The organism is Streptomyces sp. ISL-36 (assembly GCF_018614205.1).
In the GTDB taxonomy this organism is placed as follows: Bacteria; Actinomycetota; Actinomycetes; order Streptomycetales; family Streptomycetaceae; genus Streptomyces.
In genome coordinates this window covers 1-53433 of the sequence record NZ_JAGGOS010000097.1, presented here as the reverse complement: position 1 = coordinate 53433, position 53433 = coordinate 1, and the positions used below count along the sequence as shown (strand labels likewise).

The 53433-nt window shown below is 70.1% G+C and carries 61 protein-coding genes, 1 tRNA gene, 1 pseudogene and 1 riboswitch (1 of these 64 only partly in view); of the genes and pseudogenes, 26 read left to right on the top strand and 37 right to left on the bottom strand.

Annotated elements, in window-relative coordinates:
- The 4 genes from J7E93_RS24525 to J7E93_RS24510 form a co-directional block, all read right to left on the bottom strand.
- Positions 1-520, bottom strand: partial view of a PT domain-containing protein gene (locus tag J7E93_RS24525; protein WP_215072098.1) — the 5' portion only. It extends 161 nt beyond the left edge of the window; only the first 520 of its 681 coding nucleotides appear in the window; its start codon is at positions 518-520; its stop codon lies beyond the left edge, outside the window.
- Between the two features lie 82 nt (positions 521-602).
- The gene (locus J7E93_RS24520) at positions 603-1382 is read right to left on the bottom strand and encodes an HAD-IIA family hydrolase (protein ID WP_215072097.1); all 780 of its coding nucleotides are present in this window, start codon (positions 1380-1382) and stop codon (positions 603-605) included.
- Between the two features lie 178 nt (positions 1383-1560).
- The gene (locus J7E93_RS37875; RefSeq protein WP_215072096.1) at positions 1561-2619 is read right to left on the bottom strand and encodes a hypothetical protein; all 1059 of its coding nucleotides are present in this window, start codon (positions 2617-2619) and stop codon (positions 1561-1563) included.
- A 124-nt stretch (positions 2620-2743) separates the two neighbouring features.
- On the bottom strand, positions 2744-4003 hold the full coding sequence (locus J7E93_RS24510) for an ROK family transcriptional regulator (RefSeq protein WP_308368770.1): 1260 nt from the start codon (positions 4001-4003) through the stop codon (positions 2744-2746).
- A 55-nt stretch (positions 4004-4058) separates the two neighbouring features.
- On the opposite strand from J7E93_RS24510, the gene J7E93_RS24505 reads away from it, so the two are divergent.
- The gene (locus J7E93_RS24505) at positions 4059-5141 is read left to right on the top strand and encodes a Gfo/Idh/MocA family oxidoreductase (protein ID WP_215072095.1); all 1083 of its coding nucleotides are present in this window, start codon (positions 4059-4061) and stop codon (positions 5139-5141) included.
- 116 nt (positions 5142-5257) lie between these two features.
- Complete coding sequence (locus J7E93_RS24500; RefSeq protein ID WP_215072104.1) at positions 5258-5731, top strand: heme-degrading domain-containing protein; 474 nt, start codon at positions 5258-5260, stop codon at positions 5729-5731.
- Here J7E93_RS24500 and J7E93_RS24495 read toward each other — a convergent pair.
- From J7E93_RS24495 to J7E93_RS24480, 4 genes and pseudogenes are all read right to left on the bottom strand, one after another.
- The gene (locus J7E93_RS24495; RefSeq protein ID WP_215072103.1) at positions 5718-6575 is read right to left on the bottom strand and encodes a fumarylacetoacetate hydrolase family protein; all 858 of its coding nucleotides are present in this window, start codon (positions 6573-6575) and stop codon (positions 5718-5720) included. The two genes, J7E93_RS24500 and J7E93_RS24495, sit on opposite strands and share 14 nt — an antisense overlap.
- A 162-nt stretch (positions 6576-6737) precedes the next feature.
- Positions 6738-7414, bottom strand: a pseudogene (locus J7E93_RS24490) (YidC/Oxa1 family membrane protein insertase).
- 86 nt (positions 7415-7500) lie between these two features.
- Entirely contained in the window at positions 7501-7794 is a 294-nt protein-coding gene (locus tag J7E93_RS24485) for a DUF6412 domain-containing protein (protein ID WP_215072094.1), read from the bottom strand.
- A 38-nt stretch (positions 7795-7832) separates the two neighbouring features.
- Positions 7833-8402: a helix-turn-helix domain-containing protein gene (locus J7E93_RS24480; protein ID WP_215072093.1), complete on the bottom strand. Its 570-nt coding sequence runs from the start codon at positions 8400-8402 to the stop codon at positions 7833-7835.
- A gap of 135 nt (positions 8403-8537) precedes the next feature.
- On the opposite strand from J7E93_RS24480, the gene J7E93_RS24475 reads away from it, so the two are divergent.
- A complete protein-coding gene (locus J7E93_RS24475; protein ID WP_215072092.1) occupies positions 8538-9956 on the top strand; it encodes an MFS transporter in 1419 nt (472 codons plus the stop codon).
- On the opposite strand, the gene J7E93_RS24470 is transcribed toward J7E93_RS24475, so the two are convergent.
- The gene (locus J7E93_RS24470) at positions 9914-10702 is read right to left on the bottom strand and encodes a class E sortase (protein WP_215072091.1); all 789 of its coding nucleotides are present in this window, start codon (positions 10700-10702) and stop codon (positions 9914-9916) included. The two genes, J7E93_RS24475 and J7E93_RS24470, sit on opposite strands and share 43 nt — an antisense overlap.
- Before the next feature lie 63 nt (positions 10703-10765).
- On the opposite strand from J7E93_RS24470, the gene J7E93_RS24465 reads away from it, so the two are divergent.
- Positions 10766-11776: an SEC-C domain-containing protein gene (locus J7E93_RS24465; protein WP_215072090.1), complete on the top strand. Its 1011-nt coding sequence runs from the start codon at positions 10766-10768 to the stop codon at positions 11774-11776.
- Between the two features lie 6 nt (positions 11777-11782).
- On the opposite strand, the gene J7E93_RS24460 is transcribed toward J7E93_RS24465, so the two are convergent.
- Together J7E93_RS24460 and J7E93_RS24455 are read right to left on the bottom strand one after the other, a co-directional pair.
- A complete protein-coding gene (locus J7E93_RS24460; RefSeq protein ID WP_215072089.1) occupies positions 11783-12880 on the bottom strand; it encodes an MrcB family domain-containing protein in 1098 nt (365 codons plus the stop codon).
- 83 nt (positions 12881-12963) lie between these two features.
- Entirely contained in the window at positions 12964-13587 is a 624-nt protein-coding gene (locus J7E93_RS24455) for an ATP-binding protein (RefSeq protein WP_308368771.1), read from the bottom strand.
- A 184-nt stretch (positions 13588-13771) separates the two neighbouring features.
- On the opposite strand from J7E93_RS24455, the gene J7E93_RS24450 reads away from it, so the two are divergent.
- The 3 genes from J7E93_RS24450 to J7E93_RS24440 are packed head-to-tail and all read left to right on the top strand — an operon-like array spanning position 13772 to position 15455.
- Positions 13772-14620 carry a helix-turn-helix transcriptional regulator gene (locus J7E93_RS24450; protein ID WP_215072087.1) on the top strand — a complete coding sequence of 283 codons (849 nt, stop codon included), beginning with the start codon at positions 13772-13774 and terminating at the stop codon, positions 14618-14620.
- On the top strand, positions 14617-14838 hold the full coding sequence (locus J7E93_RS24445) for a DUF397 domain-containing protein (RefSeq protein ID WP_215072086.1): 222 nt from the start codon (positions 14617-14619) through the stop codon (positions 14836-14838). The genes J7E93_RS24450 and J7E93_RS24445 overlap by 4 nt, the downstream gene beginning before the upstream one ends.
- A gap of 53 nt (positions 14839-14891) precedes the next feature.
- Positions 14892-15455 carry an HD domain-containing protein gene (locus tag J7E93_RS24440; protein WP_215072085.1) on the top strand — a complete coding sequence of 188 codons (564 nt, stop codon included), beginning with the start codon at positions 14892-14894 and terminating at the stop codon, positions 15453-15455.
- Here the strand turns inward: J7E93_RS24440 and J7E93_RS24435 are convergent.
- Both J7E93_RS24435 and J7E93_RS24430 read right to left on the bottom strand, forming a co-directional pair.
- Positions 15443-15910, bottom strand: coding sequence for an NUDIX hydrolase (locus J7E93_RS24435; RefSeq protein ID WP_215072084.1), 468 nt, complete (start codon positions 15908-15910; stop codon positions 15443-15445). The two genes, J7E93_RS24440 and J7E93_RS24435, sit on opposite strands and share 13 nt — an antisense overlap.
- A complete protein-coding gene (locus J7E93_RS24430) occupies positions 15897-16670 on the bottom strand; it encodes an XRE family transcriptional regulator (RefSeq protein ID WP_215072083.1) in 774 nt (257 codons plus the stop codon). Before J7E93_RS24430 ends, J7E93_RS24435 begins: the two co-directional genes overlap by 14 nt.
- A 95-nt stretch (positions 16671-16765) precedes the next feature.
- Here J7E93_RS24430 and J7E93_RS24425 point away from each other — a divergent pair, with 95 nt between their 5' ends.
- The 7 genes from J7E93_RS24425 to J7E93_RS24395 all read left to right on the top strand — a co-directional run bounded on the left by J7E93_RS24425 (position 16766) and on the right by J7E93_RS24395 (position 21607).
- Positions 16766-17491 carry a haloacid dehalogenase-like hydrolase gene (locus J7E93_RS24425; protein WP_215072082.1) on the top strand — a complete coding sequence of 242 codons (726 nt, stop codon included), beginning with the start codon at positions 16766-16768 and terminating at the stop codon, positions 17489-17491.
- Between the two features lie 73 nt (positions 17492-17564).
- Positions 17565-18467, top strand: a complete 903-nt coding sequence (locus tag J7E93_RS24420; protein ID WP_215072081.1) for a radical SAM protein — start codon at positions 17565-17567, stop codon at positions 18465-18467.
- Positions 18468-18528: 61 nt separating this feature from the next.
- A complete protein-coding gene (locus J7E93_RS24415) occupies positions 18529-19101 on the top strand; it encodes a hypothetical protein (protein WP_215072080.1) in 573 nt (190 codons plus the stop codon).
- Positions 19019-19696 carry a class I SAM-dependent methyltransferase gene (locus tag J7E93_RS24410; protein WP_215072079.1) on the top strand — a complete coding sequence of 226 codons (678 nt, stop codon included), beginning with the start codon at positions 19019-19021 and terminating at the stop codon, positions 19694-19696. Before J7E93_RS24415 ends, J7E93_RS24410 begins: the two co-directional genes overlap by 83 nt.
- Positions 19693-20277: a class IV adenylate cyclase gene (locus J7E93_RS24405; RefSeq protein ID WP_215072078.1), complete on the top strand. Its 585-nt coding sequence runs from the start codon at positions 19693-19695 to the stop codon at positions 20275-20277. The genes J7E93_RS24410 and J7E93_RS24405 overlap by 4 nt, the downstream gene beginning before the upstream one ends.
- Positions 20278-20526: 249 nt before the next feature.
- Entirely contained in the window at positions 20527-21255 is a 729-nt protein-coding gene (locus tag J7E93_RS24400) for an excalibur calcium-binding domain-containing protein (RefSeq protein ID WP_308368769.1), read from the top strand.
- Between the two features lie 49 nt (positions 21256-21304).
- Complete coding sequence (locus J7E93_RS24395) at positions 21305-21607, top strand: hypothetical protein (protein WP_215072077.1); 303 nt, start codon at positions 21305-21307, stop codon at positions 21605-21607.
- 289 nt (positions 21608-21896) lie between these two features.
- On the opposite strand, the gene J7E93_RS24390 is transcribed toward J7E93_RS24395, so the two are convergent.
- From J7E93_RS24390 to J7E93_RS24375, 4 genes are all read right to left on the bottom strand, one after another.
- Complete coding sequence (locus tag J7E93_RS24390; protein ID WP_215072076.1) at positions 21897-23201, bottom strand: DUF445 domain-containing protein; 1305 nt, start codon at positions 23199-23201, stop codon at positions 21897-21899.
- 17 nt (positions 23202-23218) lie between these two features.
- Positions 23219-24196, bottom strand: coding sequence for an ATP-binding cassette domain-containing protein (locus J7E93_RS24385; RefSeq protein WP_215072075.1), 978 nt, complete (start codon positions 24194-24196; stop codon positions 23219-23221).
- Between the two features lie 2 nt (positions 24197-24198).
- Complete coding sequence (locus tag J7E93_RS24380) at positions 24199-24975, bottom strand: ABC transporter permease (RefSeq protein WP_215072101.1); 777 nt, start codon at positions 24973-24975, stop codon at positions 24199-24201.
- Positions 24976-25171: 196 nt separating this feature from the next.
- Positions 25172-25972, bottom strand: coding sequence for an ABC-2 family transporter protein (locus J7E93_RS24375; protein WP_215072100.1), 801 nt, complete (start codon positions 25970-25972; stop codon positions 25172-25174).
- 157 nt (positions 25973-26129) lie between these two features.
- Here J7E93_RS24375 and J7E93_RS24370 point away from each other — a divergent pair, with 157 nt between their 5' ends.
- Together J7E93_RS24370 and J7E93_RS24365 are read left to right on the top strand one after the other, a co-directional pair.
- Positions 26130-28388: a transglycosylase domain-containing protein gene (locus tag J7E93_RS24370; RefSeq protein ID WP_215072074.1), complete on the top strand. Its 2259-nt coding sequence runs from the start codon at positions 26130-26132 to the stop codon at positions 28386-28388.
- A 188-nt stretch (positions 28389-28576) separates the two neighbouring features.
- Positions 28577-28804, top strand: a complete 228-nt coding sequence (locus tag J7E93_RS24365; RefSeq protein ID WP_251067020.1) for a hypothetical protein — start codon at positions 28577-28579, stop codon at positions 28802-28804.
- A gap of 41 nt (positions 28805-28845) precedes the next feature.
- Here J7E93_RS24365 and J7E93_RS24360 read toward each other — a convergent pair whose 3' ends face one another.
- The 3 genes from J7E93_RS24360 to J7E93_RS24350 all read right to left on the bottom strand — a co-directional run bounded on the left by J7E93_RS24360 (position 28846) and on the right by J7E93_RS24350 (position 30056).
- Positions 28846-29166 (bottom strand): multidrug efflux SMR transporter, encoded by a 321-nt coding sequence (locus tag J7E93_RS24360; protein ID WP_215072073.1) that lies wholly within the window; start codon positions 29164-29166, stop codon positions 28846-28848.
- A 34-nt stretch (positions 29167-29200) separates the two neighbouring features.
- Positions 29201-29282, bottom strand: a riboswitch (guanidine-III (ykkC-III) riboswitch).
- 47 nt (positions 29283-29329) lie between these two features.
- Positions 29330-29668, bottom strand: a complete 339-nt coding sequence (locus tag J7E93_RS24355) for a co-chaperone GroES (protein ID WP_189600978.1) — start codon at positions 29666-29668, stop codon at positions 29330-29332.
- Positions 29669-29738: 70 nt separating this feature from the next.
- On the bottom strand, positions 29739-30056 hold the full coding sequence (locus J7E93_RS24350; RefSeq protein WP_215072072.1) for a DUF3618 domain-containing protein: 318 nt from the start codon (positions 30054-30056) through the stop codon (positions 29739-29741).
- Between the two features lie 122 nt (positions 30057-30178).
- Between J7E93_RS24350 and bcp the strand changes: the two genes are divergently transcribed.
- The 3 genes from bcp (at position 30179) to J7E93_RS24335 (ending at position 32397) form a co-directional block, all read left to right on the top strand.
- Positions 30179-30652 (top strand): thioredoxin-dependent thiol peroxidase, encoded by a 474-nt coding sequence (bcp, locus tag J7E93_RS24345; RefSeq protein ID WP_215072071.1) that lies wholly within the window; start codon positions 30179-30181, stop codon positions 30650-30652.
- A 112-nt stretch (positions 30653-30764) separates the two neighbouring features.
- Positions 30765-32267 carry a glycine betaine/L-proline transporter ProP gene (gene proP, locus J7E93_RS24340; RefSeq protein ID WP_215072070.1) on the top strand — a complete coding sequence of 501 codons (1503 nt, stop codon included), beginning with the start codon at positions 30765-30767 and terminating at the stop codon, positions 32265-32267.
- Positions 32268-32313: 46 nt separating this feature from the next.
- Positions 32314-32397: transfer RNA gene (locus tag J7E93_RS24335), tRNA-Leu, on the top strand.
- A 121-nt stretch (positions 32398-32518) separates the two neighbouring features.
- On the opposite strand, the gene rdgB is transcribed toward J7E93_RS24335, so the two are convergent.
- The 4 genes from rdgB to J7E93_RS24315 form a co-directional block, all read right to left on the bottom strand.
- A complete protein-coding gene (gene rdgB / locus J7E93_RS24330) occupies positions 32519-33121 on the bottom strand; it encodes an RdgB/HAM1 family non-canonical purine NTP pyrophosphatase (RefSeq protein WP_215072069.1) in 603 nt (200 codons plus the stop codon).
- A gap of 28 nt (positions 33122-33149) precedes the next feature.
- Positions 33150-33527, bottom strand: a complete 378-nt coding sequence (locus tag J7E93_RS24325) for a hypothetical protein (RefSeq protein WP_215072068.1) — start codon at positions 33525-33527, stop codon at positions 33150-33152.
- A gap of 85 nt (positions 33528-33612) precedes the next feature.
- The gene (gene rph / locus J7E93_RS24320) at positions 33613-34344 is read right to left on the bottom strand and encodes a ribonuclease PH (protein WP_215072067.1); all 732 of its coding nucleotides are present in this window, start codon (positions 34342-34344) and stop codon (positions 33613-33615) included.
- A 90-nt stretch (positions 34345-34434) separates the two neighbouring features.
- Positions 34435-34668 (bottom strand): glucose PTS transporter subunit EIIB, encoded by a 234-nt coding sequence (locus J7E93_RS24315; RefSeq protein WP_093660495.1) that lies wholly within the window; start codon positions 34666-34668, stop codon positions 34435-34437.
- Between the two features lie 236 nt (positions 34669-34904).
- On the opposite strand from J7E93_RS24315, the gene J7E93_RS24310 reads away from it, so the two are divergent.
- Together J7E93_RS24310 and J7E93_RS24305 are read left to right on the top strand one after the other, a co-directional pair.
- Complete coding sequence (locus tag J7E93_RS24310; RefSeq protein WP_215072066.1) at positions 34905-36209, top strand: PTS transporter subunit EIIC; 1305 nt, start codon at positions 34905-34907, stop codon at positions 36207-36209.
- Positions 36210-36499: 290 nt separating this feature from the next.
- On the top strand, positions 36500-37765 hold the full coding sequence (locus J7E93_RS24305; RefSeq protein WP_215072065.1) for a PTS transporter subunit EIIC: 1266 nt from the start codon (positions 36500-36502) through the stop codon (positions 37763-37765).
- Positions 37766-37835: 70 nt separating this feature from the next.
- On the opposite strand, the gene J7E93_RS24300 is transcribed toward J7E93_RS24305, so the two are convergent.
- Positions 37836-38588: an MBL fold metallo-hydrolase gene (locus J7E93_RS24300; RefSeq protein ID WP_215072064.1), complete on the bottom strand. Its 753-nt coding sequence runs from the start codon at positions 38586-38588 to the stop codon at positions 37836-37838.
- 232 nt (positions 38589-38820) lie between these two features.
- On the opposite strand from J7E93_RS24300, the gene J7E93_RS24295 reads away from it, so the two are divergent.
- The gene (locus J7E93_RS24295; protein WP_215072063.1) at positions 38821-39327 is read left to right on the top strand and encodes a type II toxin-antitoxin system PemK/MazF family toxin; all 507 of its coding nucleotides are present in this window, start codon (positions 38821-38823) and stop codon (positions 39325-39327) included.
- Between the two features lie 70 nt (positions 39328-39397).
- Here J7E93_RS24295 and J7E93_RS24290 read toward each other — a convergent pair whose 3' ends face one another.
- From J7E93_RS24290 to J7E93_RS24280, 4 genes are all read right to left on the bottom strand, one after another.
- Positions 39398-40348, bottom strand: a complete 951-nt coding sequence (locus J7E93_RS24290; RefSeq protein ID WP_215072062.1) for a PLP-dependent cysteine synthase family protein — start codon at positions 40346-40348, stop codon at positions 39398-39400.
- A gap of 5 nt (positions 40349-40353) precedes the next feature.
- A complete protein-coding gene (locus J7E93_RS24285; protein ID WP_215072061.1) occupies positions 40354-40632 on the bottom strand; it encodes a MoaD/ThiS family protein in 279 nt (92 codons plus the stop codon).
- A 109-nt stretch (positions 40633-40741) separates the two neighbouring features.
- Positions 40742-40858, bottom strand: coding sequence for a putative leader peptide (locus J7E93_RS38420; protein WP_332836496.1), 117 nt, complete (start codon positions 40856-40858; stop codon positions 40742-40744).
- Between the two features lie 266 nt (positions 40859-41124).
- The gene (locus tag J7E93_RS24280; RefSeq protein WP_215072060.1) at positions 41125-41763 is read right to left on the bottom strand and encodes an HD domain-containing protein; all 639 of its coding nucleotides are present in this window, start codon (positions 41761-41763) and stop codon (positions 41125-41127) included.
- A gap of 72 nt (positions 41764-41835) precedes the next feature.
- Between J7E93_RS24280 and J7E93_RS24275 the strand changes: the two genes are divergently transcribed.
- Complete coding sequence (locus tag J7E93_RS24275; RefSeq protein WP_215072059.1) at positions 41836-42834, top strand: GlxA family transcriptional regulator; 999 nt, start codon at positions 41836-41838, stop codon at positions 42832-42834.
- Positions 42835-42881: 47 nt separating this feature from the next.
- Here J7E93_RS24275 and J7E93_RS24270 read toward each other — a convergent pair whose 3' ends face one another.
- From J7E93_RS24270 to clpS, 4 genes are all read right to left on the bottom strand, one after another.
- On the bottom strand, positions 42882-43313 hold the full coding sequence (locus J7E93_RS24270) for a Mov34/MPN/PAD-1 family protein (RefSeq protein ID WP_215072058.1): 432 nt from the start codon (positions 43311-43313) through the stop codon (positions 42882-42884).
- A gap of 76 nt (positions 43314-43389) precedes the next feature.
- Entirely contained in the window at positions 43390-44817 is a 1428-nt protein-coding gene (locus J7E93_RS24265; RefSeq protein WP_215072057.1) for an amino acid permease, read from the bottom strand.
- 318 nt (positions 44818-45135) lie between these two features.
- Complete coding sequence (locus J7E93_RS24260; protein WP_215072056.1) at positions 45136-45714, bottom strand: DUF2017 domain-containing protein; 579 nt, start codon at positions 45712-45714, stop codon at positions 45136-45138.
- Positions 45714-46019, bottom strand: a complete 306-nt coding sequence (gene clpS, locus J7E93_RS38145) for an ATP-dependent Clp protease adapter ClpS (RefSeq protein ID WP_215072055.1) — start codon at positions 46017-46019, stop codon at positions 45714-45716. The genes J7E93_RS24260 and clpS overlap by 1 nt, the downstream gene beginning before the upstream one ends.
- A gap of 102 nt (positions 46020-46121) precedes the next feature.
- Between clpS and J7E93_RS24250 the strand changes: the two genes are divergently transcribed.
- On the top strand, positions 46122-47450 hold the full coding sequence (locus tag J7E93_RS24250) for a nicotinate phosphoribosyltransferase (protein WP_215072054.1): 1329 nt from the start codon (positions 46122-46124) through the stop codon (positions 47448-47450).
- 135 nt (positions 47451-47585) lie between these two features.
- On the top strand, positions 47586-48182 hold the full coding sequence (locus J7E93_RS24245; protein WP_215072053.1) for a nicotinamidase: 597 nt from the start codon (positions 47586-47588) through the stop codon (positions 48180-48182).
- Between the two features lie 109 nt (positions 48183-48291).
- Here J7E93_RS24245 and J7E93_RS24240 read toward each other — a convergent pair whose 3' ends face one another.
- Positions 48292-48600 carry a hypothetical protein gene (locus J7E93_RS24240; protein WP_215072052.1) on the bottom strand — a complete coding sequence of 103 codons (309 nt, stop codon included), beginning with the start codon at positions 48598-48600 and terminating at the stop codon, positions 48292-48294.
- Positions 48601-48723: 123 nt separating this feature from the next.
- Positions 48724-51162, bottom strand: a complete 2439-nt coding sequence (locus tag J7E93_RS24235) for an immune inhibitor A domain-containing protein (RefSeq protein ID WP_215072051.1) — start codon at positions 51160-51162, stop codon at positions 48724-48726.
- A gap of 343 nt (positions 51163-51505) precedes the next feature.
- On the opposite strand from J7E93_RS24235, the gene J7E93_RS24230 reads away from it, so the two are divergent.
- On the top strand, positions 51506-51778 hold the full coding sequence (locus tag J7E93_RS24230) for a hypothetical protein (protein WP_215072050.1): 273 nt from the start codon (positions 51506-51508) through the stop codon (positions 51776-51778).
- Positions 51779-51796: 18 nt separating this feature from the next.
- Here J7E93_RS24230 and J7E93_RS24225 read toward each other — a convergent pair whose 3' ends face one another.
- Entirely contained in the window at positions 51797-52546 is a 750-nt protein-coding gene (locus J7E93_RS24225; protein WP_215072049.1) for an RDD family protein, read from the bottom strand.
- Between the two features lie 78 nt (positions 52547-52624).
- Positions 52625-53433: RDD family protein (locus J7E93_RS24220; protein ID WP_215072048.1), on the bottom strand; the 809-nt coding region annotated here is incomplete at its 5' end.

Sequence of the window (53433 nt, the reverse complement as noted above, 5' to 3'; positions counted from 1 at the left end):
CCACCAGTCCGGCCGGTACGGCCATGGCCGCGCCGCCGCCCCCGGCCCGGACCGGGGCGATCGGGCTCGGGTGGTGCGTGGGCTTGTGGGTCGGCTCATGCGTCGGCTTGTGCGTCGGCTTGTGGGTCGGCTCGTGCGTCGGCTTGTGGGTGGGGTCCGGATGACGGTGCTGGACGCGGACCGTACCGACGTCCTTGTGGTCGTGACCGTCGCAGGTCACGACCACCTTGTACGTACCCTCACCGAGGTCCGACTTGATCGTCGTGTCGCCGAAGAGGGGAGAGCCGCCGCCGTCCCGGCCGGCGAGCTCGGCCTCGGCGACGAAGGCCCGGGACTTGGCGACGCCGGTCGTGCCCTTGCAGCCCTGGACGCGGATGTCGACATCCGCGCCCGGCTTGGCCGTGGACGGGGTGACGGTGGCCTTCACCCCGTCATGAGCGGACGCGGTACCGGCCGTGGGCGCCAGTACCAGGACGACGGCCGCCCCTGCGGCACGGAGAGCAATGGAACCTGAACGCATCGTGACCTCCTGGTACTGGCAGGGTCACCCGGCTCCGGGGTTTCCGCATCCGCAGCGGCGCGGCCAGGGGACTCCCCTGGGGTCAGACCCGGTCCACGATGTCGGCGATCGAGTTCACGATCTTCGACGGGCGGAAGGGGTAGCGGTCCACCTCGGCCTGGGTCGTCAGGCCGGTGAGCACCAGGAACGTCTGCATGCCCGCCTCCAGGCCGGCCAGGATGTCCGTGTCCATCCGGTCGCCGATCATGGCGCTGGACTCCGAGTGCGCGCCGATCGCGTTGAGGCCGGTGCGCATCATCAGCGGGTTCGGCTTGCCCGCGAAGTACGGGTCCTTGCCGGTGGCCTTGGTGATCAGCGCGGCGACCGAGCCGGTGGCCGGGAGCGGACCCTCGAGGGAGGGGCCGGTCTCGTCCGGGTTGGTGCAGATGAACCGGGCCCCGGCGTTGATCAGCCGGACCGCCTTGGTCATCGCCTCGAAGGAGTACGTCCGGGTCTCGCCGAGGACCACGTAGTCGGGGTCGTGGTCGGTCAGGACGTACCCGATGTCGTGCAGGGCGGTGGTCAGACCGGCCTCTCCGATGACGTACGCCGTGCCGCCGGGGCGCTGGTCGTCGAGGAACTGGGCGGTGGCGAGCGCCGAGGTCCAGATGTTCTCCACGGGCACGTCCAGGCCCATCCGGGCGAGGCGGGCGTGCAGGTCGCGGGCGGTGTAGATCGAGTTGTTCGTGAGGACCAGGAACGGTTTCCCGGTCTCCCGCAGCTTCTTGATGAACGCATCCGCGCCGGGGATCGGGACACCCTCGTGAATGAGGACGCCGTCCATGTCGGTGAGCCAGGATTCGATCGGCTTGCGCTCTGCCATGTGCGGGGACTCCTGCCGTACAGAAATCGTGCGGTGTGCTGGGGGCGCCGCGACAGCGCTGTGGCGACGCCCCCAGCCTAATCACGATGTCTGGATCTTCACCCCGTCGATCACCCAGTACCGGTTGCCGGAACCGGTGGAGCGGAAGGGGAAGGGGTCCGGGCGCGGGGGCGCCGGGTCAGGGGTGACGTCGGCGGCGGGTCGCGATCAGCAGGGCCGTGCCGGTCAGGGCAAGACCCGCGGAGACGGGAGCGAGGGCCGTGACCGACTCCCGGCCCCCGGCCGACTCGCCGCCCGTGACGGCGAGTTCGGGGAGCGGGCGGACCGGCGGCAGGCCGGTGTCATCGCTCGCGCCATCGCTCGCGTCCTGGCGCGGTGGAGCCGTCGCCTCGGGCACCGGGGTCGCCCCCTCGCCCTCCTCCCGGCCCCTCCCCTTGACCTCCTCCTTGACCTTCCCCTTGACCTCTTCCTTGCCCTTCCCCTTGACCTCTTCCTTGCCCTTCCCCTTGACCTCTTCCTTGCGCTCCTTCTCCTTGCCCACCTTCTCGGTCTCCTCGCCGTCCCCGCTCTCCTCCGTGCCTTCGGGGCCGATCCTGAGGCGGTAGTCGCGGGACTCGCCGACCCAGTCGCCGTCGTCGCCCTGGCGCTGCACGATCGCCGCGCCGGCGACCACCTCGTTGGGGGCGGCGTCGGCCCGGAAGGCGAGCCGGACGGGGATGGTGAGGGTGCCGCCCGCGGGGACCTCGAAGCCGGGGAAGCCGGTGAACACACCGATGTTCTCGTCCTCCTCGGTCTCCTCGAAGGGGACGGGCCGCCAGCGGCGGGCCCCGGTGTCGTAGAAGTCGAGCTGGATCTGCGCGGGTCGGAGCACCCGGTCGCGGTCGGCGAGGACCAGGACCGGATGGATGCTGCTGCAGGGCCTGTCGGTGGTGTTGGTGAGGTCGACGGCGAAGGAGCGGGGGTCACCGCCGGGGACGTACAGGGTAGGGCCGCCGTGGATCCGGGTGGCGAGGGGAAAGTCGGGGTCGGTCGCCTTGCCGCAGAGAGGGGGCTTGTCGCGGCGCTCGGAGCCGGCGGCCGAGGCGGAGGCTTCGGAGGCGGGGGTTTCGGAGGCGGCCGAGGCGGAGGCGGCGAACGCGGAGGCCGACGCGGAGGCGGAGGGGCAGGCGAACGCGAGCGCGGCGGTTCCGGTCGTCGCCGCGGTCGCACCGAGGGCGAGGGCGTTGCGCAGTCGCATGGGCGGGTGCCTTTGCTGCTCGCGGGCGTACGGGACGGCCGCGACGCTGCCATGCGGCCACGCCCGGGCAGAGGAGCGACGCGACAGGGCACCCTCGAACGGCCCGAACGACCGCCCGATCAGCCTATTTTCCGAAGATCGGAGCGAGGACCAGCTGGGCGGCGCCCTCGGCGACGGCGTACGGGGTGACGGCGACCCCCGCCGCGAGGCCCAGCCCGGCGAGCACTTCACGGGTGCCGTGGGCGAACTCCTCGGGGGCCGCGAGGACGACCCGGCCGCCGAGGACGACACGGTCGATGTCGAGGAGCCGTACGAGATTCGCGGCCCCGGCACCGAGAACGCGCGCCGCCTCGGAGAGATCGCCACGGGCGACGGCCGCCAGACACAGGACCTCCAGGCAGCCGCGCCCTCCGCAGCCGCAGGGAGGGCCGTCGAGCTGAACGGTCTGGTGCCCGAACTCCCCCGCCCCGGTCCTGGCCCCACGGTGCAGGGCGCCGTCGAGGACGAGGCCGGAACCGAGCCCCGTACCGAGGTGGACGTAGGCGAACGAGTCGGGGGCGGGAGCCTGGAGGGCGAGTCCGAGGGCGGCGGCGTTGGTGTCCTTGTCGAGTTCGACGGGCAGGGCGAGCCGCCGCACGAGCTCGTCCCGCACCGGCACCCCCTCCCACTGGGGATGCCCGGTGACTCGCCCGGGAGTGCCGGTGAGGTGATCGAGGGGCCCGGGCATCGCGACACCGACACCGAGCAGGGCGGGGGCCCCCTCGGTCCCGACCTCCGCCGTCTCCGTCTCCGTCACCGTTGCCGTTGCCGTTGCTGTCGCCGTCGCCGTCGCCGTCGCCGTCGCCGACCCCAGTGCCTCGACCTCCGCCCCGATCGCGTCGAGCACCAGGTCCACGTCCTCGCCCAGGTCGAGCGGCGCCCGCCGCGTCGCGACCCGTACACCCGCGAGGTCCACCAGGACCGCGGTCAGTTCGTCACGGTCGAGGTGCACCCCGACCGCGTACGCCGCCGACGGGACCAGCCGCAGCACCGTACGGGGCTTGCCGCCGGTCGAGGCGCGGTGACCCGCCTCGCGGGCCAGTCCCTCCGCCCGCAGCCGGGCCGTGATCTTGCTGACCGCCTGCGGGGTGAGCCCGGTCCGGTCCGCCAGCTCCAGGCGGCTGATGCCGGCCTCCCCCGCCGTACGCAGCAGGTCGAGCACGAGCGCGGCATTGTGGCTGCGCAGCGCCGGCAGGTTCACCCCCGCCACGCCGCCGACGCCACCCGCACCTCCCACGCCACCTGCACCGCCCACCCCACCGGCACCGGCACCGCCGACGCCGCCCGCGACGCCGGCCCCGACACCGGCGCCCACGCCCCATGCAGCCCTCACGCTCCTGTTCACGAGGCCATTGTCCCCTCCGCTTGCACTTTGGCAACAGCGTTGCTTAAGTGGATCCATGACTGGCACCGACACCGCCCCCCTCCGCGTCGGACTCGTCGGCTACGGCCTCGCGGGCTCCGTCTTCCACGCCCCGCTGATCGCCGCCACCGAGGGCCTGGTCCTCGACACGGTCACGACCGGCAACCCGGAGCGCCAGGCCCAGGCCCGCGACGGGTACCCCGGCGTCCGCGTCGCCGGCTCGCCCGACGAGCTGTGGGCGCGGGCGGACGAGCTCGATCTGATCGTCGTCGCCTCCCCCAACAAGACGCATGTCCCCGTCGCCACCGCCGCGCTCGAAGCCGGCCTCCCCGTGGTCGTGGACAAGCCGGTCGCGGGCACCGCCGCGGAGGCGCGCGCGCTCGCCACCCTCGCCGAGGAGCGGGGCCTGCTCCTCTCCGTCTTCCAGAACCGCCGCTGGGACAACGACTTCCGTACGCTCCGCGCGCTCCTCGCGGACGGCGCGCTCGGGGACGTCCAGCGCTTCGAGTCCCGATTCGAGCGCTGGCGACCGCAGTTGAAGGGCGGCTGGCGCGAGTCCGGCGCCCCGGAGGAGATCGGTGGCCTCCTCTACGACCTCGGCAGCCATGTCGTCGACCAGGCCCTGGTCCTGTTCGGCCCCGCCGTGCGCGTCTACGCCGAGTCGGACGTCCGTCGCCCGGGCGCCGAGGCGGACGACGACACGTTCCTCGCGATCACGCACGCGGGCGGCGTCCGCTCCCATCTCTATGTGAGCGCCACCACCGCCCAGCTCGGCCCCCGTTTCCGGGTCCTCGGCTCCGGGGCCGGCTTCGTCAAGTACGGGCTCGATCCCCAGGAGGCCGCCCTGCGCGCGGGTCTGCGTCCGACGCCGGGAACGCCGTGGGGCGTGGAGCCCGAGTCGATGTGGGGCACGCTGGGCGCCGGGGAGTCCCCGCTGACGGGCGGCGGCACCCCGGTCGAGACCCTGCCGGGCGACTACCCGGCGTACTACGCCGGTGTCGCCGCGGCCCTGCGCGGCACCGGCGACAACCCAGTCACCGCCCACGAGGCCGCCGCCGCGCTCGACGTCCTGGAGGCGGCGAAGCGGTCCGCCCGCGAGGGAATCACGGTGACCCTGTGAGCGCCGAGACCCCCGAGAGCGCCGCGACCGCGCAGACCACGCAGACCCCGCAGACCCCGCAGACCCCGCAGCCCACCGAGGTCTCCCAGGTCGCCGAGACCTCCCGGGCCGCCGAGATGATCTCCGAACTCGAGGCCCAGGAAGCCCGCCTGGTCCTCCCCCACTTCACGTACGACGACGCCTGGACGCTCGGTACCCTCCTCGTCTGCCTGGCGCGCGAGCGGAGCGCGCCCGTGGCCATCGACATCCGGCGCGGCGCGCAGCAGCTCTTCCACTGCGCGCTGCCGGGGTCGAGCGCGGACAACGACGCCTGGATCGACCGCAAGCGGCGAGTCGTCGAGCGGTACGGCGAGAGCTCGTTCCTCGTCGGCACGCGCTTCCGCGCCAAGGGGACGACGTTCGAGCGGTCCTCGCGCCTGGACCCCGACCGGTACGCCGCTCACGGCGGTTCGTTCCCGGTCGCGGTCGAGGGCGCGGGGGTGATCGGCTCGGTCACCGTCTCGGGGCTGCCGCAGGCCGAGGACCACGCGCTGGTGGTCGAGGCGCTGGAGCGACTGAAGGACGCCCCGGGCGCCGTCAGGCGTCCTTGAGCTCCTGACGCTGGCGGCCGAGGCCCTCGATCTCCAGCTCCACCACGTCGCCGGCGCGCAGGTACGGCTTCGGCTCCGGCTGCCCCATCGCCACGCCCGCCGGCGTACCGGTGTTGATGATGTCGCCGGGGTGCAGGGTCATGAACTGGCTGACGTACCGCACGACCTCCGCGACCGGGAAGATCTGGTCCGAGGTGTTCCCGTCCTGCTTCAGCTCGCCGTTGACCCAGAGCTTGAGCGACAGCGCCTGCGGGTCGGGCACCTCGTCGGCCGTGACGAGCCACGGGCCGAGCGGGTTGAAGGTCTCGCAGTTCTTGCCCTTGTCCCAGGTGCCACCGCGCTCGATCTGGAACTCGCGCTCGGAGACGTCGTGGGCCACCGCGTAGCCGGCGACGTGGGCGAGGGCCTGTTCGTCGGTCTCCAGGTAGCGGGCGGTACGGCCGATGACGATCGCCAGCTCGACCTCCCAGTCCGTCTTGGTGCTGCGGCGCGGTACGAGCACGGTGTCGTCGGGGCCCACGACGGTGTCGGCGGCTTTGAGGAAGACGACCGGCTCGGCCGGGGTCGCCGCTCCGGTCTCCGCCGCGTGACCGTGGTAGTTCAGCCCGATGCACACGACCTTGCCGATCCGGCCGACCGGCGGGCCGACCCGCAGCCCCGTCGCGTCGAGCGCTGGCAGCACGCCGGCGGCGAGGGCGGCCCGAATCCGGTCGAGTGCGGCCGCGTCGGCGAGCAGCCCTCCGTCGATGTCGTCGACCAGCGCGGACAGGTCCCGCAGTGTTCCGTCCTGGTCGAGCAGGGCCGGACGCTCGGCGCCCGTCGGCCCGACACGCAGCAGCTTCATGGTCTTCTCCCTGTGGTCGAGGTGGGCCCGGGGGCGGGCCCCGGTGAGCCCCGGCCGATGGAGTGCGGCCATCGGAGATATCGGAGGGTTGGTCGATCCTCCAAGAGAACCGACCACTCTGCAATACCCCGTTCACAACCTGGACCCTTACTCGGCGGTAGCTCAGAGCAGCAGGGCGCGCTCCGCGACGGTCCAGGTGGTGCTGGTGAGATGTAGAGAGCGGCGGCGAGCGGGACCACCGCGACGGTGACGAGCGTGCCGAACGCGAACAGCGGCATGACCTTCGCGAGGGCACCCGCGCCCGGCCCCTGAGGGAGGGCCGCCGCGCTCTCGGCCATCTGGCGCTTCGTACGCCGGTAGCTGTACGTGGCGACGACGGCGACGAACGCGAACAGCGCCAGGTACACGAGTCCGGCGGGGCCGAAGGGGCCGCCGTCGGTGAGCGCGTCGGCCCACCGGTCGCCGAGCGGGGCGGCGAAGAGGCTGTGTCCGGCCATCCGGTCGCCGGCGAAGAGGTGGTACATCAGCAGGAACGCGGGGAGCTGGAGCAGGCTGGGCAGGATCCCGGAGAACGGCGAGACCTTCTCGCGGGCGTGCAGCTCCATGACCTCCTCGCGCAGCCGCTCGGGGTTCTCGGCGTGCTTCGCGCGCACCTCCGCGAGCTGGGGAGCGATGCGCGTACGGGCCTGCTGGCCGCGGAAGGCGGCCCGCGAGAGGGGGTGGATCGCGAGCCGGACGAGCGCCGTGAAGAGGACGATCGCGGCGGCGGTCGCGGCGGTGGCGAACAGCGGCTGGAGCAGGTCGGCGAGTTGCTCGACCAGGGTGGCGAAAACGGACATGGGGAGCCCTCCGAGGGGTCTCGTCGTGCCGGAACGAAGAAGGTCGGCATGACGGAACCGCGGGGCACGCGGGTGTCGGGTATGCCCTACGCGGCCGTCGGGAGGGGACGGCCGGGTGCTCGGGGCCTGCTGCGGCCTGCGGCGTCGGGGTCGCGCTGCGGCAGAAAGGCGGTGCGTTGCTCGCGGTCGCGCAGGGCGGTGCGTACCCGGGTCGGGGGTACGGAGGCGGGCGCCGGGGCGCCGATCAGGGCGCAGACGGCGGTGGCCGCGGCGAGGGCGACGGCGGCGGAGACGCTCGCGCCGTCGGAGAGAAGCAGCTCGGCGACGGCGAGGAGGAAGAGGAGCGGGGAGATCACACGCAGGAACAGGTGCCTGCCCATCTCGCCCCCTTCACACGTCACTTGAACCCTCTCCGCCGTTATACACGATCACTTTCGGAAGGGACGAGGGGAGCGGAGGGAGCCGGGGGCGGGGCGAGGGGGGCTAGGAGCCGGCGGGGCTGGAGCAGGGCGCGGCTGACCGGATCGGCCGGGTCCGGATCGAGTCCGGCTCCGGGACGCATCTCGACCTCGGCGGGCGGTACGGGGACGCGGCAGGCGGGGCACTCGCCGTACGGGCCGAGTTCGGTGCCGCAGTCGGCGTGGTGGAAGTGGCGTACGGGCAGGGCGCCCGGGACCTGGTCGCGCCCCCAGAGCCCGAGGGAGCGCAGGACGGGCCAGAGGGCGAGGCCCCGCTCGGTCAGGACGTACTCCTCGCGCGGCGGCGACTCCCGGTAGCGGCGCCTGTCCAGGACGCCGGCCTCCACGAGCGCCTGGAGCCGGGAGGCGAGGACCGCGCGCGGGGCGCCGAGGTGGACGAGGAAGTCGCTGTAGCGCCGCACACCGTAGAAGGCGTCACGGACCACGAGCAGCGTCCAGCGTTCGCCGACGACTTCGAGGGCGCGGGCGATGGAGCACTGCTGCGCCGCGTAGTCCTTACCGAGGGCCATGGAGCCACTTTACGCGTACATGGTTCATTCACCGAACCAACGGTGCTAGCGTCCAGCAGCAAGGTTCAATGAACGAACCAACCGTAGGGTGGGCGGCCTGCCTCCCCGACGGCCCGACGGAAGGGGTCTCCCGCCATGCCCCCGCGCTCCCCCGCCCCCACCGCCGTCGGCGCCCGGCCGCCCGCGACGGTCCGGCGCCCCACCGCCACGCTCGCGGTGACCAGCGCCGCCACCGCGGTCACGCTGATGAACTACACCGCCCCGATGCTCACCCTCCCGGACATGGCGGCGTCCTTCGCCACCCCGGCCTCGGCGCAGGCGTGGCTGCTCAACGGCACCCCGCTCGGCCTCGCCGTCCTCCTCCTGATCGCCGGCAGCCTCGCCGACGACCACGGCAGGCGCCGGGTCTTCCTCCTCGGCACCCTGGCGCTCGGCCTCACCACCGGCCTCGGCGCGTTCGCGACCTCCACACTCACCTTCACCCTCGCCCGCGTCGCCCAGGGGGCGGCGAGCGCGGCCGTCCTGGCGGGCAGCCTGGGCCTACTGGCCCACGCCTTCCCCTCCGGCCCGGACCGGATCAGGGCGACGGGCGTCTGGGGGGCGTTCGTGAGCGCGGGCATCGCACTGGGCCCGCTGCTCGCGGGCGCGCTGAGCCTGATCGACTGGCGCCTCGCGTACGACGTGCTGGCGGTGGCCGCCCTGATGGTCGCCGCGCTGGGCACCCGTACCCTCACCGAATCCCGCGCACCGCGCGGCGGCCGGCCCGACGTCGCCGGGGCACTCGCCCTCGGCCTGGCGCTCGCCGCCCTGCTCACCGCGCTCACCCTGGGCCGGGACGGCTGGCTGCGCGTCCCCGTCGGCCTCCTGCTGCTCGGCGCGGCCGCCTTCACCGCGGTCTTCGTGGCCGTCGAGCGCCGGAGCCGTACCCCGATGATCGACCTCGCGCTCCTGCGCCGCCCGGCGTTCCTGGCGGCCACCTCCGGGGCGCTGTTCACCGGCCTCGCGGTGATCGGCCTGTTCAGCTGCCTGCCAGCGCTCCTCCAGCGCGGAATGGGGATGTCACCGCTGGGAGCGGCGTGGATGTTCGTCCTCTGGTCGGGCACGGCGTTCCTCGTGGCGCTCCAGGCCCGCCGACTCGCGGGCCGGCTGGCGGCGCACCACCAGCTGGCCGTCGGCTTCGCGCTCTCCACGGCGGGCGTCCTCGGACTCCTCGGCGCCCTGGACGGGGACGGCTCCTGGCCTCGCCTCCTGCCGGGCCTGTTCGTGTCGGGCGCCGGCAGCGGCCTCCTGAACGCCGCTCTGCCGCGCCTCGCCGTCGACTCCGTACCGCCGGAACGGGCCGCGATGGGGTCCGGAGCCAACAACACCGCCCGCTACATCGGTTCGGCGGCCGGCGTCGCTCTGACGCTCGCGCTGTCGCCGGCGGGCCCGGACACGGCGCTGGTGGTGTCGGCGGCACTGGGGCTGGCGGGGGCGGCGGTCACCTTGGGCGCGGCCCGCGTACGGTCCGATCACTCCGACGGAACGAGCTTCGCCCACACGATCAGCCGGTAGGCGGAACTGAACTCGGGCGTACACGTCGTCAGGGTGAGGTAGGAGCCGGGCGAGGAGTACCCGTAGGAGGGCTTGACGAGGGAACGCGGGACGGACGCGATGACGCCGGTGTCACGGGGGGCCGTCCGCGGCAGGACCTGGTCGACGCGGTAGACGTACTCCCGGTCCCTGGTCCGTACGGTGATCTCGTCCCCGACCCGGAGCCGGTTGATGTACCGGAAGGGCTCGCCGTGGGTGTTGCGATGCCCGGCGAGCGCGAAGTTCCCGGGACGCCCCGGCGCGGCGGTACGGGGGTAGTGCCCGACGTACCCCTTGTCGAGGACGGACCGCTTGCCCACGCCGCGGGCGATGGGGGCGGTGAGGCCGATGCGCGGGATGCGCAGGACGGCGTAGGTCGCTCGGGACACGGGAGGGGCGGGGGCCTCGGGGACGGCATCCGGCTCGACCGTGGGATCGGCGGCCGAGGGGTCCATGGTGGTCCCGGACCCTGCCTCCCCCTGGGGTGGGGGCTCGGCCTGGGGATCGGGCTCGGGCTCGGGTGATCCCTCCCACTCCCGCTCCAGGACACGCACCTGCTCCGTGGCCTCGGCGCGGGCCTGCTGGTTCGTCCACCAGAGCTGGTGCACGACGAGGAGAAGAAGGACGACACCGCAGGTGACGACGGTCTCGGCGCAGGCCCAGAGGACGCGGGCGGGTACGCTCCGCACCCCGCGCGCCTGAACGACGACCGGCACCCTGTCCCGCACGCGGGGCACGATAAGCGCTGACGAGCCAACTCTCCAGGGCCGTACAGCAGTACGGTGGTCGGCATGCGCCCCGACACGCCTGCCGACCACACCACCGAAGCCGAGCGCCTGCTGCGCACCGCCGCGCAGTACCCCGAGGACCAGGAGCCGCTGCTCCTCCAGGCCGCGGCTCACCTGGAACTGTCGGGCGACCGCGCCCGCGCGACGCAGCTGTACGACACGCTGCTCTCGTCGTCCCCCGTCGACTCTCCCCTGATCCGTGCGCTGAAGGCGGCGAACCTCTGGGAGTACGGCCACGAGGCCGAGGCGAGGGCGATCATCGACGGCGTCCGGGCGGCGGCCCCCACGGAGGCGGCGCCATGGGAGATCGTGGTGGAAACCCTCGAATCCCATGACGAGCTGGAGCTGTCGGAGGCGATCGCCACGGAGGCGGCACGGCTCCTGGCACCGACGGCCTCGGACACGGCGCTCCCCCACGCCACGCAGTCCCTGCTCCTGACCCGCCACCGGGTCCGCAGACTGCTGGCGCTCCCCCACGACGACTGGGACACCCTGGCGGACGCCCTCCACACGGCGGACGTGCCGCTGGACGAGCTCCACGACCCGAAGCGCCTGTGGTCCCTGGGCTCCTCGGACCCGGCGGAACTCCAGGCCGAGATCACCCGTCTCCGCAGCGAACTGGGCTCCTACCGCACGGCCCTCTCCCGCCCCTTCCCGGTGGCGGTCCTCCACTGGCCGGAGGCGGAACTGGACGAGCTCCTGACGTCGTACCCGGAACTCGAATCCGAGTACCCCACCTACCGCGCCCACCTCACGGACATCGAGGCCTCCCTCCGCGAACTGGCCCAGGCCGGCACCCCCAACCTCGGCATCGTCCCGGCGACGGTCCCCTCCTACGAGGCCTTCGCCGCCTCCGAGGCCTCCTCCCCGGCCAACGCGGACCTCCTCCCCCAATACGCCACCACCCTGGCAGCCCGCGGCCGCGCCACACCTTGGCCCCCGCCCCGCGGCGCGGCGTGCTGGTGCGGCTCGGGACGGACGTACGGGGAGTGCCACGGGGGCGACCAGGAGTGACGCGGACTACGCCGAGGCGAGCCCCCATTCGTGTGCCATGGAGGAGCCGCCCCATCGGGCGCCTTCCCGCCAGATCGAGGCGATTCCGCGCTCCTCCAGGTACGGGGCGTAGACACCGATCTCTTCGGAGAAGAGCCCTATGAGGAAGGGTTCGCACTGCCGCTCGTAGAGAAAGTGGCGGTACTCGTAGAGTTGCCCAACAGCCTCACGGACCGCCTTCGTCGGGTTTCCACTACGAACAACCTTCGCTTCGATCAACCACTCGGCGTCCATCTCTGCCTCGGCGCCGGAACGCCGCAGCACGAGGTCTTTAGGATGCTGACCTCGCGTGATGGGGGAATATCCACGCTGCGCGACGTAGTGGCCGAAGTCTTCGATGAGCTTCTCGTGATTTCGCTGCTTGACCTGCTGTCGGGCCGTAATCTGCGCCACGTACTCGCTGCTGTTCTTTGGGTGGAATCCCGCGAGCGGATCGGCTACCGGCTGAGCGTGGCCGCCCGGCACGTAGGACATCTCAAGGGCATCCGCGTCGTCGCTCATCCACCAGACACGGTCGGCCTCCTCCGCCCGCCGCAGTGACTCTATGGCGACGAGCAGGTCCTCCATCAGCGCGACATCACTGGGCAGAGCGGCCGTGTCGTACGACTTGGCGATCACGCTGGCCGCCTCGTAAGCCCGGGGTCGAGCCGCCTTGTCTCGGAGTTCGGGCTCGTCTCCCCATCCCTGCCGCTCTTGCCGCCTCACGGCCCGGCGGAGGCGCGCCGCATGATGACGCAGGTGTGCCTCCCGCGCGACCCCCCTACCCAGGCGATCCTCCAGCCAGGTAATGCCCTGCTGCAGGGTCAGGGTCACGTTCTTCAGATCGGCGCTGAATATATACGCGAGGTACAGCCCCTTCTTGGGATCCCTCTCCCCTCGCTCATCGAAGATCCCGATCCACGGGGTCGCCGCCGGAGTCGTCTGTCCCCCGTGCCCCTTGGCCTTGAAGCCCGGTGGAAGGGCGAGATCCGTACGACTCGCCACCCTTCGCAGCACCTGCTGCCCCTTCACGTCACGCGTCGAGCCGGCGGTGCGGTCGTATGTGCTCGCGACCTCGCTGAGCATGTCTCGAATCCCCATGCGGAGAATCTAGATCAGGTACGCCCGCCACACACTGGATCTCACCTAACCCCGTCAACGCATGCGTCTCATACGCCTGACTCGAATCGCGCCTGAGCCATATCCAGCACGTCATCAGCGTCGAAGCCGTGCGCAACCATCCAGTGGAGGAGATCCACGATCACATCGATCGCGGCGTCCTTGGCCACGGCCCCGCTCAGCCGACTTGCGTTCACCGCGCGCGGAGACGCCACCGCGCCGTAGAGACAGATCATCGCTTCCGCACGCGTGACGCGGACGCCGCCAGCATGCCCATTCGGCGTGGACAGATCGGTCGCGATCTCGCACCACGTCACCTTGTGATCCGATCCGAGCAGGACACCCCACCGGTCCGCCATCGCGTTCACCAGCGCCATGCCGCGTCCCGACTCGGAGTCAGGGTCAACCGCGACCAACGTCGGCAGCGCCCGGGAGTCAGGATCGCGTACTTCAAGGCGCAGGTACGTGCCTCTCATGGAGAGACGGAGCGCTGTCGGCGTCCCCACACCCACATGCCGAATGACGTTCGCGACGAGTTCGCTGACACACACCTGAGCTACTTCTGTCTGCCGCGGCAACCCCCAGGCCTTCAAGTGGAGCCTCACAATGCGCCGAAGCGCGGCTACTTCCGCCGGCTCAGCCAGGAAGGGAAACTCCCACGACTTCCGAACCATGCATCCGTCTCCGTTCATACCAGTCCTCCCAGCCTCTCGCCCATGACGGAGCGTCATGACTGGCTAGCATCGCGTTACACATCCCCTCATGCAATGTGCACTGTGGGATTCCCACCATCGAGTGATTGGCAAGCCAGCGCCGCGACGCGGAGACTGAATCCCCGCTACGGAAAAGAGGGTTGAGATGGCCGGTTCGCCTACGGCACGTCGTCGACGGCTGTCGATCGAGCTGAAGAAACTGCGCGAGACCAACGGGTTCACGTGCGCACAGGTCGGAGAGGCGCTCGACTGGAGTGGGTCCAAGGTCAACCGCATGGAGACGGGCACCGGTCGGGTACAGCCGTCAGACGTCGACGCGCTGTGCCGCTTCTACAACACCGACGACGAACTTCGAGAGTTCCTCAAGTCGCTGGCACGGCAAGCCAAGACGAAGGGCTGGTGGCAGGCTCACGGCAACGGCATCCCTGCCTGGTTCTCCATCTACATCGGCCTGGAGCAGGACATTTCGACGTTCCGGCAGTACCAGTGCGAGTTTCTACCTGGGCTGATGCAGACCCCCGCGTACGCCGTCGAACTGCATCGCGCTACCAATCAGATGACTGAGGAAGACATCCAACGAGCGGTGAAGGTACGAATGGAACGTCAGGCGATGCTCACCCGCGCGAACGCCCCGGACGCCTGGTTCGTCGTCCATGAGAGCACTCTGTGCAATATCGTCGGCGACCGGGCGTTGATGCGGGACCAGCTTGAACGCGTTCTTGCCTCGCTAGAGCTACCGAGTGTCACTCTGCAGGTGCTGCCCTTCGACGCCGGCTCTTATCCCGCCACGGGTTCGTTCACGCTGATGGGCTTTCCTGATCCCGAAGACCCAGACATCGTGTACCGGGACGGCATCACTGATGCCATCTACCTGGAGGGAGCCGATGATGTACGCGAGTACACGAGAGCCTTTGACAATCTGCGGGCTGCTGCGGCGAGCCCTCACCGTTCGGTCCAGCTGATCAACTCGCTTCTCAAGGAATACTCACAATGAACGATCCGCACGCAACGAGCGCTGGGCCGGCACAGTGGTTCAAGTCCTCCTACAGCAACGGCTCCGGTGGCGAGTGCATGGAGTGCGCGAGGGCTGGCGAAGCGACGCTCGTAAGGGACTCGAAGCGCCCTAGGGGACCCGTGCTGGCCGTGACTACGGATGCCTGGCAGGTGTTTGTTGCGGCAGTCGCGCTCAGAGGCCGTCACCATGCGCGCTGAGCGGAGTGTCCAGTGCGGACTGGTCGGGGCAGTTTCGGGTTGGGGAGCGTGGCATGGACGATCTGATCGTGGAGTGGGCGACGCGGGTGGCGGAGGCAGAACTCAGAGCCGTGCTTCCGCGGCGGTGGGCGCACACGCAAGGGGTAGCAGTCCGTGCCACTGATCTCGGGGGCATCCTCGGCCAGGACGCCAACCTGCTGACAGCGGCAGCGCTTCTCCATGACGTGGGGTACGCGCCCCGGCTCGCCGTAACCGGCTTCCACCCGCTCGACGGCGCCCGGTTTCTCCGCGACGAGCACGGGGCCGACCAGCGACTGGTGCGGTTGGTTGCGAACCACTCGTTCGCGCTCCTGGAGGCCGAGGAGCGCGGACTGCGGGAGGAGCTGGCGGCGGAGTTCCCGCTGCTGGAGGAGCCGCTGTTGGTGGACACGCTGGTCTACTGCGACATGACGACTACACCCGACGGCGGCCGGACCACCGCCGAGGAGCGTGTCGCGGAGATCCGGGGCCGCTACGGAGATGACAGCGTGGTCGGGCGGTTCATCCGTCGGGCGGAACCGGAGATCTTCGCCGCCGTGGGGCGCGTGGAGGCGGCCCTGGCGGCTCAGCCCAGGTAGGGGTAGGTGCCGGCGAGGTAGTCGCCGATCTGCTGGCGCATGCTGGGATGGATGTCGTACTGGTCGAGGTCGGCCGGCTGGACGAAGCGGACGCCGTCGGCCTCGTCGTTGATGGTGGGCTCGCCGCCTACGGGGCGGCCGATGTAGGTGTTCTCGTACTGCTGGCGAATCTCGCCGTCGGTGTAGGCGACGATGTGGTTCGGGTTGGTGTAGACGCCCAGGAAGCCGGTGATCTCGGCGACGATGCCGGTTTCCTCCAGGCATTCCCGTACGGCGCACTCGGCTGCCGTCTCGCCGATGTCCTGGGCCCCGCCGGGGAGGGCCCACTGGCCGGTGTCGCGACGCCGCTGGAGCAGGATGGCACCGCTGTCGTCGACGACGAGCAGGTTGCTGGCGGGGATGAGGGTGTTCGCCTTCGGGGCGGCGGGGTCGTTGTAGTACTCAGTCCTGCCCATGCGAGGCGGTCCCCTTCTGGTCGGGTGTCCAGGGCCGTGCGCCGGCCCAGACGGCTTCGAAGCTCTGAGCGTAGTTGGCGAACCACCCCGTGCCGTCAGCCTTGTTGAGGTGGAGGAGGGAGTTGGCGCTCGCCGGCTGGCCCCACACGTGCGGGTTGACCAGCAGGTTGTCGTCGTAGCGGAACAGGGACGTGTAGAGCGTGGTGTCATGCAGCCGCACTTCGCATCCCGCCTCGGACAGCAGGGGCCGGTAGTACGTCAGGGAGGCCCGGATCTTCGCAGCCAGGGTGTCGCCGATGCCCTCCTCCCGGCCCCGGATGGCGACTGCCTGCCCCTCCGGGTCGCCGAAGCAGAGGCGCACCCGAACACCGTCGGCGGCGCGCTCGGCGAGCATCTTGGCGACATGGGGGTTGGACTGCGCGAAGAAGGTGCCTGAGAAGACGAGGACGCCAATCTCCTCCCGGGCCTCCCGCAGCAGGGAGAGCCACATGTCCCGCGGGACGCTCGCGCGGTTCTGGTAGGTGCCGACGAGCTCGGTCCCTAGTCCGTCACTGGACCGCACGGCCCGTCGGGCCTGGGCGGGCCAGAGGAACGTCTCCTCCACCCTCAGATGACGCGCGACCCGGAATCGGTGCCGACGATGGGGAACGCGCCCGCCAAGCCAGCGACTTACCGTCTTCGGATCCACCTCACAGACCTCCGCGAGCGATTCGGGTGGGACACCGCGCTGGGCGAGTACGGAGTGCAGTCGCTCGTTCACAGAGGTATGGAAGCGGTGCCCGGCGTGATCACGCAAGGACGGTATGGGTCGTTCTCGTAGAACGGGGAGGCGCGCCAGGTACCTACCCTGATGGAATGCAGCTCATCGTCCTCTGGGATATCGACCACACTCTCATCGAGAACGCGGGGGTGAGCAAGGAGATCTACGCTGCCGCCTTCTCGGCGCTTGTGGGACGTGGGCCGTCCGGGCCGGCGCGGACAGAGGGGCGTACGGATCGCCTGATCATGCGCGACATGTTCCTTAGGGACGGTCTGCCGGAGCCGGACTGGCCCGTTGTTGAGGCCGCCCTCGCCCGTGCCGGAGAGGAGCGTCTCGGCGATCTCCGGATGAGGGGGACCGCTCTGCCGGGCGTACGTGAGGCTCTCAAGGCGGCCTCGGCACATGAGGACTGGGTGTCTTCGGTCCTGACTGGCAACATCGCCGCCAACGCCCGAGTGAAGCTGTCCGCGTTCGGCCTCGATTCCCTGCTGGACCTTTCCGCGGGCGCTTATGGCGCGGACGCCGAGCTTCGTCCCGACCTTGTCGCGGTCGCCCGCGAGCGGGCCCGGCGGCTCCACGGCGTGCCTGCCGACGCGCCCGCCGTACTGGTGGGGGACACACCGCGAGACGTCGAGGCGGCGCTGGCCACGGGCTCCGGGATCATCGCGGTCGCCTCGGGTATCCACAGCGGCGAGGAGCTGTCAGCGGCGGGCGCGTCCGTGGTGCTGCCGGACCTGTCGGACACCGCGCGGCTTCTCGGGATTCTGGAGACTTTCGCGACGTACGGAAAACGTCCCAGGACGTCCTTGGGCTGTCCCTAGACGCGGTGACGCGGTCCCCGGACGCTCGGCCACTATCGGGGCTCCCATCAGGCAACCAGTCTAAGGAGCCGAAGTGATCGGGGAAGTCACCGGGATCCGGAAGATCCGGATGCTGTACCTCCAGCTGCTGTACCGCTGTAACTTCGAGTGCGACCACTGTTTCCACGGCAAGAGGCTCCAGCACGCCGACGCCTTCACCGCTGAGCAAGCCATCAACATCATCACGCTGATGCGCGAGCAGTACGGCACCGAGGCCGTCACCCTGCTCGGCGGGGAGCCGTTCGTCTACAAGGACCTCGCCCAGGTCGTCCGACACGCCAAGGAGGAACTGGGCCAGCAGGTCGAGATCTGCACCAACGGGTACCGGATCGAGCGTCGTCTGACCGAAATCGCTCCCCACCTGGACTTGTTGAGGGTCTCCCTGGAAGGCGTCGGCTCGACCAACGACCGCATCCGCAGGTTCGGCAGCTACCAGGCAGCGCTCAGTGCGCTCAATCTCGCGCGGGAGCTCGGCGTGACGACGGGCGTGACCATGACCGTGACGTCGCGGAACGTCGACGAGGTGCTGCCCCTGGCCCGCATCCTGCAGAAATTCGGCGTCCAGCAGCTCAAGCTGCACCACCTGCGCGCGGTCGGCAACGCCGCAGACCACCCGGAACTATTGGTCACCGACCCGACCGCCTACGGCAGGCTCCGCGAGGAGCTTCAGACTGCCGCACTGTCCATCGACGTCATCGTCGACGAGGACCTGTCCGAGCACGGCGCGCCGGAGATCTGCGCGCCGGCCGACGGCCCGGGCGAGATCGAACGGATCGAGGCCGACCCGCGCGGTGCGCTCACCATGTCCTGCAAGGCGGTCGGCAAGGACTCGCACGCGTTCTGGTACGAGAAGTCCGCCAACCGCATCGCCCACCGGCCCTCCGCAACGGACGAACTCACGCTCGCGGTGCCGGACGTGGTGTACGCCCGTGCCTGACCACCCGCTTTTCGAGAGTCTCGAAGGCTTACGGGGCACCGGTAAGTCGACCATCGCGCCGATGCTGGCCGAGGCCCGCCAGGCCGTCCTCGTCCCCACCGTGCCACCCGTCTTCCAGCCCCTGAGGCGGGAGGTGGACAAGCGGAGGAATGTCGAGGCACGGATGTGCTTCTACCTCTCCGCGCTGTTCACCGCGGCCGACGAGATACGGCGCTACCTGACGGCCGGCGTCCCGGTCGTCGTGGAGAGCTACTTCGCCCGCTGCCTGGCCAACCACCGTGCCCTCGGGACTGGCCTTCGCGTCACCCTGCCGCCCACCCTGCCCCGGCCCGTCACCTACTACCTCGTCTGCGCCGAGGACGAGCGCCGTCGCCGCCTCGCCGCGAGGGACAAGCCGGTCTCCCACTGGGACGCCCTCGTCGAGACGGTCACGGACAGAGTGACCGACGCCTACACCCCGTTCCCGATGCGCTGCGTGGACACCACAGACCTCAGCCCCGACGAGGTCCTCCAAGCGATCCTCGCCTCCGACACGCAAGGAGCACACTCCCGTGCGCACACAGAGCCTGTGGGAGCACACCCTTACCTTCTTCCCTCAGTTCCTCGCCACGCTGAGGGAACGGGTCGCCCCTGACGCCACCGTCGCGGTCGTCGGGGCGAGCGACGGCAAGTTCGTCCTGCCGCTCGCCACTGCCGGATATCGCGTCCTCGCCATCGAACGTGACGCGCTCTCCCTGCACGGGGGCGAGGTCAGCCTCCCGGGTGACACACGAGCCCATGCGATGGGCCTGATCGACAGGCTCAAGCTCGAAGGTCTCTACGACCAAGTGCGGCTCGCCGAAGAGGACTTCCTTCACGGCGCGCCCTTGAACATCCCGTGCGACGCGATCTGGACGAGCTGCTCGTGGCACTACAGTGCCAACCACCACCGCCCGCTCGCCGAGTTCGTCGATCGCATGCAGCGCCTGGTCCGCCCGGGCGGTCTGTTCGGCGCGGAGTTCATGATGCCCGTCGAGAAACGCCACCACCTGGTCGAGCACTACACCTCCCCCGAACGCCTGCGGCACCACTTCGTCGGCGACTGGGACGTGCTGCTCACACTGCGCACGAACGAGTTCACCGAGCGCGCTCACATCGGTCAGCTCAAGGACCACACCCACCGCATGGGCCTGCTCCTCGCGGCCCGTACGTCCACCCTCCCCCACTCATACAGAAAGAAGGACTCATGAAGCACGAGTACGAGGCGAAGTTCCTGGCCATCGACGTCGCCGACCTTCAGGCCAAGCTCACCGCCCTCGGCGCCGTCCAGGCGTTCCCTCGCACCCTCCTCACCCGCAAGATCTTCGAGAACGACAACCTCGACGGAGGCGCGTGGCTGCGCCTGCGGGATGAGGGCACCCGCTCGACGCTCACACTCAAGCAGGTCACCGACGCCACGACGATCGACGGCACGACCGAGATCGAGACCGAGGTCACCGACCTGCACGCCATGGCCGACATCCTGCGCCGCCTCGGCCTCACCGAGGTCCGTTACCAGGAGAACTACCGCGAGGAGTGGCGCCTGGGCGAGGTCGCCTTCGACTTCGACACCTGGCCCGACCTTCCCACCTTCGTGGAGATCGAGGGCCCCGACGAGGCATCGGTCCGGCAGGCGGCTGCACTGCTCGAACTCGACTACTCCCACGCTCGGTTCGGCAGCGTCGACGAGATCTACAAGAGCGAAGCGGGCCGCGACATCCTCGCCGAGCCCACCCTGCTCTTCGCCGATGCTCACCGGAATCAGGCGAGCCCGGCGCCAGCCGCTAGTTAGAGGGCTTCGCCAGAGCCTCCCCCACCCGCCTTCACCGGAAGTTCACGTTTCCGCCGCGCCTCGCACTCATCCGTGGCAGCATCGGTGCTTCTCCGTAAGCGGAATGCCTTGGGGGCTGTTGTGCGTGTGGGAAAAATACGTCGCCTTCGAAGAGTGCTGATCGCCTCGGCCGCAGCCGTTGTGACGCTCGCTGGGTGTGGCGGTGGGGGCGGCGGCAGTGGTGCCGATGATGCCAAGCAGGTCGGTTCCGTGGCGACGAGTGCCACGCCGACGCCGACGCCGGGAGTCACGCTGAAGCTCGTCGACGACGAGGAGAGTGCCGAGGCTGCGCGGCTCGTCATCGCCGTGCTCGCCAACGACACCGCCAGCGAGGCCTCTGGTGGTGGCGAGGAGCCGCTGACCAGCGTCCTGGACGGGGGCGAGTACGCGCTCACCGTCGACTCCCAGCCCGGTCACGGCACCGCCGAAGTCGACGGCGTCCACATCAACTACACGCCCGCGGCCGGGTACAGCGGTGAGGACGAGTTCGTCTACCGGGTGAAGCCGAAGGACCCGGCTATCGCGGGCGGCACCGCCGTCGTGCGCATCACGGTCGCCGCACCGCGACCCACTCCGACGCCCACGCCCGTACCGACGCGTACGAAGAAGGCAACGCCTGCTCCCGTCTACTACCGGAATTGCGATGCCGCCCGGGCGGCCGGCGCGGCGCCCGTGCACCGCGGTGATCCTGGATACGGAAGCCATCTCGACCGGGATGGGGACGGGGTGGGGTGCGAGCCGTACTCCGGCGGATCGAGCGGGTCCGGCGGCTCCGGTGGGTCGGCCACCGGGGGCAGCACCAGCGGCGGAGGCGACAGTACGTACTACAAGAACTGCTCGGCCGCCCGGGCCGCCGGTGCCGCCCCCGTGCACCGTGGTGATCCCGGGTACGGCAGCCACCTGGACCGGGACGGTGACGGGGTCGGCTGCGAGGGCTGAAGTTAGGCTCGTGACCGTAGACGACTCACCCGAGAGAGAGGCTGCCCTCATGCCCCGCATCCCCGCCCCCGCCATCGCCGCCGCCGGGCTCGTCGGTGGTTACGCCGTTGCCCGGTGGAGCAAGAAGCGGCCCCTTGGGGGCGCGGTGCTCGCCGGTGCCGGGGCCGTCGCCGCGCGGGAGTGGCAGCAGGTGGCCGGCGGGAAGGCGGCCGCCGGGCTCACGGCCGCCTACGTCGCCGCGTTCGCCGGGTCGCATCCGCTGGCGAAGAAGGTCGGGGCCTGGCCCGCGGTGTTCACCGTCGCCGGGGCCATGGCCGGGGCCTCCTGGGCCGTCACCCGGAACAAGGGCTGACCCTCGCGCGCGCCCCAGGGCGGACGACCCTCCAGCCGTCACCCGGAACAAGGGCTGACGCCCGCGGCGAAGGGCGGACGACCCTCCGGCCTCCGGGCCGTCACCCGGCACAAAAGTCTGCCGGTCTCCGGTCGTTCGTCCCGAGCGCGCGTTGAACGCTCCGGTCCCGCCGTGCGTACTTGGGGGCACCTCCCCCGCCGCGCACGGCACGGGCCCCCTCCCTCCGTGCGTGGTCCCCAGGCGCCGGGTGGCTGAGCCGGAACTCGGCCGCCCGGCGCCGCCCCGGGGTTCAGCCGCCCAGCGCGTGGCTCACCGTGTAGATCAGCAGGCCCGCCAGTGCGCCCACCACCGTGCCGTTGATCCTGATGAACTGCAGGTCCCGGCCGATGTTCGCCTCGATCTTCCGCGAGGTCTGGTCCGCGTCCCAGCCCGCCACCGTGTCGCTGATCAGCGACGTGATCTCGTCCCGGTACGTCGTCACCACGTACGACGCCGCGTCCTCCACCCAGCCCTCCACCTTCGACTGCAGCCGGCCGTCCGTCACCAGGCGTCCGCCGAGCGAGATCAGGGAGGCCCTCGCCCGCAGGCGCAGCTGGCTGTGGTCGTCCTCCGCCGCCGCGATGATCAGGCCACGCACCGACGACCAGGCCGACGCGATGATGTCCTGGACCTCCGGGCGGGCCAGCAGCTCCCCCTTCAGGCGCTCCACCCGGGCCCGGGTGTCCGTGTCCCCCTGGAGGTCGGTGGCGAAGTCGGTCAGGAAGCGGTCGATCGCGCCGCGCGCCGGGTGCGCCGGCATGTCCCGCATCTCCGTCACGAAGCGGAGGAGCTCCTTGTAGACCCGCTCGCCCACCCGACGGTCCACGAAACGCGGTGTCCAGCCCGGCGCCCCGCCCTGCACCGCGTCCATCACGGAGTCGGCGTGGAAGACCAGCCAGTCGTGAGCCCGGGCGCAGACCAGGTCCACCGCCCGGTGGTGCGCCCCGTCGGCGACGATCTTCTCCAGCGTCTTGCCGATGCCCGGCGCGATCTCCGCCGCCTCCGCCCGCCGGGTGATCGCCTCGCCGACGACCGCCTGGACGTCGGAGTCCCGAAGCACCGTCAGAGCGCCGCGCAGTGCTGTGGCGAGCTCACTCGTGACGCGGTCCGCGTGCGCCGGTTCGGCGAGCCAGCCGCCCAGGCGGCCGGCGATCCCCAGGGCGTGCAGCCTTCCCCGTACGACATCGGCGGACAGGAAGTTCTCGCCGACGAAGGACCCGAGCGTGGCGCCCAGCTGGTCCTTCTTCGTCGGGATGATCGCGGTGTGCGGGATCGGCAGCCCCAGCGGGCGCCGGAACAGCGCCGTCACCGCGAACCAGTCCGCCAGCGCGCCCACCATGCCGGCCTCCGCCGCCGCCGCCACATAGGCGGCCCAGGGACCGAGGCCCTCGTTCTCCGCCCACGTCGCCAGGGCGTAGACGACGGCGACGACGACCAGCAGGGACGTGGCGAAGGTCTTCATGCGGCGGACTCCGCGCTGCCTCTCCTCGTCCGCCGCCGTGTACGAGAACCCCACCAGCGGGACCCTCGTCTCCCTGCTCCTCGTGTCGCTCATCACCTGACCTCCCTACCTCAGGGACTCCCCGCCCGCGCGCCGAGTTCCCGTTCCCCGTACATCTTCGCGATCACGGCTTCGATGTCCGGCTCCCGCACCGACAGGTCCATCAGCGGATACGCCTCCGCCACCGCCGCCACGACCGGTGCCGCCGAGGCGGAGGACGGGAAGGCGAGTATCTGCCGCGGGCCTTCCGACCGTACGTGACGGGCCCCCGCCACCTGGATCGGCGGCAGCTCCCGTTCCAGGTCCACCACGAGCAACCGCTCGCTCTCCCCGGCCTCGTGGAGCCCCGCGAGCGCCCCGTCGTACATCAGCCGCCCGTGGTCGATCACCATCACCCGCTTGCAGAGCTGCTCGATGTCGGTGAGGTCGTGGGTGGTGAGCAGCACCGTCGTGCCCCGCGAGGCGTTGAGCTCCCGCAGGAACTCCCGTACCCGCGCCTTCGACACCACGTCGAGGCCGATGGTCGGCTCGTCCAGGTACAGCACGTCCGGGTCGTGCAGCAGCGCCGCCGCGATGTCGCCGCGCATCCGCTGGCCGAGGGAGAGCTGGCGTACCGGGACGTCGAGCAGGTCCCCGAGGTCGAGCAGCTCCACGCAGCGGGCGAGGTTCGCGGTGAAGCGGTCGTCCGGGATGCGGTACATCCGGTGGACCAGGCGGTACGAGTCCTTCAGCGGCAGGTCCCACCACAGCGTGGTGCGCTGCCCGAACACCACGCCGATCCGCTGCGCGAGCCGGGTCCGCTCCCGCGACGGATCGATACCGGCCACCCGCAGCCGGCCACCGCTCGGGGTGAGGATGCCCGTCAGCATCTTGATCGTGGTCGACTTGCCGGCGCCGTTCGGGCCGATGTAGCCGACCATCTCGCCCCGCTCCACAGCGAAGCTGATCCCGTCGACCGCCCGGACCTCCTTCTTCTCCCGGCGTAGGAGTCCTGCCTTCCGGCGTACGGAGAAGACCTTCTCCACGTCCTCCAGCTCGATGAAGGTCACGCTCAGCTCCCTGTCGATCGGTACGAACGAAGCCCCGCCCGCCACGCCAGACCGGCCAGCGCACAGCAGACCGCCGCGATCAGCGGCGACGCGAACGCCGTCCAGTCCGGCACCCCGGCGGGGGCGGATCTTCCGAGGATGTACAGCGCCGGCACCCAGTTCACGAACGCCAGCGGCACCACATAGACGACACCCCGCACCAGGTCCTGCGCGAAGATCGACGGCGGATACTGCAGCAGCGTGTTCCCGCCGTAGGTGAAGGAGCTCGTGACCTCGGCCGCGTCCTGGGCCCAGAACAGCGCCGACGCGCCGATCACCATCACCGCCGAGAAGATCAGCGCGCCGCACACCAGCATCACCGGCAACAGCAGCGCCTTCGCCGCCGTCCACTCCACGTCGAGCAGCAGCAGCCCCCAGATCAGGACCAACAGGCCCTGCAGCACCCGTCCGAACCTCCGCAGCGCGAACTGGTCCGCGGCCACCTGCGCGAGCACCGGCACCGGGCGCAGCAGGAAGGTGTCGAGCGAGCCGAGCCGCACCCGCCTGCCCATCCGCTGCAGCGAGCCCATCGTCAGGTCCGCCAGCCCGAAGGACGTGCTGGTGGTGCCGTAGAGGAACGCGACCTCGGGGAAGGAGAAGCCGCCGAGGCCCCGCACCTGACCGAACATCAGCAGGATGACGACGAAGTCGAAGAAGGTGACGGTGAAGCTGCTGAAGAGGGCGAGCGCGAAGGAGGAGCGGTACGCCATCGTCGACCGGATCCACATCCCCGCGACCATCCGGTACGTACACCAGGACTCGCCGAGGACCGACCGTTCGCCGGCCCAGGACTCACCGAGGACCGGCCGATCGGCGGCCCAGGACTCACCGAGGACCGGCCGATCGGCGGCCCAGGACTCACCGAGGACCGGCCGATCGGCGGCCACCGGCCCTTCCCCCACGGGGCGTTCGGACACCGGTCCCTCCACCGGGTGTTCAGCCACCCTGCACCACCACCTTCCGTGTCGCCAGCGTCTGCGCCAACCGGCCCGCCGCCAGCAGCACCGTCGCCCAGCAGCCCTGGAACGCGTACGCGCCGAGCAGCCCCCACCCCTCGTACTTCTCCAGATAGACGTCCGCCGGGATCTGCAGCATCGACGCCCACGGCAGCACCCGCGCCACCTCGCCCAGCGCCCCCGGGAAGACGTTGAGCGGCAGCAGCATCCCGGAGAAGAACAGGCCGCCCAGCCAGGCCACCTGCGCCACGCCCTGGCCGTCCATCAGCCAGAACGCGCTCATGGCGACCAGGTACCAGATCGAGAAGCTGACGATCGAGCCGAGCGCCACCGCCAGCAGGAACGCGGGCCAGGTCGACGGCCGCGAGGGCAGGGCGAAGTCGAAGGCGAGCGCCCCGACCGCCATGGGCACGACCCCGCGGCCCAGCAGCTGGAACGCCGAACGGCCCAGATTGTCCGAGAACCACCAGGTCTGGAGGTCGGCGGGGCGGTAGAGGTCGACGGCGATGTCACCCGTCCGGATCCGCTCCATCACCTCTTCCTGGAAGCCACCGCCCATCAGCCCGCAGACGGCGATCAGCGCCTGACCGATCCACACATAGGCGAGCGCGTCCGCCCTGTCGTACCCACCCAGCCGTGGCCGCTCGTCCCATAGGGCCATATAGGTGTACGACAGGATGAAACCGAAGACGGTGTTGGTGAACACCCCCGCGGCTGTGGCCATGCGATACGTGGCATGGCGCCGGAAGCCACCCGCGGCCACCGTCATGTAGAGCCGCAGCACGCAGCCCTCCCCTCCGGTCGACACCAAAGCCCACGACCCTAGCGGGGTCCGTACCGCCATCGCGAGCGGATTTCGAGTCGCAATCCTGGCTTTTGTCCCGGTGCGTGCAGTATGGGGTTCCATGCCCCCTTCATCCGGTACGGGAGCTCAGCCCATGAGCGACGCTCAGCCGACGCGGTCCGGCTGGGAGCCGAGGGATCCCACCCTCCCCGCCAAGCCGCCCGCCCCCTCCAAGGCCGAGAAGCGGCCCAGGCGCCGTGTCCTGCGGTGGCTGCTCGGCACGTTCCTGCTGGTCACCCTCTTGCTGACCGGCGGTTTCGTCGCCGGATACCTGCTGGTGGACATCCCGCCCGCCAACGCCACCGCGATCGCGCAGTCCAATGTGTACCTCTACAAGGACGGCACCCAGATCGCCCGCGACGGCGAGGTCAACCGCGAGAACGTCCGGCTCGCACGGGTCCCCCTCCCCGTCCAGCACGCCGTCCTCGCCGCCGAGGACCGGGACTTCTACTCCGATCGGGCCGTCGACCCCAAGGCCATGGTCCGCGCGGCCTGGAAGACCGTCACCGGCAAGGGCAAGCAGTCCGGCTCCACCATCACCCAGCAGTACGTCAAGAACTACTACCTGGTCCAGGAACAGACGGTCACCCGCAAGGTGAAGGAGTTCTTCATCGCGATCAGGCTCAACCGCGAGAAGAGCAAGGACGAGATCTTCGAGGGGTACCTGAACACCAGCTACTTCGGCCGCAACGCCTACGGCATCCAGGCCGCCGCCCGCGCCTACTACGGCAAGGACTCCGGCGAACTCGACACCGCCCAGGGCGCGTACCTCGCCTCGCTGCTCAACGCGCCCAGCGCGTACGACGTGGCCACCCATCCCGAGAACCGGACCCGGGCGCTCGCCCGCTGGAACTACGTCCTGGACGGCATGGTCAAGGAGAAGTGGCTGACCCCCGCCGACCGGGCCGCCATGCGGTTCCCCACCCCCCAGACCGCCCGCCCGGCGACCGGACTCTCCGGACAGCGCGGCTATATCGTCCAGGCCGTCGAGGAGTACCTGACCAGCAACGGTGTCCTCGACGAGAACACCCTGGCCGGCGGCGGCCACCGGATCACCACCACACTGGAGAAGGCCAAGCAGGACGCCTTCGTCGCCGCCGTCGACGACCAGGTGATGTCGAAGCTCGACCCGGTACGGAATCCGGTCGACCGCTTCGTCCGGGTCGGCGGCGCGGCGATCGAGCCGGCGACCGGCCGGGTCGTCGCCCTGTACGGCGGCGTCGACTACACCAAGCAGTACGTCAACAACGCCACCCGCCGTGACTACCAGGTCGGCTCCGCCTTCAAGCCCTTCGTCCTCACGGCGGCCGTCGAGCGCGGCTCGCACACGCAGGAGGGCGAGCCGATCACCCCGAACACCTACTACGACGGCACCAACAAGCGCCCGGTGCAGGGCTGGAGCGGCGGGCTCTACGACCCGGCCAACGAGGACGACGTGTCGTACGGCGACATCACCGTCCGTGCCGCCACCGACAGCTCGGTCAACGCGGTGTACGCGCAGATGGCGGTGGACGTGGGTCCCGCCAAGGTCAAGGAGACCGCCGTCGCCCTCGGCCTGCCCGCCGACACCCCCGACCTGAACGCCTCCCCTTCCATCGCGCTGGGTACCGCCACGGCGAGCGTCCTCGACATGGCGGAGGCGTACGCCACCCTCGCCAACCACGGCAGGCACGGCAGGCACACCCTCGTCGACAGCATCAGCAAGGACGGCGAGGAGCTGGAACTGCCGGCCGCGGAGAGCACACAGGCGGTCGGCCGCGAGGCCGCCGACACGACGACGTCGGTGCTGCGCAGTGTCGTGGAGAGCGGTACGGGTACGGCGGCCCTGTCAGCGGGCCGGCCGGCGGCGGGCAAGACGGGTACGGCGGAGGACGACAAGGCGGCCTGGTTCGCGGGGTACACCCCGGACCTGGCGACCGTGGTCACGATGATGGGCCAGGACCCGGGGACGGGCGAACAGAAGCCGCTGTACGGGGCGCTCGGCCGGCCGCGGATCAACGGGGGCGGGGCGCCGGCGGAGATCTGGGGCCAGTTCACGCGGGACGCGCTGGCGGGCACGGAGGCGCGGGAGTTCGAGCTCCAGTTGGCGGAAGGGATGGAGGAGCCGCCGGCCCCGCCGGTCCCGCCGCTGCCCGACGTACCCGAGGAGCCCGGGCAGGAGCAGGAGCAGGAGCAGGAGCAGGCGCGGCGGCACGGGTTCGAGACGGCCGGCCAAGGCGCGGGGAGCCCCGCCTCGCGCACCTCCACGCCTGTGTCTTCCGCCATCGATCCGGTTCCCGTTCCGGTTCCCCTGCCGGATACGGCAACGCCCCACGCCCAGCCCCCGCCCCCCGCGCCGCCCGCCACCCCCTAGGGGCGGCCCGGCGTCGGGATGCCGTCCACGCGCGTACGGCGCAGCCCAAGGTGCGGCGGGCTGACCCCGCTGGTCGACTGGGACGACTCTGCAGAACGTGCACCGATTGGAGCCCTTGCATGGCGATCATCGCGATCTTCGACCAACCCGGTATGACCCAGGCTCAGTAAGAGCAAGTCTCCGAGAAGGTGAACGGCGGCCGTGGCCTGGTCAAGAACTCTGCGGACTGGCCCGTACCGGGCCTCATCTCGCACACCTCCGCCCCCACTCCCGATGGCTGGTTCGTCGCCGACGTCTGGGAGTCGGAGGAGGCGTTCCGGCAGTTCAGTGAAATCGTCCTGCCGCTCCTGCGAGAGGCCGGTGCTCCGGAGGTGGAGCCGAAGGTCTACCCGGTCTTCAACCTGGTGACCCCGTAGACCAGGGGGCTCAGCTCCCCCTCACGGAACCTCACCGATCCCTAGTGGCCCGAGGTCGCCTTCAGTCCCACCACCGCGACCAGGAGCAGGCAGACGAAGAAGATCCGGGCGGCGGTCGCCGGCTCGCCGAGCACCACCATGCCGAGCACCGCCGCACCGGCCGCGCCGATGCCCACCCACACGCCGTACGCCGTACCGATCGGCAGCGTCTTGGCCGCGTGCGAGAGCAGCATCATGGAAGCGATGATCCCGGCGCCCGTGAAGACACTGGGCCAGAGCCGGGTGAACCCGTCGGTGTACTTCATGCCGATCGACCAGCCGACCTCGAGCAGACCGGCGACGATGAGAAGAACCCAGGCCATGACGACGAACACCTCCGCGAGACGGATCAACAGGGGTGCGTCGTCTTTGCGTACTACCGCGTAGGCCCGGTACGGCGCGTCTCGTCGGGTGGGTCCAGGCTAGCAAAAGGCACGCAAAAGACCTGGTGACGCCGGTCACCAGGTCTTCTGCGTCGAACGGTCCCTAGAGGTAGAGGCCGGTGGTGTCCTTGGAGCCCTCGAACCGGTCCGCGGCCACCGCGTGCAGGTCGCGCTCCCGCATCAGGACGTACGCGACGCCCCGCACCTCGACCTCCGCCCGGTCCTCGGGGTCGTACAGCACCCGGTCGCCGGTCTCGACGGTACGGACGTTCTGGCCGACCGCGACGACCTCGGCCCAGGCCAGCCGACGGCCGACGGCGGCGGTGGCCGGGATCAGGATGCCGCCGCCCGAACGTCGCTCCCCCTCGGGGGAGTCGGTCCGGACCAGGACACGGTCGTGGAGCATCCGGATGGGCAGCTTGTCGTGGGTGTTCTCGCTCACGGCTCGAACCTACCTGTCCGGGCGTGTCGGCCGTACCGGGGAGGGGTCATCCCGGGTCATCCCCGGGTCGTCACTTGCGCCTGCGGGCGGAGACCGCGAGCAGTCCGACGAGGGCCACGGCGGCCAGCGCCACCGGGACGACCCGCTCCAGGCGCGGCGCGCCGTCGTCGTGGGTGAAGCGGGCCTTCACGTCGGACACGGTCCGGTTGACGGCGACGAAGGCCCGCCCGGCGGTCTGGTCGACCGTGGAGGCGACCCTCGCCTTCGCGTCGCCGATGATCGTCTTCGGGTGCATCCGAATGCCGATCTCGTCGAGAGTGACGGCGAGCTGCTCGCGCCGGCGGACGATGTCCGCCTCGATCTGCGCAGGGGTCCTGGCGTCCGACACCGCGCTGCCTCCGTAGTCGTAATCGGTCGTTGACGGTCAGTCTCTCAGCTTCGGCGCCCGCAGGTCGTCCCCGACCCCCATTAGGCTCTTCTGGCGTACGCCTACATCCTTCGAGGAGAGCCATGAGCGAGCGACTTCAGCCCGGTGACACCGCCCCCGCCTTCACCCTGCCCGACGCGGACGGCAACGAGGTCTCGCTCGCCGACCACAAGGGCCGCAAGGTCATCGTCTACTTCTACCCGGCGGCGCTGACCCCGGGCTGCACGAAGCAGGCCTGTGACTTCACGGACAACCTGGACGTGCTGGCCGGCGCGGGCTACGACGTCATCGGCGTGTCCCCGGACAAGCCGGAGAAGCTGGCGAAGTTCCGCGACCAGGAGTCCCTGAAGGTCACGCTGGTCGGCGACCCGTCGAAGGAGGTCCTGGAGGCCTACGGCGCCTTCGGCGAGAAGAAGCTGTACGGCAAGACGGTGACGGGCGTGATCCGCTCGACCGTGATCGTCGACGAGGAGGGCAAGGTCGAGCGCGCCCTCTACAACGTGAAGGCGACGGGCCATGTGGCCAAGATCATCAAGGATCTGAAGATCCAGGACTGAGGCCCTTCCCGAACGTGACGGTGGTCCCATCACCAGGGACCTTCGTTTGCGAACGGCATGACCGTGCAGATGTTCCTCTTGGAGTTGACCCCCCGAGAAAGGACGTACGGTCATGTCGGCCATCGACCGCGAGCACGACAACGCGGCCGACCCCGATGCCCTCAGGCGCCACCCGCGGCTGTTCAGGGCCATCACGCGGCGGCAACAGCCCAGGCTTCGGCGATCCGACATCACGGTGACCGACGAGGCCGCGGTGCGGCGTGCCGTGAAGGCGGCCTCTCTCGGCAATGCCATGGAGTGGTTCGACTTCGGCATCTACGCCTATCTCGCCGTCACGCTCGGCCATGTGTTCTTCCCGTCCGGGAACGACACGGTCCAGCTGTTGTCCTCGTTCGCGACCTTCGCCGTCGCCTTCCTGGTCCGACCGCTGGGCGGCATGTTCTTCGGCCCGATGGGCGACCGGATCGGCCGCAAGAAGGTCCTGGCGCTGACGATGATCCTCATGGCGCTCGGCACCTTCGCGATCGGCCTGATCCCGTCGTACGCCTCGATCGGCTTCTGGGCGCCGGTGCTGCTGGTCTTCTTCCGGATGCTCCAGGGTTTCTCCACGGGCGGCGAGTACGGCGGCGCCTCGACCTTCATCGCCGAGTACGCGCCCGACCGGCGCCGCGGCTTCTTCGGCAGCTTCCTGGAGCTCGGCACCCTCGCGGGGTACGTCGGGGCGGCGGGACTGGTCACGGCGCTCACCGCCTGGTTCGGTTCGGACGCGATGGAGGCCTGGGGCTGGCGCGTGCCGTTCCTGGTGGCCGGCCCGCTGGGTCTGGTGGGTCTCTATCTGCGGATGCGGCTCGACGAGACGCCCGCCTTCCGGAAGCTGGAGAACGAGTCGGCGCGCGCCTCGGAGGCCGCGGACGCGGTGGAGACCTCGACGAAGGGGGATCTGGGCAGGATCTTCCGGCAGCAGTGGCCGACGCTGATCCTGTGCATCGCCCTGGTGGGGGCGTACAACATCACCGACTACATGCTGCTGTCGTACATGCCGACGTACCTCACCGACGAGCTCGGCTACAGCGAGACGCACGGCCTGCTCATCCTGCTGCTTGTGATGGTCTTCCTGATGCTGATCGTGACTCAGGTGGGCCGGCTGAACGACCGGTTCGGGCGCAAGCCGGTGCTGATGGCGGGCATGCTCGGGTTCCTCTTCCTCTCGCTGCCCGCGTTCCTGCTGATCGGCCGGGGCGGCGTCGCCGCGATCACGGCGGGCATGCTGATGCTCGGCCTGTCGCTGGTCTGCATGCTCGGCACCATGTCGGCGGCGCTTCCGGCGCTCTTCCCGACCGATGTCCGCTACGGCTCCCTGTCGGTCGGCTACAACCTGTCGACCTCGCTCTTCGGCGGCACGACGCCGCTCGTCATCACCGCCCTGATCGGGGCGACCGGCAGCGATCTGATGCCCGCGTACTACGCGATGGCCGCGGCGCTGGTCGGTGTGGTCGCGGTGGCCTGCATGAAGGAGACCGCGCGGCGTCCTCTGGAGGGCTCGCCGCCCTCGGTGGAGACGCGGGAGGAGGCGGCCGAGCTGGTGCTGGCCCAGGCGGCGGAGCCGAAGTTCTGATGCTCCCGCCCGAGCCACGGGGAGGCCTACTACGATGGGCGCGCACGCGGCCGTGGTGGAACTGGCAGTCACGCTGGGTTTAGGTCCCAGTGGGGTAACACCCGTGAGGGTTCGAGTCCCTCCGGCCGCACGGCGTACGAAGGGCCGCACCGTCGAGGTGCGGCCCTTCGGCATGCGGGGGGCCTGCGGTCCGCGGCGGGGCCTGCGGTGTTCGGGGCCTGGAGGTGGGCGGCTCTTCCGCCGTACCGCCGTCAGCCCAGCAGTTCCCGTACCACCGGCACCAGCGCCCTGAACGCCTTCCCCCGGTGGCTGATCGCGTTCTTCTCCTCCGGCGTGAGCTGCGCGCACGTCACGTCGTACCCCTCCGGCTGGAGGATCGGGTCGTAGCCGAAGCCGTTCGTGCCCACGGGGGCGTGGCGGAGGGCGCCCGGCATGCGGCCTTCGACGACCCGCTCCGTGCCGTCGGGCAGCGCCAGGGCCGCCGCGCAGGCGAAGTGGGCGGTTCGGTGGGGGGCGTCGATGTCGGCGAGCTGGGCCAGGAGGAGGTCCAGGTTGGCGCGGTCGTCGCCGTGGGTACCCGACCAGCGGGCCGAGAAGATGCCGGGGGCGCCGCCGAGGACGTCGACGCAGAGACCGGAGTCGTCGGCGACGGCGGGGAGGCCGGTGGCCCGGGCGAGGGCGTGCGCCTTGAGGAGGGCGTTCTCGGCGAAGGTGACGCCGGTCTCCTTGACGTCGGGGATCTCCGGGTAGGCGTCCGCGCCGACGAGGTCGTGGGGCAGACCGGCGTCGGCGAGGATCGCGCGGAGTTCGATGATCTTTCCGGCGTTGCGGGTGGCGAGGATCAGACGGGTCATGGGACCGATTATCGCGGCCCGGCACGGCCTATCCCGGCGTGCAGACCTTGCCGACCTCGGTCGCCGCGTCGGTGATCGGCTTGATGTCCGGGGTGGTGTCGCCGTTGTTCACGGCGGTACGGACGGACTCCACGCCCTTGGTGAGGTCATCGACGGCCTTGGACAGGTCGGCGTTGTCGGTCGTGTCCTCGAGGTTGCCGAGCTCGGTGGAGATCTCGTTGAGGGCTTCGTTGAGCTGCGTCGGGTCGTTGGAGGCGTTGGAGAGCGCCTGCTGGAGCTTGTCGACGCTGGTGGCTATCGCGTCGGCGGTCGCGACGCAGTCCATGGCCTTGTCGAGGGCGCCGCAGCCGACGAGCGCGGTGAGTGCGGCGGCCGTGGTCACGGCGAGTGCGAGACGGCGCTTCAAGACGGGTCCTCCCCAAGTACGGATGTGCGAGAGCGGGCGCACGGTTCGAACCGTGCGCCCGTGTCGAGCAAGACGCGGTGCGCCCTCAGAGTGTTCCTTCGAGCACCTTGCGCTGGATCTCGGCAAGCTCCGCGCAGCCGCCGGAGGCCAGGTCGAGGAGGGCGTTGAGCTCCTTGCGGTCGAAGGGCTCGGCCTCGGCGGTGCCCTGGACCTCGACGAAGCGGCCGTCGCCGGTGCAGACGACGTTCATGTCGGTCTCGGCGCGGACGTCCTCCTCGTAGCAGAGGTCGAGGAGGGGGACGCCGTCGACGATGCCGACGGAGACGGCGGCGACGGTGCCGGTGAGGGGCTTGCGGCCGGCCCTGACGAGCTTCTTGGCCTGCGCCCAGGAGACGGCGTCGGCGAGGGCGACGTACGCGCCGGTGATGGCGGCCGTGCGGGTACCGCCGTCGGCCTGGAGGACGTCGCAGTCGAGAACGATGGTGTTCTCGCCGAGCGCCTTGTAGTCGATGACGGCGCGCAGGGAGCGGCCGATGAGGCGGGAGATCTCGTGGGTGCGGCCGCCGATCTTGCCGCGGACGGACTCGCGGTCGCCGCGGGTGTTGGTGGAGCGGGGCAGCATCGAGTACTCGCCGGTGACCCAGCCCTCTCCGCTGCCCTTGCGCCAGCGCGGGACGCCCTCGGTCACGGAGGCGGTGCAGAAGACCTTGGTGTCGCCGAAGGAGATGAGGACGGAGCCCTCGGCGTGCTTGCTCCATCCGCGTTCGATGGTGACGGGGCGGAGCTGTTCGGGGGTACGGCCGTCGATACGAGACATGGTCCGAGCCTATCCGTACACGGAGAAGGGCCCGTTCCCCTGCCGGAACGGGCCCTTCTTCAGGTGAGCGGGAGGCTCACGTCACGTCGCTCACATCATGTCTTCGATGTCGGCGGCGATCGGGTCGGCGTCGGTGCCGATGACGACCTGGATCGCGGTGCCCATCTTCACGACGCCGTGGGCGCCGGCGGCCTTGAGCGCGGCTTCGTCGACCTTGCTGGGGTCGACGACCTCGGTACGGAGGCGGGTGATGCAGCCTTCGACCTCTTCGATGTTGTCGATGCCGCCGAGCCCGGCGACGATCTTCTCAGCCTTGCTGGCCATGTGTTTCTCCCTGTCCGTTCCGTTCGGAGAACGTAAGTCTCGGCGCACCGACGGTCCGCTTTGTCACGGTAACCCACGGTTGGCCCAACTTCGCGAGCGGGCGCCCTGGTTCTACCGAATGATGACGATCACCGGCGCCCTGCCCTCAGCGGGCTTCGGGGAGCCTATCGCAACTGGTCTACACCAGTGTGCAACGCAAGTGGGACCCGGCTTGTTCCGGGGCAGGGAGGAAGCCGATGAGTAGCGACAGCGCCGCCGCCGCACCGCCGAAGAAGTCTCGACGGAGCGGCTTCTTCCAGGGGCTGCAGAAGATGGGCCGCAGCCTCCAGCTGCCCATCGCGGTGCTGCCGGCCGCCGGCATCATCAACCGCCTCGGCCAGCCCGACGTGTTCGGGGACGAGGGCCTCGGCTGGACCGACGTCGCCAAGGTGATGGCCGGCGCCGGTGGCGCGCTGCTCGACGCCGACCTCGGCCTTCCCCTTCTCTTCTGCATCGGCGTCGCCATCGGCATGGCGAAGAAGGCGGACGGCTCCACCGCCCTCGCCGCCGTGACCGGCTTCCTCGTCTACCGCGGCGTCCTGCACGCCTTCCCCAAGGACTGCCCGGCCGGAACGCAGGACATCAACGGCGGCTGCCTCGGGCCGGACAACGCCTTCGCCGCGTACGCCTACCAGAACCCGGGCGTCTTCGGCGGCATCATCATGGGTCTGCTGGCGGCCTGGTTCTGGCAGCGCTACCACCGGGTCAAGCTGGTCGACTGGCTCGGCTTCTTCAACGGGCGCCGGCTCGTACCGATCATCATGGCCTTCGTCGCCATCGCCTTCGCCGCCCTCTGCCTGTGGATCTGGCCGCCGATCGGCGACGCCCTGGAGAGCTTCAGCGACTGGCTGATCGGGCTCGGCGCCTGGGGCTCGGGCATCTTCGGCGTCGCCAACCGCGCCCTGCTCGTCATCGGCCTGCACCAGTTCCTGAACGTTCCCATCTGGTTCCAGTTCGGGACGTACACCAAGCCGGACGGCAGTCAGGTGCACGGCGACATCAGCATGTTCCTGGCGGGCGACCCGAACGCCGGCCAGTTCACCTCGGGCTTCTTCCCGATCATGATGTTCGCCCTCCCGGCGGCCGCCCTGGCGATCACCCACTGCGCGAAGCCGAACCGGCGCAAGCAGGTGGGCGGCATGATGCTCTCGGTCGCCCTGACGTCGTTCGTCACCGGCATCACCGAGCCGATCGAGTACTCGTTCCTCTTCATCACCCCGGTGCTGTACGCGATCCACGCGCTGCTGACCGGTGTCTCGATGGCGGTGACCTGGGCGCTCGGCGCCAAGGACGGCTTCAGCTTCTCGGCCGGCCTGATCGACTACGTGATCAACTGGAGCCTCGCGACAAAACCGTGGCTGATCATTCCGATCGGACTCTGTTTCGCGGTCGTCTACTACGTGATCTTCCGGTTCGCGATCACCAAGTTCGACCTCCCCACTCCGGGCCGAGAGCCGGAGGAGCTGGAGGAGGAGATGGACCGCGACGCCACCAAGGCATAACCGGCGCCGCCACAAGGCGTGACCGGCACCCCCGAGGCCTCCGCCCCGGGCCCGGCGCGGCCGCCAAGGCCCTCGGACCTCATGGTCCGGGGGCCTTTCGGCGTTCACATTCCGCTATGGCTCAGCCACACAGAATTCGCAGGTTCCTTATCTAAGTCTCACGTGCTAAAACTGGTCTACACCACTCATTGGTGTAGACCACGCGGTCCAGACCCCCGCGTTCCACGAGACGCCGCCGTCACCCCTTTTCACTGACCTCTGGCGGCGCCTTGCCTTACTGGAGGAAGTTGATGAGTACGGCCACCGCCCAGGCCGCCGCTCCCGCGAAGAAGCGCGGATCCGGCCTGTTCCAGGGCCTGCAGAAGGTCGGTCGCAGCCTGCAGCTGCCGATCGCCGTACTGCCGGCCGCGGGTATCTTGCTCCGTCTCGGCCAGGACGACGTCTTCGGCAAGGACGGCCTCGGGTGGAACCAGGTCGCCAAGGTCTTCGCGACCGCCGGCGACGCGGTCTTCGCCAACCTGCCGCTGCTGTTCTGCGTCGGTATCGCGATCGGCTTCGCCAAGAAGGCCGACGGTTCCACCGCCCTCGCCGCACTCGTCGGCTTCCTCGTCTACCAGAACGTCCTGAAGGCGTTCCCGGTGACCGAGGCCGTCGTCAACACGACCGCGAACAAGGGCGTCGACGTCGCCGCGACGTACAACGACCCGAAGGTCTTCGGCGGCATCATCATGGGTCTCCTGGCCGCCGTCATATGGCAGCGCTACCACCGGACCAAGCTCGTCGACTGGCTCGGCTTCTTCAACGGCCGTCGGCTCGTCCCGATCATCATGGCCTTCGTGGGCACCGGCATGGGTGTCCTCTTCGGTCTGGTCTGGGAGCCGATCGGCAACGTCATCACCAACTTCGGCGAGTGGATGACCGGCCTCGGCGCCGTCGGCGCCGGCATCTTCGGTGTCGTCAACCGTGGTCTGCTGCCCATCGGCATGCACCAGTTCGTGAACACCGTCGCCTGGCAGGAGATCGGCTCCTTCAAGGACTCCGCCGGTGCGATGTGGCACGGCGACCTGCCGCGCTTCTTCCACGGTGACCCGACCGCCGGCCAGTTCATGTCCGGCTTCTTCCCGATCATGATGTTCGCCCTTCCGGCCGCGGCCCTCGCCATCACGCACTGCGCCCGCCCCGAGCGCCGCAAGGCCGTCGGCGGCATGATGCTCTCGCTCGCGCTGACCTCCTTCGTCACGGGTATCACCGAGCCGATCGAGTTCGCGTTCATGTTCATCGCCCCGGTGCTGTACGTGATCCACGCGGTCCTGACCGCCATCTCGATGGCGGTCACCTGGGCCCTCGGCGTCCACCACGGCTTCAGCTTCTCGGCCGGCGCGATCGACTACTTCCTGAACTGGAACCTCGCCACGAAGCCCTGGATGATCATTCCGATCGGCCTCGTGTTCGCGGTGATCTACTACGTGGTCTTCCGCTTCGCGATCACCAAGTTCAACCTCCCCACCCCCGGCCGCGAGCCCGAGGAGGAGGTCGAGGACCTCACCAAGGCGTGAGCCTCACCCGCACGGCAGAAGGGCCCCGGAACCGTCCAGGTTCCGGGGCCCTTCCCGTACGTATACGTCCTCAGATCTCGTACACCGCGCCCGGACGCGCCAGCTCCGCCGGGCCGTCGTAGAGCGCCCGCGCGTCCGCCAGGTTCCGGGCGCCGTCCGTCCACGGCGGGATGTGGGTCAGCACCAGGCGGCCCACCGACGAACGGGCCGCCTCCGCGCCCGCCTCCCGGCCGTTGAGGTGCAGTGCGGGGATGTCCTCCTTGCCGTGGGTGAAGGACGCCTCGCACAGGAACAGGTCCGTACCCGCGGCGAGTTGGTGCAGCGCATCGCAGACGCCCGTGTCGCCGGAGTACGTGAGAGAACGGCCGCCGTGCTCGATCCGGATGCCGTACGCCTCCACCGGATGGCAGACCTTCTCCGTACGGACGGTGAACGGGCCGATCTGGAAGGAGCCGGACTTCAGTGTCTGGAAGTCGAAGACCTCGCTCATCGCCTTCTCCGAGGGCGTGTCCGCGTAGGCCGTGGTCAGGCGCTGTTCGGCGCCCTCGGGGGCGAAGACCGGGATCGCCGCGCAACGGCCGCCCTCGTGGCGGTAGTAGCGCGCGACGAAATAGCCGCACATGTCGATGCAGTGATCGGCGTGGAGGTGGCTGAGGAAGATGGCGTCGAGGTCGTACAGACCGATGTGGCGCTGCAGCTCGCCCAGGGCGCCGTTGCCCATGTCGAGGAGCAGCCGGAAGCCGTCGGCCTCTACGAGGTAGCTCGAACAGGCCGAATCCGCGGACGGGAACGACCCGGAGCAGCCGACGACGGTGAGCTTCATGGAGCGTGAACCTCCGTGGAAGGGCGTCCGTGGACGGTGCGGGACTGTCGCTGGGGAGTCTCGGGAAAGTCGCTGGGGGGAGGCCGTGCGATCTGTCGAGCGTAAGGCGCGGGGGGCCGCGTCGCTCCTCCGCACGGGCTCGTTGTGGGCGAACTCACGGGCTCTGTCACCGGTTCGGATGGACCTGGGGCGGGTGGGCGCGGGGTACCGGTCGCCGGTAACGTCATGGGGTATGGACACGTCCTGGTGGCCGGCCCTCCTCGCGGTCGTGGTGATCGCGCTGGTCGTCGCGCTCGCTGACGGCTGGAAGCGGTCGGGACGGCGGCCCGGTGGCCGGACGCGGCCACCCGGACGGCCCACGCCGGGACGAGCACCGGGACGAGCACCGGGACGCGTGCCGGGACGCGCGCCGGGGAAGGCACCCGGACAGCTCCCCGGGGCCGGTGAGATCTGGTGGGCGCAGGTGCCCTACGAGGACGGGCCCGGTTCCAAGGACCGCCCGTGCCTGGTGCTCGCGCTCCGGGGCGACAACGCGCTGGTCGCCAAGATCACCAGCAGGTACCACGACGAACGGTCGGGCGTGATCGCCCTGCCGCCGGGCTCCGTGGGGGACGCGCAGGGGCGGCCGAGCTTCCTGGAGACGGACGAGCTGCGTGAGGTTCCGGTGGAGGAGTTCCGCCGGAGAGTGGGAACGGCGGACCCGGTCGTCTGGGACCAGGTCCGCCATCTCGCGTCGTAGACGGGTCGAGGAAGAGCCGAAGAAGGGCCGAGAAGGGGCGGGGACGAGCCGTGGGCGAGCAGCCGGGGGGCTACGCCCAGAGCTGGCCCTGAACCGTCTCGATCGCTTCCTCCGTCGTGGCGGCCGTGTAGAGGCCGGTCGACAGGTACTTCCAGCCGCCGTCCGCGACGACGAAGGCGATGTCCGCGCTCTCGCCCGCCTTCACCGCCTTGTTGCCGACCCCGATGGCGGCGTGCAGCGCCGCGCCCGTCGAGACACCCGCGAAGATGCCCTCCTGCTGGAGGAGGTCCCGGGTGCGGGTCACCGCGTCGGCCGAGCCGACCGAGAAGCGGGTGGTCAGGACCGAGGCGTCGTACAGCTCGGGGACGAAGCCCTCGTCCAGGTTCCGCAGTCCGTACACGAGGTCGTCGTACCGCGGTTCGGCGGCGACGATCTTGACGTCCGGCTTGTGCTCGCGCAGGTAGCGGCCGACGCCCATGAGGGTGCCGGTGGTGCCGAGGCCCGCCACGAAGTGGGTGATGGAGGGCAGGTCGGCGAGGATCTCGGGGCCGGTGGTGGCGTAGTGGGCGCCCGCGTTGTCCGGGTTGCCGTACTGGTAGAGCATCACCCAGGAGGGGTTCTCGGCCGCGAGCTCCTTGGCGACCCGTACCGCCGTGTTCGACCCGCCCGCCGCCGGGGACGAGATGATCTCGGCACCCCACATGGCGAGCAGCTGACGGCGCTCCTCGCTGGTGTTCTCCGGCATCACGCAGACGATCTTGTAGCCCTTGAGCTTCGCCGCCATGGCGAGCGAGATGCCGGTGTTGCCGCTCGTGGGCTCCAGGATGGTGCAGCCGGGGGTGAGCCGGCCGTCCTTCTCCGCCTGCTCGACCATGTGGAGCGCGGGCCGGTCCTTGACGGAGCCGGTGGGGTTGCGGTCCTCCAGCTTCGCCCAGATACGGACGTCGTCCGAGGGCGAGAGCCGAGGCAGGCGGACCAGGGGCGTGTTGCCGACCGCCGCCAGCGGGGAGTCGTAACGCATCTGGATCAGACCATGCCGCCGGCGACGGCCGGCAGGATCGTGACGCTGTCGCCGTCGGTGAGCTCGGTGTCGATGCCGTTCAGGAAGCGGACGTCCTCGTCGTTCAGGTAGACGTTGACGAAGCGGCGCAGCTTGCCGCCGTCCACGATGCGGGCCTCGATCCCGGGGTGGCGCGTCTCCAGGTCGGTGAAGAGCTTGGCGAGGGTCTCCCCGCTGCCCTCGACGGCCTTCTCGCCGTCGGTGTAGGTGCGGAGGATGGTCGGGATGCGGACCTCGATGGCCATGGCGTGGGCTCCTGTCGGGAGTGACGTGGTGGGCGCGCGGCTGGGCCCCCGCGCGAGGGGGGTGGTGCTGGGAGTGCGCTCGGGCCGAGTCAGGGCCGTGGATCGGGGATCAGAGCGCAGCGCGGGACGTACACATCGCGCTGGCGAGGCGGCACAGGTCGACGTGCAGACGGGCTACGAGCAGGGGTGTGCCCGGCGTCTGTTCGCTCACGTCGTGGGAAACCATGCGGTCATCGTATCGATTCCCGGTCCGGGTTCCGGAATGTGATCTCACATGACGGACAGATCGTGCTCGACAGGCGGACGCCGCAGGTGAAGGGCGGTCGGTGTGCCGGTCCTCATGCGCGGGATGATCTCGCCCGTCGCACCCGGAGCGGTCCGGACAGGGCCGCGCCGTCCCCACCCGGAGCGGTCCGGACAGGGCCGCGCCGTCCCCAACCGGAGCGGCCCGTACGGGGCCGGCCGGGTGCGGTCTCCCACCCCGTCACGGCCTCATTCCGGCCAGGCGGAGTGCTGGATGGTCTCCACGAAGTCCCCGGGCCGGAAGCCGGGCACGAAGTGGCGCAGCACGTCCGCCTTCACATTGCCGAAGGTGGTCTCCGGCCTCGGCGCGATCCCCTCCGTGAACGCCTGAAGGATCCGGCGCTTGAAGTCGGGGCGCGGGTGCCGGGCGGTGATCGCGGCCCGGTCCTCGGGCGCGACGGCGGCCGGGTCGTCGTAGCCGATGCCCAGCACGTCGTACTCGACGCCCGCCGTCACCAGCGCCACCTCGGGTTCCATGAACTCCGGGATGCCGGGAGTGGTGTGCAGGGCGATGGCGGTCCAGACGCGGCGTACGGCGTCCTCGCCCACCCCGTACGAGCGCAGGAAGCGGGCCGCCTCCTCGGCGCCGTCGACCTCGAAGCGGCGGCCGCTGCCCCGGTGGGTCACGCCCAGGCCCAGGTCGTGGAACATCGCGCCGACATAGAGGAGTTCGGGGTCGAAGCCGAGGCCCCGGGCGCGGCCCTGGAGGGCGCCGAAGAGGTACACGCGCCGGGAGTGGTGGTAGATCAGTTCGCTCGCGGTGTCGCGGACCAGTTCGGTGGCGGCGGTGGCGAGCTCGGTGTCGGGGATCAGAGTCATCGGGTCCATGGGCCAAGGCTCCTCGGCGCGTGCCCTTCCCCGCCATGTCCTTCGGGACGCGCTTCCCACAGAATCGGACACATGACGCACACCGTGGTCGTTCTCGCCTTCGACGGCGTACGCCTGCTCGATGTCTCCGCTCCCCTGGAGGTCTTCGGCTCGGCCGGGCCCGCCTACTCGGTCCGTGTCTGCACGCCCGACGGGCAGGACGTGCGCACCTCCACCGGCCTGCGGATCGGGGCGGACCTCGCGGCCCGGGACGTCGCCGGGGCCGACACGCTGGTCGTGCCCGGAGCCGTGGACGTGGACCGGTGCGTGACCGCACCCGGGGTCGTGGAGCAGGCCGCGGCGCTCGCGAGCCGCTCGGAGCGGGTCGCCTCGGTCTGCACCGGGGCGTTCGCGGTGGCGGCCGCGGGGCTGCTGACCGGACGGCGGGCGACGACCCATTGGGAGCACGCCTCGGCGCTGGCCCGTCGCCATCCGGACGTCGAGGTGGTCCCGGACGCGATCTTCGTCGAGGACGCTCCGGTGTTCACCTCGGCGGGGGTGAGCGCCGGTATCGACCTCTGCCTCGCCCTGGTGGAGCGGGACCGGGGTCCCGCCGCCGCCCGTGAGGTCGCCCGCGATCTGGTGGTGTTCCTGCAGCGGCCGGGCGGGCAGTCGCAGTTCTCGGCCGCCTCGCGCACTCCCCCGGTCGCCCATCCGGTGGTCCGCCCGCTGCTCGACGCGGTTGCGGCGGATCCGGGGGCGGACCACAGCGCGACGGCGCTCGCGCGGCGGGCGGGCGTCAGCGCCCGGCATCTGACCCGGCTGTTCCGGGAGCAGATCGGCGCCACTCCGGCCGGCTATGTGGAGCGGGTACGGGTGGAGGCGGCCCGGCTCCTGCTGGAGGGCGGGGCGAGCGTCACGGGTGCGGCGGCGCGCAGCGGCCTGGGCAGCGACGAGAGCCTGCGCAGGGCGTTCGCCCGCCATTTCGGGGTGACGCCCTCCGCGTACCTCGCCCGCTTCCGCACGACCGGAACCGGAACCGGGAGCGGAACCGGAACCGGGAGCGGAACCGGAACCGGGGCCGGGACCTAGGCCCAGTCCCGGGCCGGGACCGGGCCGTCCGGGACGGGGGCCGGGGGTCAGGCCTCCACGTAGGCCTCGACGACCTGGACCTCTTCCTCCGTGACGACACCCTCGACGATGGTGAAGGAACGGAACTGGAAGGGGCCCGCGCCGTCGGTGTCGGCGGTGGAGACCAGGACGTAGTGGGCGGCGGGCTCGTTCGCGTACGAGATGTCCGTACGGGACGGGTAGGCCTCGGTCGCCGTGTGCGAGTGGTAGATGATCACGGGCTCTTCGTCCCGGTCGTCCATCTCGCGGTACAGCTTCAGCAGGTCGGCGGAGTCGAACTCGTAGAACGTGGGCGAGCGCGCGGCGTTCAGCATCGGGATGAACCGCTCGGGGCGGCCGGTGCCGACCGGTCCCGCGACCACGCCGCAGGCCTCGTCGGGGTGGTCCGCGCGGGAGTGCTCCACGATCTGGTCGTACAGGGCCCGGGTGATGGTCAGCATGTCCGACAGGATAGACAGACGGGCCGCCCCGTACCGAGGAGTGGTACGGGGCGGCCCGAATGGTGAGACGAGTGGGTCAGGAACGCTTGGCGAAGGCCGCACTCTCGGGGTTGCGGGACTTCAGGACCAGGTAGGAGACGCCCAGGATCAGGCCCCAGACCGGAGCGCAGTACAGGGAGACGCGGGCGCCCTCGTCGATGCCCATCATCACGATGACCATGCCGATGAAGAGCAGCGCGAACCAGCTGGTGTACGGGGCGCCCGGGGCCTTGAACGTGGACTCGGGCAGCTCGCCGCGGTTGGCCTTGGCGCGGTACCGGATCTGGCAGACGAGGATCATGATCCAGGCCCACATGCCGGAGATGGTCGCGAAGGAGACGACGTACTCGAAGGCCTTGCCCGGGGCGACGTAGTTGATCCAGACGCCGACCAGCATGAGCGCGGCGGAGAAGGTGGTGCCGACCAGCGGCGTGCCGCTCTTCGTGAGCTTGGTGAAGAACTTCGGGCCCTGGCTGTTCAGCGCGAGGTCGCGCAGCATGCGGCCGGTGGAGTACATGCCCGAGTTGCAGGACGACAGGGCGGCCGTCAGCACCACGAAGTTCACGATCGCGGCGCCGACGCTGAGGCCCATCTGCTCGAAGGCGGCGACGAACGGCGAGACGCCCGGCTTGAAGTGCGTCCACGGCACGACCGACAGGATCATGATCAGCGCGCCGACATAGAAGACGGCGATGCGCCACGGCACGGTGTTGATCGCCTTGGGCAGGGTCGTCTTCGGGTCCTTGGACTCACCGGCGGTGACGCCGACCAGTTCGACGGCGAGGAAGGCGAACATGACGATCTGCAGGGTCATCAGCGTGTTGCCGATGCCGGTGGGGAAGAAGCCGCCCTGGTCCCACAGGTGGGTCACGGAGGCGGTGTCGCCGGCGTCGGAGAACCCGATGGTGAGGATGCCGGCGCAGATCAGGATCATGCCGATGATCGCGGTGACCTTGACCATGGAGAACCAGAACTCCAGCTCACCGAAGAGCTTCACGGAGATCAGGTTGGCGCCGTAGAGGATGACGGTGAAGACCAGCGCGGAGATCCACTGCGGGATGTTCCACCAGTACGTCATATAGGTGGCCGCGGCGGTGACTTCGGTGATGCCGGTGACGACCCAGAAGAGCCAGTACGTCCAGCCGGTCACGAAACCCCAGAAGGGGCCGACGAACTCACGGGCGTACTCCGAGAAGGAGCCCGACACCGGGCGGTACATGAGCAGCTCGCCCAGGGCGCGCATGATGAAGAAGATGACCAGGCCCGCGATGGCGTAGGCCAGGATCAGGCTGGGGCCCGCCTTGGCGATGGCCTTGCCGGCGCCGAGGAAGAGGCCGGTGCCGATGGCGCCGCCGATCGCGATCATCTGGATCTGCCGGGCGCCGAGGCCACGCTGGTAGCCCTCGCCGCCGCCCACGGCCCCGTCGGTGCCGTCGTGTTCCTTGTCGACCTGCACTGAGGTCATGGTGGTGCGCCTTTCTCCATGCTGATCCGCGTCGACTGCGTCTGACTGCGGATCAGGTCCTGATCCCCCCGGATATGGATGGAGTGCTACCGGCGGTCAGCCGGCCAAAGCGCCCCCGGGAACAGGGGTGGCGTCCCCGGGCGGTCGTGAAGATTTATCACGGCTGAAACAGTGATCGGCGGAACCGACCGTGACGCACACCACAGGAAGAAGCGGACAAAGAGGACTCAACACGGCAAGGCAGAAGACTTTGGTGACCTATTCGTTATGCGGATTTGAGTGTCCGCTGAGCGAACGGGGCCCGATCGGCGTGAAGCGCTACGGCATCAGCGTCTCGACGAGCGACTCCTGGAGCGCGCCGAGCCAGAGGTACGCCATCACCATCGGCTTGCGCGGATCGGAGTCGGGCAGCCGGTACAGGTCCCCGCTCTCGTCCTCGTCCGTGACCTCGAGACGGGTCCCGATCGTCAGCCTCAGGTCGTTGAGCGCACCGAGCCAGGCGCGGGACTCGTCCGCGGTGAGCTTGAGGATCACCCCGTCCTCCCCGGTGGAGGAGAGGGCGTCCAGGGAACGGATCACCGCGAGCGCGTCCTCCCGCTTGCGGGCCCGCAGGTCGTTCTCGGTGAAGCGGCGGAAGTCGGCCGCCGCCGCCCGCAGCTCCTCGTCCTCGTCGCCGTACGCGTCGGGGAAGAGCCGCTTGAGCGCCGGGTCGCTCGGCGCCTCGCTCGGCCCCTCGGCGAAGAGGGCGGCCAGCGGGTCCTCGCCCTCGACGGGCTCGTCGCCCGGCCCGATCAGCTCCATGAGCTGGACCGCGAGGGAACGGAGGATGGCGATCTCGACCTCGTCGAGCGCGACGGCCGCGCCGCCGCCGGGCAGCGCCTCGAAGTGCCCGGCCATCAGCCGCGGTCCTGCGACAGCGTCGCCCACAGTCCGTAGCCGTGCATCGCCTGCACGTCCCGTTCCATCTCCTCACGCGTGCCGCTGGAGACCACCGCGCGGCCCTTGTGGTGCACGTCGAGCATCAGCTTGTGCGCCTTGTCCTTGGAGTAACCGAAGTACGCCTGGAAGACGTAGGTCACATAGCTCATCAGGTTGACCGGATCGTTGTGCACGAGGGTCACCCAGGGCACGTCCGGTTCGACGACCGCGAAGTTCTCCTCAGCCGATTCCGTACGTTCGATCTCGATAGGCGCGACGCTCACTCACCCCATGCTGCCACCCGTGGAGGCCCGTCGCACAAACGGGTCGCGCACTCGGGGGTAGAAATCGTCACTCTGACGAGTATTCGGGGTAGCATCTCTGACATGAACGCTGCGGACCTTGGGCTCCCGGTGGACGTGCCGTCGACCGCGCTCTTCACCGACCAGTACGAGCTGACCATGCTCCAGGCGGCCCTCAGGGCCGGCACCGCGGACCGGCGCTCCGTCTTCGAGGTCTTCACCCGCCGGCTGCCCGAGGGGCGGCGGTACGGCGTGGTGGCAGGCATCGGGCGGGTTCTGGACGCGGTCGAGAACTTCCGCTTCGACCCGGGCGTGCTCGGCTTCCTGCGCGAGCGGAACATCGTCGACGAGCCGACGCTCCGGTGGCTCGCGGGATACCGCTTCTCGGGGGACATCTGGGGCTACCCCGAGGGTGAGGTGTACTTCCCCGGCTCCCCGATCCTTCGGGTCGAGGGCTCCTTCGCCGAGTGCGTGCTCCTGGAGACCGTGGTCCTGTCGATCCTCAACCACGACTCGGCCATCGCGGCGGCCGCCTCCCGGATGTCGGCCGCGGCCGGCGGCCGGCGGCTGATCGAGATGGGCGCCCGGCGCACCCACGAACTGGCGGCCGTCGCCTCCGCGCGGGCCGCGTACGTTGGCGGCTTCGACTCCACATCGGACCTCGCCTCCGGCTTCCGCTACGGCATCCCGACCGTCGGCACCTCGGCGCACGCGTTCACCCTGCTCCACGACACCGAACGGGACGCGTTCCGGGCCCAGATCGACTCGCTGGGCAGCGGTACGACGCTGCTCGTCGACACCTACGACGTGACCGAGGCCGTCCGTACCGCCGTCGAGGTGGCCGGCAAGGACCTCGGGGCGGTCCGCATCGACTCCGGGGACCTGCTCCTCGTGGCGCACCGTGTGCGGCAGCAGCTCGACGAGCTGGGCGCCGTGGACACCAAGATCGTGGTCACCTCGGACCTGGACGAGTACGCCATCGCCTCCCTGGCGGCGGCGCCGGTCGACGCGTACGGAGTGGGCACGCAGCTGGTCACCGGCAGCGGCCACCCGACCTGCTCGATGGTCTACAAGCTGGTCGCCCGCGCCCAGTCGGCCGACCCCAGGGCGCCGCTGACCGCGGTGGCCAAGAAGTCGCTCGGCGGGAAGGCGTCGGTCGGCGGCCGCAAGTGGGCGGCCCGGCGGACCGACAAGGACGGCGTGGCCGAGGCGGAGGTCGTGGGCACGGGACCGGTCCCGCCGGACCTCGCCGACCAGCAGCTCCTGGTCGAGCTGGTCAAGGGCGGCGACGTGGTGGCCCGGGAGCCTCTGGAGGCGGCGCGGGCCCGGCACATCGCGGCGCGGGCCGGCCTGCCGATGTCGGCGATCCAGCTGTCGCGCGGTGAGCCGGTGCTGCCGACGGAGTATGTCTGACGGAGTACGTGTAAGGAGTACGCGTAACGCCTTGAAACGCCCCCTCCCGAAGGGAGGGGGAAGTCTCTAGGCTCGATGTCGTCTCCGAGCGACCGCACCCGCCGCCCCGCTCTCCCCCACCGAAGGACACCCGCCATGCACCGCGCATTGATCGTCGTCGACGTTCAGAACGACTTCTGCGAGGGCGGCAGCCTCGCGGTGACGGGGGGCGCGGACGTCGCCGCCGCCATCACCGACCTGGTCGGCGAGGCGGCGGGGGCCGCGTACCAGCACGTCGTGGCCACCCGCGACCACCACATCGACCCGGGCGCGCACTTCGCGCCGCAGGGCCAGGAGCCGGACTACGTCACCTCCTGGCCGGTGCACTGCGTCGCCGGCACGGAGGGCGTCGGCTTCCACCCGAACTTCGCGCCCGCGGTCGCCTGCGGGGCGATCGAGGCCGTCTTCGACAAGGGCGCGTACGAAGCGGCGTACAGCGGCTTCGAGGGGCGGGACGAGAACGGTATGACGCTGGCGGAGTGGCTGCGGGAGCGGGACGTGAGCGAGGTCGACGTGGTCGGCATCGCCACGGACCACTGCGTCCGTGCGACGGCGCTGGACGCGGCGCGGGAGGGGTTCAGGACCCAGGTCCTGCTGGATCTGACGGCGGGGGTCGCGAAGGAGACGACGGAGCGGGCCCTGGAGGAGCTGCGGGGTGCCGGGGTGGAGCTCACGGGCAAGCCCGTGGTCTAGCCCTGGTCCCGGCCCGTGGGCCGGCCCGCCGGTCCCGTCCGTGGCCCGGCGTTGGCGTCCGGCCCTGGGTGCCCGGTGGCCCGGCCCTGGGCCCGTCTCCAGTCGCGCTCTAGGCGGCGGGGCGGGGCAGGGCGCGGACCGGGTGCCAGAGCTCCTGGTCCATGACCGGGGTGGATCTCCACAGGAGGCCGTCCGGGTGGTGGAGGACCGCGGTGATCTCGTCGGGGGTGGGGGGTTCCGCGTTGCCCCTGAGGTAGACCGCCCGCAGGCCCAGGTTCCGCAGGCGGGTCAGGGCGCGGGCCCGGTTCGCGGCGTGGACCAGGAAGCGGACCGTGGCGCCGTCGCCCGCCGGGCTCGGCAGCCCTATCGCGACGACCACACTGCCACCTGGCAACTTGCAGAAACCTCCACCGGGCATGCCGGAACCACTCCCCCTGTGAGCTCGCTGTCAATAAGAACTGGTCAGACGCACCTAAACACGATCGGCCGCCGCCCGCTAGAGGGCGACGGCCGATCATGCTTTGACCTGCGACGATGTTAATTACTTCGTCGAGGGACCCACCTGGACGGTGATCGTCTGGCCGTTCTTCGGCTCCTTGACGACCGTGATCTTGGTGTTGGTGTCAGTTACCTGGACACCGGCACGCTCGGTCTCCTTGAACCAGTACGTGCCCTTGCGGTCGTCGAAGACCGGGTTGCCGGCCTGCGGCTTGATCCACGTCGGGACGTCGGCGTTGTGCAGCGTGAAGCCGTCGGTCCGGTAGGTGCCGAAGGGCGCGTCGTGGGACTGGACACGGTTGCGCATCAGCGTCCCGTTCGACCACTTCAGCGGCGTCGGGTGCGCGTCGACCGGCAGGACCAGGCCCTGGCCCGGGTGGACGGCCGTGTTGTTGTCCTTCTGCGAGGTGTCCCACAGCCAGACGAGCAGACCGTTCTGGTACGGGTAGTGCTCGACCCAGCTGGCCTTCTCACCCGTGAAACCGAAGTTGTACGGGCCGACCTTGAGGGTCGCGTCGTACGAGACGTACTGACGGTTCTCCGCGAGGTAGTACTGCTCGTACTCCTTCGTGAAGCCCTTGCCGATCCGCGAGAAGCCCTTCGCCGTCCAGCCGTTGTCACCGTTCTCGACGTTGTCCGAGAAGACGGTGGCACCGTCGGCGGTCAGCGTGATGGCGTCGGCCGCGAAGCCCTTGCCGCCCGCGCCGCCGTCCGTCTGGTAGCGGAAGCGGAGGTCGAACTTCTTGCCCGCGTAGGCGTCCAGCGGGAAGACGAGCGGCTTGTACGCGCCGGAGACGTCGGTCAGCGCCGGGGCGCCGCTCGCGTCGCGCGGCAGCGGCTTGCCGTCGACCGTGCCGTCCAGGGCGGTCCAGTTGGCGCCGCCGTCCGTCGACACCTCGGTGTAGAGGTAGTCGTAGTCCAGCTCGATGTCGTACCAGCCCTTGAGCTCCAGGGTGGCCTTCGACTTGCCCGTGAGGTCGACGGAGCGGGTCAGGGTGTTCTTGAGGTCGTCACCCATGTCGCTCCACCACTGCGTGGCACCCTCGGCGGGCGCGACGACATCGGTGGTGACCTGCTTCTTCGGCAGCTCGACGACGAGCGCCTGCGGGTTCTTGGTGTTGTACTCGGCCACGCCCAGCTTGTGGGTGGACTTCGTACCGCGCTGCTCGTCGCTCACCTTGGTGTAGTTGAGCCAGCCGAGCTGCAGCTTGTCCCAGGCGTTCATGTCGCCGGGCAGGTCGCCGATGGACTCCTTGCCCCGGCCGAGCCAGGAACCGGAGGACATCAGGGACCAGAAGCCGGTCGAGTTCTCGGCGCCGGGCTTGCCGGAGGTGTCGTACAGGTCGGGCAGACCGAGGTCGTGGCCGTACTCGTGGGCGAAGACGCCGAGGCCGCCGTTCTCCGGCTGCATCGTGTAGTCGCCGACCCAGATGCCCGAGTTGCCGATCTGCGTACCGCCGGACTTGTTGTTCGCCGGGCCGGTCTTGCCGGCGTCGGTGCCGTACGCGTACCAGCGGTGGGCCCACAGGGCGTCGCCGCCCTGGTCGCCGCCGCCCGCCGACTCGTCCTCGCCCGCGTGGACGATCTGGAAGTGGTCGATGTAGCCGTCGGCCTCGTTGAAGTTGCCGTCGGCGTCGAAGTCGTAGCGGTCCCACTGGTCGTACTGCGCCAGGTCGGCCTTGATCTGGGCGTCGGTACGGCCCTTGGCCTTCTGGTCCGCGGTCCACGCCGTGACACCGTCGCGGACGGCGTCCCAGACGTTGGCGCAGTTGGTGCCGCCGCAGTAGTTCGAGCCGTAACGGGCCTCGTTGTACTCGACCTTGACCCAGTCGGAGACGCCACCCTCGACCGAGTAACGGCCGGAGGAGGTCTTCTCGTAGTAGGTCTTCAGCGACTGCTTGGGCTGTCCCTTGGCGTCCTTGCCGGTGCCGAAGTACAGGTCCTGGAAGTGCTGCCGGTTGTAGTCCTTCTGCCAGGCCGTGGAGTTGTCCTTCGCACGGTCCGGCTCTGTTATCCGGTTGTGCAGCGGGCCGGGCGTGCCGCCGAACTTCGGCTTGAGCTCGTCCGTGTCGTCGTCGGCACGGTTCACCAGCGTGGTGGTGTCCACCTTGTCGCCGAACTCGACGAGGATGGTGAAGATCTTGTCGGTCTTCTCCCGGCCCAGCTCGACGTACTTCTTGCTGTCGAGCTTGACGACCTGGGAACCCCCGCGGCGCTCGACCTTGCTCTCGCCGCTCAGCACCTGCTCCAGGGCAGCCTTGCGCTGCTGCTCCTGCTGCTTGCTGTACGGACCATCGAGGTCGTGGTCGACCGCCGTCTTGTCGACACCGGCACCCGGGGCCGGGTCGTGGCGGACGTCGGCCGGAGTCACGGTCCCGTGGTTGTCGGCCCATGCGGTGGTGAAGGTCGAGGCGGTGGCGGCGGTGGCCGCGAGCGCCACGACGACTGCGGACGCTCTGATCGCCCGTCGTCTGTTGGTCACTTGAAGTTGTCCTCCCCGGCGCCCGCGCCCACGGACCGAAGGTGGGGTGTCCGCTCGACGCGGGTCGCGCGTCACAAGTGACGACATTGGATCGGAGTTGACGATAAAAAGACAGATCTTGACTTGAACAAGCCAACTGCACTATGCGGTAGCGCGGTTCCGATAGTCGAACGGTCAACCGGCGCATCGCCTGGGTACGTCGGGGGATCCGTGACTCCATGCGCCCCCCGTGCATCGGCACGGTGGGTTAGGTCACGCTTACTTCCGGTTCCGCTCGGGCATGCACCGTCGTAGAGTCGCTCGGGAGTGCGACCCGCCGATGCTTCGAGGGACGGTACCCGTCATGCCGCGTCCGAACGCCGCACAGCTCGCCTATGGTTCGGCCACCGTCGTCTTCTCGACCGCCGCCCTGCTCCTGCTGTCCCGTACGACGACGACGCTGGGGATCGCCACGATCAGCGTCGCCGGACTGCTCCTCGGTCTGCTCGTGACGGTGACGATGCCGGTACGGGACAGGCAGGTCAAGACCCCGGTCGTGCCGCTTCCGGAACAGAAGAGGATCCGGGTACCCGCGACGCGCGTGGGCGCGGGGGCCGATACCCGGATCCGTTCGTGACCGCTCGGCTCTCGGGGGCTACCGCGGCACGGACACCACCACGGTCTTGGCGGCCTTGTCATGCAGACCCTGCTTGTAGGGCTTGTCGACCAGGATCAGGATCAGCAGGATCAGCGGCCACAGGCAGGCGCAGCAGATCAGCGCGGGCAGCCACAGCACGACGGCGCGGATGAGCGAGGCGTTCATCGGCGGTGTGGAACCGTCGTTGAGCATCGCGACCCGCAGTTTCATCACCTTCTTGCCGACCGTCTGGCCGTTCTTCGCCGTCATGACGGTGTCGTAGGCGATGTACGCGACGATGGTGATGAGCTGGAAGACCAGCTGACTCCCGCCGTTGAAGCTGTTGACGGTGTCCCCGAAGTCGTTGTCACCTTCGCTCGCCCGTGTGTAGATGTCGAACGGGATGCCGATGAGCGCCAGCGGTACGGCGATGATCAGCCAGTCGATGATCCTCGCGAGGATGCGCCGGCCGGACTCGGCGAGCGGGGGCATCCCGGCCAGCGGATCGGTGCCGCCGTAGCCGCCGCCGTAACCCCCGTACGGCGGAGGGGGAGGCGCGCTGTCGTACGGCGAGCCGTACGGGCTCCCGGGGGACGGACCTCCGGGGGGCGGGCCTCCCGGCGGCGGACCTCCCGGAGGTCCGCCGGGCGGCGGGCCCCCGGGAGGCGGGGTGCCGTACGGGGACCCGGCCGACGACGGCGGCGGTTCCTGGGGCTTCTTGAACGGATCGTCCTCGGGCGGCTGGCCGGGCGGCGGGTCGTTGCTCATGGGGGCAGTGCACCCCGCGGGGCAGCACCCCGCAACGATTCGCCGCCCGTTCGGGGGACCGCCGGACGTGGCCTGCCGCTACCCGGCGACGAAGGTGTGCGCCGCCTTGTCGTGCCAGCACTGCCGCCAGGGACGGTCGAAGAGGCACCAGAGCACATTGAGGATGCCGAGGACGAGCAGCCCGAGGACGCTGTAGACGAGCCAGCGGCGCAGGGCCGCGCCGAAGGCCGGCGGTTCGTGCGCCTCGATGTCCCGCACCTCAAGGCCGCACAGCTTCTTGCCGAGCGTCCGGCCCCACTTGGCCGTGGGCAGCGCCTCGTACAGCACGCCGAGGACGAGGAGGGCGGCGAGCGCGATGCCGAAGTAGAGGGAGGTTGTGCCGTCGAGGAGCCAGACCTGGACGGTGAGGCCGGACTGCTTGGCCGCCTCGATCTTGCCGTCGATGTGGTCGAGCGCCTTGGTGACGAAGGGGAAGGAGACGGCCCCGGTGATCGCGCCGAGCACGAGGGTGTCGACGAGCCGGGCGAGAAGCCGCTTGCCGAGCCCGGCGGGGCGGGCCGCGGCCTGCGCGCGGGCGGCCTGGAGGAAGGGGTCCTCGACGGGCGGCTTCCAGGGAAGAACCGGCTGCTCGGGTTCGGCGGTGGGAGCGGGCTGCCGGCCCTGGGCGAGCTGATGCACCTGCTGGGGCCACGAGTGCGCGCCACCCCCGGGGCCGGTGGTGACGGGCGCGGGCTGCTGGGGCTGGGCCTGTGCCTGGGCTTGGGCTTGGGCTTGAACCTGTGCCTGCGCCTGCGCCTGGGCTTGAACGTGCGCCTGCGCCTGCGCTTGTGCCTGGGCGGGGACGCGGGGCTGGGGGGTGGCCCGCAGGCCCTGGGGGCCCTGCGGCG

Coding starts and splice junctions, on each gene's coding strand:
- J7E93_RS24520 (WP_215072097.1), bottom strand. CDS start 1,382: ATGGCAGAGCGCAAGCCGATCGAATCCTGGCTCACCGACATGGACGGC.
- J7E93_RS37875 (WP_215072096.1), bottom strand. CDS start 2,619: ATGCGACTGCGCAACGCCCTCGCCCTCGGTGCGACCGCGGCGACGACC.
- J7E93_RS24505 (WP_215072095.1), top strand. CDS start 4,059: ATGACTGGCACCGACACCGCCCCCCTCCGCGTCGGACTCGTCGGCTAC.
- J7E93_RS24500 (WP_215072104.1), top strand. CDS start 5,258: ATGATCTCCGAACTCGAGGCCCAGGAAGCCCGCCTGGTCCTCCCCCAC.
- J7E93_RS24495 (WP_215072103.1), bottom strand. CDS start 6,575: ATGAAGCTGCTGCGTGTCGGGCCGACGGGCGCCGAGCGTCCGGCCCTG.
- J7E93_RS24485 (WP_215072094.1), bottom strand. CDS start 7,794: ATGGGCAGGCACCTGTTCCTGCGTGTGATCTCCCCGCTCCTCTTCCTC.
- J7E93_RS24480 (WP_215072093.1), bottom strand. CDS start 8,402: ATGGCCCTCGGTAAGGACTACGCGGCGCAGCAGTGCTCCATCGCCCGC.
- J7E93_RS24475 (WP_215072092.1), top strand. CDS start 8,538: ATGCCCCCGCGCTCCCCCGCCCCCACCGCCGTCGGCGCCCGGCCGCCC.
- J7E93_RS24465 (WP_215072090.1), top strand. CDS start 10,766: ATGCGCCCCGACACGCCTGCCGACCACACCACCGAAGCCGAGCGCCTG.
- J7E93_RS24460 (WP_215072089.1), bottom strand. CDS start 12,880: ATGCTCAGCGAGGTCGCGAGCACATACGACCGCACCGCCGGCTCGACG.
- J7E93_RS24455 (WP_308368771.1), bottom strand. CDS start 13,587: ATGGTTCGGAAGTCGTGGGAGTTTCCCTTCCTGGCTGAGCCGGCGGAA.
- J7E93_RS24450 (WP_215072087.1), top strand. CDS start 13,772: ATGGCCGGTTCGCCTACGGCACGTCGTCGACGGCTGTCGATCGAGCTG.
- J7E93_RS24445 (WP_215072086.1), top strand. CDS start 14,617: ATGAACGATCCGCACGCAACGAGCGCTGGGCCGGCACAGTGGTTCAAG.
- J7E93_RS24440 (WP_215072085.1), top strand. CDS start 14,892: ATGGACGATCTGATCGTGGAGTGGGCGACGCGGGTGGCGGAGGCAGAA.
- J7E93_RS24435 (WP_215072084.1), bottom strand. CDS start 15,910: ATGGGCAGGACTGAGTACTACAACGACCCCGCCGCCCCGAAGGCGAAC.
- J7E93_RS24425 (WP_215072082.1), top strand. CDS start 16,766: ATGCAGCTCATCGTCCTCTGGGATATCGACCACACTCTCATCGAGAAC.
- J7E93_RS24415 (WP_215072080.1), top strand. CDS start 18,529: ATGCTGGCCGAGGCCCGCCAGGCCGTCCTCGTCCCCACCGTGCCACCC.
- J7E93_RS24405 (WP_215072078.1), top strand. CDS start 19,693: ATGAAGCACGAGTACGAGGCGAAGTTCCTGGCCATCGACGTCGCCGAC.
- J7E93_RS24395 (WP_215072077.1), top strand. CDS start 21,305: ATGCCCCGCATCCCCGCCCCCGCCATCGCCGCCGCCGGGCTCGTCGGT.
- J7E93_RS24390 (WP_215072076.1), bottom strand. CDS start 23,201: ATGAGCGACACGAGGAGCAGGGAGACGAGGGTCCCGCTGGTGGGGTTC.
- J7E93_RS24380 (WP_215072101.1), bottom strand. CDS start 24,975: ATGGTCGCGGGGATGTGGATCCGGTCGACGATGGCGTACCGCTCCTCC.
- J7E93_RS24370 (WP_215072074.1), top strand. CDS start 26,130: ATGAGCGACGCTCAGCCGACGCGGTCCGGCTGGGAGCCGAGGGATCCC.
- J7E93_RS24360 (WP_215072073.1), bottom strand. CDS start 29,166: ATGGCCTGGGTTCTTCTCATCGTCGCCGGTCTGCTCGAGGTCGGCTGG.
- bcp (WP_215072071.1), top strand. CDS start 30,179: ATGAGCGAGCGACTTCAGCCCGGTGACACCGCCCCCGCCTTCACCCTG.
- proP (WP_215072070.1), top strand. CDS start 30,765: ATGTCGGCCATCGACCGCGAGCACGACAACGCGGCCGACCCCGATGCC.
- rdgB (WP_215072069.1), bottom strand. CDS start 33,121: ATGACCCGTCTGATCCTCGCCACCCGCAACGCCGGAAAGATCATCGAA.
- rph (WP_215072067.1), bottom strand. CDS start 34,344: ATGTCTCGTATCGACGGCCGTACCCCCGAACAGCTCCGCCCCGTCACC.
- J7E93_RS24315 (WP_093660495.1), bottom strand. CDS start 34,668: ATGGCCAGCAAGGCTGAGAAGATCGTCGCCGGGCTCGGCGGCATCGAC.
- J7E93_RS24310 (WP_215072066.1), top strand. CDS start 34,905: ATGAGTAGCGACAGCGCCGCCGCCGCACCGCCGAAGAAGTCTCGACGG.
- J7E93_RS24305 (WP_215072065.1), top strand. CDS start 36,500: ATGAGTACGGCCACCGCCCAGGCCGCCGCTCCCGCGAAGAAGCGCGGA.
- J7E93_RS24300 (WP_215072064.1), bottom strand. CDS start 38,588: ATGAAGCTCACCGTCGTCGGCTGCTCCGGGTCGTTCCCGTCCGCGGAT.
- J7E93_RS24295 (WP_215072063.1), top strand. CDS start 38,821: ATGGACACGTCCTGGTGGCCGGCCCTCCTCGCGGTCGTGGTGATCGCG.
- J7E93_RS24290 (WP_215072062.1), bottom strand. CDS start 40,348: ATGCGTTACGACTCCCCGCTGGCGGCGGTCGGCAACACGCCCCTGGTC.
- J7E93_RS24285 (WP_215072061.1), bottom strand. CDS start 40,632: ATGGCCATCGAGGTCCGCATCCCGACCATCCTCCGCACCTACACCGAC.
- J7E93_RS38420 (WP_332836496.1), bottom strand. CDS start 40,858: ATGGTTTCCCACGACGTGAGCGAACAGACGCCGGGCACACCCCTGCTC.
- J7E93_RS24280 (WP_215072060.1), bottom strand. CDS start 41,763: ATGGACCCGATGACTCTGATCCCCGACACCGAGCTCGCCACCGCCGCC.
- J7E93_RS24275 (WP_215072059.1), top strand. CDS start 41,836: ATGACGCACACCGTGGTCGTTCTCGCCTTCGACGGCGTACGCCTGCTC.
- J7E93_RS24270 (WP_215072058.1), bottom strand. CDS start 43,313: ATGCTGACCATCACCCGGGCCCTGTACGACCAGATCGTGGAGCACTCC.
- J7E93_RS24265 (WP_215072057.1), bottom strand. CDS start 44,817: ATGACCTCAGTGCAGGTCGACAAGGAACACGACGGCACCGACGGGGCC.
- J7E93_RS24260 (WP_215072056.1), bottom strand. CDS start 45,714: ATGGCCGGGCACTTCGAGGCGCTGCCCGGCGGCGGCGCGGCCGTCGCG.
- J7E93_RS24250 (WP_215072054.1), top strand. CDS start 46,122: ATGAACGCTGCGGACCTTGGGCTCCCGGTGGACGTGCCGTCGACCGCG.
- J7E93_RS24245 (WP_215072053.1), top strand. CDS start 47,586: ATGCACCGCGCATTGATCGTCGTCGACGTTCAGAACGACTTCTGCGAG.
- J7E93_RS24240 (WP_215072052.1), bottom strand. CDS start 48,600: ATGCCCGGTGGAGGTTTCTGCAAGTTGCCAGGTGGCAGTGTGGTCGTC.
- J7E93_RS24230 (WP_215072050.1), top strand. CDS start 51,506: ATGCCGCGTCCGAACGCCGCACAGCTCGCCTATGGTTCGGCCACCGTC.
- J7E93_RS24225 (WP_215072049.1), bottom strand. CDS start 52,546: ATGAGCAACGACCCGCCGCCCGGCCAGCCGCCCGAGGACGATCCGTTC.